This window comes from Rugosimonospora acidiphila, from assembly GCF_039543385.1.
GTDB lineage: Bacteria > Actinomycetota > Actinomycetes > Mycobacteriales > Micromonosporaceae > Rugosimonospora > Rugosimonospora acidiphila.
Genome location: NZ_BAABJQ010000025.1, coordinates 56302 through 111798, shown reverse-complemented (window position 1 = coordinate 111798; position 55497 = coordinate 56302). Strand labels below are relative to the sequence as shown.

54 protein-coding genes (2 of these 54 cut by a window edge) are annotated in these 55497 nt (G+C 71.4%); 27 read left to right on the top strand and 27 right to left on the bottom strand.

The genetic code is table 11. From position 1 onward, the window contains the following. The 5 genes from ABEA87_RS32090 to ABEA87_RS32070 all read left to right on the top strand — a co-directional run. On the top strand, positions 1 to 604 hold the 3' portion of the coding sequence (locus ABEA87_RS32090) for an isocitrate/isopropylmalate dehydrogenase family protein (protein ID WP_345636006.1). 548 nt of this gene lie to the left of the window's left edge; only the last 604 of its 1152 coding nucleotides appear in the window; its start codon lies off the left edge, out of view; it ends in the stop codon at positions 602 to 604. Between the two features lie 70 nt (positions 605 to 674). Continuing rightward, a complete protein-coding gene (locus ABEA87_RS32085) occupies positions 675 to 1541 on the top strand; it encodes a hypothetical protein (protein ID WP_345636005.1) in 867 nt (288 codons plus the stop codon). A gap of 115 nt (positions 1542 to 1656) precedes the next feature. After that, positions 1657 to 2490: a hydroxypyruvate isomerase family protein gene (locus tag ABEA87_RS32080; RefSeq protein ID WP_345636003.1), complete on the top strand. Its 834-nt coding sequence runs from the start codon at positions 1657 to 1659 to the stop codon at positions 2488 to 2490. Next, on the top strand, positions 2487 to 3365 hold the full coding sequence (locus tag ABEA87_RS32075; protein ID WP_345636001.1) for a 2-hydroxy-3-oxopropionate reductase: 879 nt from the start codon (positions 2487 to 2489) through the stop codon (positions 3363 to 3365). The genes ABEA87_RS32080 and ABEA87_RS32075 overlap by 4 nt, the downstream gene beginning before the upstream one ends. Then, positions 3362 to 4183 carry a carboxymuconolactone decarboxylase family protein gene (locus ABEA87_RS32070; protein WP_345636000.1) on the top strand — a complete coding sequence of 274 codons (822 nt, stop codon included), beginning with the start codon at positions 3362 to 3364 and terminating at the stop codon, positions 4181 to 4183. Before ABEA87_RS32075 ends, ABEA87_RS32070 begins: the two co-directional genes overlap by 4 nt. A 12-nt stretch (positions 4184 to 4195) precedes the next feature. Here ABEA87_RS32070 and ABEA87_RS32065 read toward each other — a convergent pair whose 3' ends face one another. Genes ABEA87_RS32065 through boxC form a run of 4 tightly spaced genes read right to left on the bottom strand, consistent with a single transcriptional unit; the run spans position 4196 to position 9818 of the window. Further along, complete coding sequence (locus ABEA87_RS32065) at positions 4196 to 5059, bottom strand: amidohydrolase family protein (RefSeq protein WP_345635998.1); 864 nt, start codon at positions 5057 to 5059, stop codon at positions 4196 to 4198. Further along, entirely contained in the window at positions 5059 to 6681 is a 1623-nt protein-coding gene (locus ABEA87_RS32060) for a benzoate-CoA ligase family protein (protein WP_345635997.1), read from the bottom strand. Before ABEA87_RS32060 ends, ABEA87_RS32065 begins: the two co-directional genes overlap by 1 nt. Beyond that, positions 6678 to 8102 carry a benzoyl-CoA 2,3-epoxidase subunit BoxB gene (gene boxB, locus ABEA87_RS32055; RefSeq protein WP_345635996.1) on the bottom strand — a complete coding sequence of 475 codons (1425 nt, stop codon included), beginning with the start codon at positions 8100 to 8102 and terminating at the stop codon, positions 6678 to 6680. The genes ABEA87_RS32060 and boxB overlap by 4 nt, the downstream gene beginning before the upstream one ends. Before the next feature lie 3 nt (positions 8103 to 8105). Next, positions 8106 to 9818 (bottom strand): 2,3-epoxybenzoyl-CoA dihydrolase, encoded by a 1713-nt coding sequence (gene boxC, locus ABEA87_RS32050; RefSeq protein ID WP_345635994.1) that lies wholly within the window; start codon positions 9816 to 9818, stop codon positions 8106 to 8108. A gap of 101 nt (positions 9819 to 9919) precedes the next feature. On the opposite strand from boxC, the gene ABEA87_RS32045 reads away from it, so the two are divergent. The 4 genes from ABEA87_RS32045 (at position 9920) to ABEA87_RS32030 (ending at position 13539) form a co-directional block, all read left to right on the top strand. Further along, the gene (locus ABEA87_RS32045; protein WP_345635993.1) at positions 9920 to 10831 is read left to right on the top strand and encodes a PaaX family transcriptional regulator; all 912 of its coding nucleotides are present in this window, start codon (positions 9920 to 9922) and stop codon (positions 10829 to 10831) included. A gap of 52 nt (positions 10832 to 10883) precedes the next feature. Next, on the top strand, positions 10884 to 11531 hold the full coding sequence (locus ABEA87_RS32040) for a pyridoxine/pyridoxamine 5'-phosphate oxidase (protein WP_345635991.1): 648 nt from the start codon (positions 10884 to 10886) through the stop codon (positions 11529 to 11531). Between the two features lie 177 nt (positions 11532 to 11708). Continuing rightward, complete coding sequence (locus ABEA87_RS32035) at positions 11709 to 12173, top strand: SigE family RNA polymerase sigma factor (protein WP_425570993.1); 465 nt, start codon at positions 11709 to 11711, stop codon at positions 12171 to 12173. Beyond that, the gene (locus ABEA87_RS32030; protein ID WP_345635988.1) at positions 12163 to 13539 is read left to right on the top strand and encodes a hypothetical protein; all 1377 of its coding nucleotides are present in this window, start codon (positions 12163 to 12165) and stop codon (positions 13537 to 13539) included. Before ABEA87_RS32035 ends, ABEA87_RS32030 begins: the two co-directional genes overlap by 11 nt. 42 nt (positions 13540 to 13581) lie before the next feature. Here ABEA87_RS32030 and ABEA87_RS32025 read toward each other — a convergent pair whose 3' ends face one another. Further along, positions 13582 to 14397 (bottom strand): DUF4232 domain-containing protein, encoded by an 816-nt coding sequence (locus tag ABEA87_RS32025; RefSeq protein ID WP_345635986.1) that lies wholly within the window; start codon positions 14395 to 14397, stop codon positions 13582 to 13584. Positions 14398 to 14700: 303 nt separating this feature from the next. Next, the gene (locus ABEA87_RS32020) at positions 14701 to 15984 is read right to left on the bottom strand and encodes an erythromycin esterase family protein (protein ID WP_345635985.1); all 1284 of its coding nucleotides are present in this window, start codon (positions 15982 to 15984) and stop codon (positions 14701 to 14703) included. A gap of 127 nt (positions 15985 to 16111) precedes the next feature. On the opposite strand from ABEA87_RS32020, the gene ABEA87_RS32015 reads away from it, so the two are divergent. The 3 genes from ABEA87_RS32015 to ABEA87_RS32005 all read left to right on the top strand — a co-directional run bounded on the left by ABEA87_RS32015 (position 16112) and on the right by ABEA87_RS32005 (position 18177). Continuing rightward, positions 16112 to 16564, top strand: coding sequence for a YbhB/YbcL family Raf kinase inhibitor-like protein (locus ABEA87_RS32015; protein WP_345635983.1), 453 nt, complete (start codon positions 16112 to 16114; stop codon positions 16562 to 16564). Positions 16565 to 16576: 12 nt separating this feature from the next. Beyond that, entirely contained in the window at positions 16577 to 17254 is a 678-nt protein-coding gene (locus ABEA87_RS32010) for a hypothetical protein (RefSeq protein ID WP_345635981.1), read from the top strand. Positions 17255 to 17352: 98 nt separating this feature from the next. Continuing rightward, the gene (locus ABEA87_RS32005) at positions 17353 to 18177 is read left to right on the top strand and encodes a M55 family metallopeptidase (protein WP_345635979.1); all 825 of its coding nucleotides are present in this window, start codon (positions 17353 to 17355) and stop codon (positions 18175 to 18177) included. A 12-nt stretch (positions 18178 to 18189) separates the two neighbouring features. On the opposite strand, the gene ABEA87_RS32000 is transcribed toward ABEA87_RS32005, so the two are convergent. Further along, on the bottom strand, positions 18190 to 19140 hold the full coding sequence (locus ABEA87_RS32000) for a metal ABC transporter solute-binding protein, Zn/Mn family (RefSeq protein ID WP_345635977.1): 951 nt from the start codon (positions 19138 to 19140) through the stop codon (positions 18190 to 18192). Positions 19141 to 19307: 167 nt separating this feature from the next. On the opposite strand from ABEA87_RS32000, the gene ABEA87_RS31995 reads away from it, so the two are divergent. Beyond that, positions 19308 to 19520, top strand: a complete 213-nt coding sequence (locus ABEA87_RS31995; RefSeq protein WP_345635974.1) for a hypothetical protein — start codon at positions 19308 to 19310, stop codon at positions 19518 to 19520. An 87-nt stretch (positions 19521 to 19607) separates the two neighbouring features. Here the strand turns inward: ABEA87_RS31995 and ABEA87_RS31990 are convergent, their stop codons facing one another. Further along, entirely contained in the window at positions 19608 to 19856 is a 249-nt protein-coding gene (locus ABEA87_RS31990) for a hypothetical protein (protein ID WP_345635971.1), read from the bottom strand. 66 nt (positions 19857 to 19922) lie between these two features. Further along, positions 19923 to 21986, bottom strand: coding sequence for a beta-galactosidase (locus ABEA87_RS31985; protein WP_345635969.1), 2064 nt, complete (start codon positions 21984 to 21986; stop codon positions 19923 to 19925). A 227-nt stretch (positions 21987 to 22213) separates the two neighbouring features. On the opposite strand from ABEA87_RS31985, the gene ABEA87_RS31980 reads away from it, so the two are divergent. Then, on the top strand, positions 22214 to 22900 hold the full coding sequence (locus ABEA87_RS31980; RefSeq protein ID WP_345635967.1) for a FadR/GntR family transcriptional regulator: 687 nt from the start codon (positions 22214 to 22216) through the stop codon (positions 22898 to 22900). Positions 22901 to 23156: 256 nt separating this feature from the next. Here ABEA87_RS31980 and ABEA87_RS31975 read toward each other — a convergent pair whose 3' ends face one another. Beyond that, the gene (locus tag ABEA87_RS31975) at positions 23157 to 23939 is read right to left on the bottom strand and encodes a FadR/GntR family transcriptional regulator (RefSeq protein WP_345635965.1); all 783 of its coding nucleotides are present in this window, start codon (positions 23937 to 23939) and stop codon (positions 23157 to 23159) included. 159 nt (positions 23940 to 24098) lie between these two features. Here ABEA87_RS31975 and ABEA87_RS31970 point away from each other — a divergent pair, with 159 nt between their 5' ends. The 5 genes from ABEA87_RS31970 (at position 24099) to ABEA87_RS31950 (ending at position 30917) form a co-directional block, all read left to right on the top strand. Further along, complete coding sequence (locus ABEA87_RS31970; RefSeq protein WP_345635964.1) at positions 24099 to 25715, top strand: ABC transporter substrate-binding protein; 1617 nt, start codon at positions 24099 to 24101, stop codon at positions 25713 to 25715. Between the two features lie 129 nt (positions 25716 to 25844). Then, on the top strand, positions 25845 to 26804 hold the full coding sequence (locus ABEA87_RS31965) for an ABC transporter permease (RefSeq protein ID WP_345635963.1): 960 nt from the start codon (positions 25845 to 25847) through the stop codon (positions 26802 to 26804). Then, complete coding sequence (locus tag ABEA87_RS31960) at positions 26804 to 28798, top strand: dipeptide/oligopeptide/nickel ABC transporter permease/ATP-binding protein (RefSeq protein WP_345635962.1); 1995 nt, start codon at positions 26804 to 26806, stop codon at positions 28796 to 28798. The genes ABEA87_RS31965 and ABEA87_RS31960 overlap by 1 nt, the downstream gene beginning before the upstream one ends. Further along, positions 28795 to 29991: an ABC transporter ATP-binding protein gene (locus ABEA87_RS31955; protein WP_345635960.1), complete on the top strand. Its 1197-nt coding sequence runs from the start codon at positions 28795 to 28797 to the stop codon at positions 29989 to 29991. Before ABEA87_RS31960 ends, ABEA87_RS31955 begins: the two co-directional genes overlap by 4 nt. Further along, positions 29988 to 30917, top strand: a complete 930-nt coding sequence (locus ABEA87_RS31950) for a dihydrodipicolinate synthase family protein (protein ID WP_345635959.1) — start codon at positions 29988 to 29990, stop codon at positions 30915 to 30917. Before ABEA87_RS31955 ends, ABEA87_RS31950 begins: the two co-directional genes overlap by 4 nt. 29 nt (positions 30918 to 30946) lie before the next feature. Here ABEA87_RS31950 and ABEA87_RS31945 read toward each other — a convergent pair whose 3' ends face one another. Together ABEA87_RS31945 and ligD are read right to left on the bottom strand one after the other, a co-directional pair. After that, entirely contained in the window at positions 30947 to 31870 is a 924-nt protein-coding gene (locus tag ABEA87_RS31945) for a TauD/TfdA family dioxygenase (RefSeq protein ID WP_345635957.1), read from the bottom strand. A 202-nt stretch (positions 31871 to 32072) separates the two neighbouring features. Then, the gene (gene ligD / locus ABEA87_RS31940; RefSeq protein ID WP_345635956.1) at positions 32073 to 33068 is read right to left on the bottom strand and encodes a non-homologous end-joining DNA ligase; all 996 of its coding nucleotides are present in this window, start codon (positions 33066 to 33068) and stop codon (positions 32073 to 32075) included. Positions 33069 to 33390: 322 nt separating this feature from the next. Between ligD and ABEA87_RS31935 the strand changes: the two genes are divergently transcribed. Beyond that, entirely contained in the window at positions 33391 to 34056 is a 666-nt protein-coding gene (locus ABEA87_RS31935; RefSeq protein ID WP_345635955.1) for a carbonic anhydrase, read from the top strand. Between the two features lie 34 nt (positions 34057 to 34090). Here ABEA87_RS31935 and ABEA87_RS31930 read toward each other — a convergent pair whose 3' ends face one another. The 3 genes from ABEA87_RS31930 to ABEA87_RS31920 all read right to left on the bottom strand — a co-directional run bounded on the left by ABEA87_RS31930 (position 34091) and on the right by ABEA87_RS31920 (position 36241). Then, entirely contained in the window at positions 34091 to 35389 is a 1299-nt protein-coding gene (locus ABEA87_RS31930) for a glycoside hydrolase family 3 N-terminal domain-containing protein (protein ID WP_345635954.1), read from the bottom strand. A 260-nt stretch (positions 35390 to 35649) separates the two neighbouring features. Further along, positions 35650 to 36045, bottom strand: a complete 396-nt coding sequence (locus ABEA87_RS31925) for a hypothetical protein (protein ID WP_345635952.1) — start codon at positions 36043 to 36045, stop codon at positions 35650 to 35652. Then, complete coding sequence (locus ABEA87_RS31920) at positions 36029 to 36241, bottom strand: helix-turn-helix transcriptional regulator (RefSeq protein ID WP_345635951.1); 213 nt, start codon at positions 36239 to 36241, stop codon at positions 36029 to 36031. The genes ABEA87_RS31925 and ABEA87_RS31920 overlap by 17 nt, the downstream gene beginning before the upstream one ends. 300 nt (positions 36242 to 36541) lie before the next feature. On the opposite strand from ABEA87_RS31920, the gene ABEA87_RS31915 reads away from it, so the two are divergent. Continuing rightward, complete coding sequence (locus ABEA87_RS31915) at positions 36542 to 37102, top strand: cysteine hydrolase family protein (RefSeq protein WP_345635950.1); 561 nt, start codon at positions 36542 to 36544, stop codon at positions 37100 to 37102. Positions 37103 to 37178: 76 nt separating this feature from the next. Here ABEA87_RS31915 and ABEA87_RS31910 read toward each other — a convergent pair whose 3' ends face one another. Both ABEA87_RS31910 and ABEA87_RS31905 read right to left on the bottom strand, forming a co-directional pair. After that, positions 37179 to 37412 carry a hypothetical protein gene (locus ABEA87_RS31910; protein ID WP_345635948.1) on the bottom strand — a complete coding sequence of 78 codons (234 nt, stop codon included), beginning with the start codon at positions 37410 to 37412 and terminating at the stop codon, positions 37179 to 37181. A gap of 185 nt (positions 37413 to 37597) precedes the next feature. Then, a complete protein-coding gene (locus ABEA87_RS31905; RefSeq protein WP_345635946.1) occupies positions 37598 to 38194 on the bottom strand; it encodes a TetR family transcriptional regulator in 597 nt (198 codons plus the stop codon). 98 nt (positions 38195 to 38292) lie between these two features. On the opposite strand from ABEA87_RS31905, the gene ABEA87_RS31900 reads away from it, so the two are divergent. Beyond that, positions 38293 to 40503, top strand: a complete 2211-nt coding sequence (locus ABEA87_RS31900; RefSeq protein ID WP_345635944.1) for an MMPL family transporter — start codon at positions 38293 to 38295, stop codon at positions 40501 to 40503. 84 nt (positions 40504 to 40587) lie between these two features. Here the strand turns inward: ABEA87_RS31900 and ABEA87_RS31895 are convergent, their stop codons facing one another. From ABEA87_RS31895 to ABEA87_RS31885, 3 genes are all read right to left on the bottom strand, one after another. Continuing rightward, the gene (locus ABEA87_RS31895; protein ID WP_345635942.1) at positions 40588 to 42132 is read right to left on the bottom strand and encodes a long-chain-fatty-acid--CoA ligase; all 1545 of its coding nucleotides are present in this window, start codon (positions 42130 to 42132) and stop codon (positions 40588 to 40590) included. Then, the gene (locus ABEA87_RS31890; protein ID WP_345635941.1) at positions 42129 to 43301 is read right to left on the bottom strand and encodes an acyl-CoA dehydrogenase family protein; all 1173 of its coding nucleotides are present in this window, start codon (positions 43299 to 43301) and stop codon (positions 42129 to 42131) included. Before ABEA87_RS31890 ends, ABEA87_RS31895 begins: the two co-directional genes overlap by 4 nt. 121 nt (positions 43302 to 43422) lie before the next feature. Further along, positions 43423 to 44160, bottom strand: a complete 738-nt coding sequence (locus ABEA87_RS31885; protein ID WP_345635939.1) for a TetR/AcrR family transcriptional regulator — start codon at positions 44158 to 44160, stop codon at positions 43423 to 43425. 107 nt (positions 44161 to 44267) lie between these two features. On the opposite strand from ABEA87_RS31885, the gene ABEA87_RS31880 reads away from it, so the two are divergent. Both ABEA87_RS31880 and ABEA87_RS31875 read left to right on the top strand, forming a co-directional pair. Further along, on the top strand, positions 44268 to 45869 hold the full coding sequence (locus ABEA87_RS31880) for an MFS transporter (protein WP_345635938.1): 1602 nt from the start codon (positions 44268 to 44270) through the stop codon (positions 45867 to 45869). Between the two features lie 25 nt (positions 45870 to 45894). Beyond that, positions 45895 to 46350, top strand: a complete 456-nt coding sequence (locus ABEA87_RS31875) for a GNAT family N-acetyltransferase (protein ID WP_345635936.1) — start codon at positions 45895 to 45897, stop codon at positions 46348 to 46350. 39 nt (positions 46351 to 46389) lie between these two features. Here the strand turns inward: ABEA87_RS31875 and ABEA87_RS31870 are convergent, their stop codons facing one another. Beyond that, complete coding sequence (locus ABEA87_RS31870; protein WP_345635934.1) at positions 46390 to 46848, bottom strand: winged helix-turn-helix transcriptional regulator; 459 nt, start codon at positions 46846 to 46848, stop codon at positions 46390 to 46392. 195 nt (positions 46849 to 47043) lie between these two features. Between ABEA87_RS31870 and ABEA87_RS31865 the strand changes: the two genes are divergently transcribed. Then, the gene (locus tag ABEA87_RS31865) at positions 47044 to 48126 is read left to right on the top strand and encodes an alkene reductase (protein WP_345635933.1); all 1083 of its coding nucleotides are present in this window, start codon (positions 47044 to 47046) and stop codon (positions 48124 to 48126) included. Positions 48127 to 48363: 237 nt separating this feature from the next. Next, positions 48364 to 49413, top strand: coding sequence for a sulfite exporter TauE/SafE family protein (locus tag ABEA87_RS31860; protein WP_345635931.1), 1050 nt, complete (start codon positions 48364 to 48366; stop codon positions 49411 to 49413). Positions 49414 to 49484: 71 nt separating this feature from the next. Here the strand turns inward: ABEA87_RS31860 and ABEA87_RS31855 are convergent, their stop codons facing one another. The 5 genes from ABEA87_RS31855 to ABEA87_RS31835 form a co-directional block, all read right to left on the bottom strand. Then, positions 49485 to 49721, bottom strand: a complete 237-nt coding sequence (locus ABEA87_RS31855; protein WP_345635929.1) for a hypothetical protein — start codon at positions 49719 to 49721, stop codon at positions 49485 to 49487. A 145-nt stretch (positions 49722 to 49866) separates the two neighbouring features. Beyond that, the gene (locus ABEA87_RS31850) at positions 49867 to 50658 is read right to left on the bottom strand and encodes a phosphotransferase enzyme family protein (RefSeq protein ID WP_345635927.1); all 792 of its coding nucleotides are present in this window, start codon (positions 50656 to 50658) and stop codon (positions 49867 to 49869) included. Between the two features lie 60 nt (positions 50659 to 50718). Continuing rightward, positions 50719 to 51819 (bottom strand): ATP-dependent DNA ligase, encoded by a 1101-nt coding sequence (locus ABEA87_RS31845; RefSeq protein WP_345635925.1) that lies wholly within the window; start codon positions 51817 to 51819, stop codon positions 50719 to 50721. A 111-nt stretch (positions 51820 to 51930) separates the two neighbouring features. Further along, a complete protein-coding gene (locus ABEA87_RS31840) occupies positions 51931 to 53055 on the bottom strand; it encodes an LCP family protein (RefSeq protein WP_345635923.1) in 1125 nt (374 codons plus the stop codon). A gap of 240 nt (positions 53056 to 53295) precedes the next feature. Beyond that, positions 53296 to 53802, bottom strand: coding sequence for a MarR family winged helix-turn-helix transcriptional regulator (locus ABEA87_RS31835; protein ID WP_345635921.1), 507 nt, complete (start codon positions 53800 to 53802; stop codon positions 53296 to 53298). A gap of 103 nt (positions 53803 to 53905) precedes the next feature. Here ABEA87_RS31835 and ABEA87_RS31830 point away from each other — a divergent pair, with 103 nt between their 5' ends. After that, positions 53906 to 54475, top strand: a complete 570-nt coding sequence (locus ABEA87_RS31830) for an NADPH-dependent FMN reductase (protein WP_345635919.1) — start codon at positions 53906 to 53908, stop codon at positions 54473 to 54475. A gap of 629 nt (positions 54476 to 55104) precedes the next feature. On the opposite strand, the gene ABEA87_RS31825 is transcribed toward ABEA87_RS31830, so the two are convergent. After that, a protein-coding gene (locus tag ABEA87_RS31825) for a VOC family protein (protein ID WP_345635917.1) crosses the window boundary here: on the bottom strand, positions 55105 to 55497 show its 3' portion. It continues 366 nt past the right edge of the window; 393 of the gene's 759 nt are visible here — the last part of the coding sequence; its start codon lies beyond the right edge, outside the window; the stop codon is at positions 55105 to 55107.

The following is a 55497-nucleotide window of genomic DNA, read 5'->3' as shown; positions in this document are numbered from 1 at the left end:
CGACGGCGGGCACCGGGTCACCCTGGTGGACAAGGCCAACGTGCTGCGCAGCATGTTCTTCTTCCGCGAGGTGTTCCTCGAGGTCGCGGCGCAGTACCCGGACATCGAGGCCGAGTGCCTCTACGTCGACGCGGCGGCGCAGGCGCTGGTCATGCGGCCGGAGCACTTCGACGTGATAGTGACCGAGAACCTGTTCGGCGACATCCTCAGCGACCTCGGTGGCGGGACGGTCGGCGGGATCGCCATGTGCCCGTCCGGCAACGTCGGCGGCGCCCTGCGCGGTGACCCGGCGCGGCGGTCGTCGCACCCGGCGGACCCCGCGTACTTCGAGCCGATCCACGGCAGCGCGCCGGCCATCGCCGGACGCGGGCTGGCCAACCCGCTCAGCCAGATTCTGGCCGCCGCGATGATGCTCGACCACCTCGGCGAGCGGGCCGGCGGCGACGACATCCGGGACGCCACGAGCGCCGCGCTGGCCGCCGGCGACATCCAGATCCGGCGGGACGGCTCCGCGATCGGCGGCCCGGACGCGGTGAGCCGGGCCGTGGTGGCGCACCTGAGGGGTGGCGCACCCGAGGTAGAGCGGGAGCCGTCGACGCCTTGAGCGTCTACGAGCTGCATGTATACTGCATACGTATTATCCAAACTTCATAGGTCGACGACAGGACGCCACCATGCAGATTGGCAACCCGAACGACAGCCAGGACTTCTTCGCCGTAGCGGGCGACCTGCGCAGCAGCGGAAAGCGTCACAGCCGGATGCTGGTCACCGGCACCGAGGGCGCGATCGACAACTACAAGCTGTCCTACGGCGCGGGCGGCAACAAGGACGACTGGAAGACCCCCCGGCACCGGCACAACTTCGAGCAGATCCGGCACCCGCTGCGCGGTGACCTGATCATCGGACACAACACGATCGTTCCCGAGGGCTGGGTCTCCTACTTCCCCGAGTCGTGCTGGTACGGGCCCCAGGTGCGCAAGCCCGACCTGTCGATGATCGTGCTGCAGTTCGCCGGCCCCAGCGGGTACGGGTACGACACCGCCCGTGAGCTCAAGGCCGGCATGGACGCCCTGGTCGCCAAGGGCGGCGAGTTCAAGAACGGCATGTACAGCTGGGTCGACGAAGAGGGCAAGCACCGCAACCAGGACGCCGCCGAGGCCATCTACGAGGAGAACCGCGGCGAGCAGATCGTCTACCCGGAGCCCCGGTACGACCGGCTGCTGATGTTCAACCCGGCCGCGTACCCGTGGGTCGAGGAGGCCGAAGCGCCGGGCGTCTCGCACAAGTGGATGGGCACCTTCACCGAGAAGGAGATCCGCTTCGGCTTCATCAAGATCGAGGCGGGCGCGACCTTCAAGCTGGGCACCCAGCCGGCGGTCGAGGTGATGTTCCTCAAGACGGGCACGGTGCTGATCGACGGCACCAAGCACGACACGCTCAGCGGGTTCAGCACCGAGGCCGCCGACGCGGTGGTCGAGCTGACCGCCGCCGAGCCGGCCGAGCTGTTCTACGCCAAGCTGCCGACCTTCTCCGCCGCCTGACGCAACCGCCGCCTGACGCAACCGCCGCACGGCGGCCGGACACCCGGTCGCCGTGCGGCGCGGAATCCCCGGCCCCCAGGGCCTTTCCGACCGATCCGCTGTGGAAAGCGAACACATGAGCCTGCGTTACGACGTCAACATCTCGCTGCTGTTCAACGAGTTGCCGCTCCTGCAACGGCCCGCCGCCGCGAAGGCACAGGGCTTCGACGTGATCGAGAGCTGGTGGCCGTTTGCCGAGCCGGTTCCGGACTCGCGGGAGGTGGACGCCTTCGTCACCGCGATCTCCGACGCCGGGGTCCGGCTGGAGGCGCTGAACTTCTACGGCGGCGACATGCCGGCCGGTGACCGGGGCGTGCTGTCGATCCCGAGCCGCACCAGCGAGTTCCGGGACTCCGTCGACATCCTGGCGAGCATCGCGGCGCAGACCGGGTGCTCGCTGTTCAACGCGCTCTACGGGGTGCGGGTCGACGGCGTGAGCCCCGAGCGGCAGGACGAGGTGGCGGTCGAGAACCTGTCCTTCGCCGCCGAGGCGGTCGCCCCGATCGGCGGCTCCGTCCTGCTGGAGCCGCTGGCCAGCGGCGAGAACGGTGCCTACCCGCTGACCGGTCCCGACCAGATCCTGGCCGTCATCGACCGGGTGCGGGACGCGAGCGGCGCGGGCAACGTGCGCCTGCTCGCCGACTTCTACCACCTGACCCGCAACGGGTTCGACTGGCGGAAGATCGTCGACGAGTACCTGCCGTACGTCGGACACGTCCAGATCGCCGACGCACCCGGGCGCCACCAGCCGGGTACCGGCGAGATCGACTACGCCGCGCTGTTCGCGGCCCTGGAGGAGAACGCGTACGAGGGGTGCGTCGGCCTCGAGTACCGGCCCGAGGGGTCCACCGAGGAGAGCCTGAGCTGGCTGCCGCGCGAGTCGCGGGGCGAGAACGGAGCCTTCGCGTGACGGTCGTCGGATTCATCGGGCTCGGCATCATGGGCCGACCCATGGCGGTCAACCTGGTCAAGGCCGGGTTCGACGTAATCGGCTACAGCCGCCGCCCCGAGTCGGCCGGCGACCTGGTCGCGGCGGGCGGCCGGGCGGCCGGCAGCATCGCCGAGGTCGCCGCGGCGGCCGAGGTAGTGGTGCTCATGGTGCCCGACTCCCCCGACGTCGAGCAGGTCGTGCTCGGCGCCGACGGCCTGCTCGCGCACGCGCGGGCGGGTCAGCTGCTGATCGACATGAGCACCGTGACCCCGCAGACCGAGACGGCGGTCGCGAAGGCCGCCGCGGCCAAGGGGGTACGCACCCTGGACGCGCCCGTGTCGGGCGGGGAAAAGGGTGCCATCGACGGCACGCTGTCGATCATGGTGGGCGGCGCGGCCGAGGACTTCGCCACCGCCCGCCCGGTGTTCGAGGCGGTCGGCAAGACCATCGAGCACGTCGGCCCGACCGGCGCCGGTCAGATCGTCAAGGCCGCCAACCAGCTGCTCGTCGGCGGCATCATCGAGCTGGTGAGCGAGGCGCTGCTGCTGGTCGAGGCGTCCGGCGTGGACCCTGACGCGGCGGTCCGGGTGCTCGCCGGCGGGCTCGCCGGCAACCGGGTGCTCGACCTCAAGGCGGCGAACATGCTCGCCCGCCAGTTCCAGCCCGGCTTCCGGATCGACCTGCACCACAAGGATCTCGGCATCGTGCTCGCCGCGGCCCGGGACGCCGGGCTTTCGCTGCCGGTCACCGCCGTGGTCGCCCAGCTGTTCGTGGCGGCCCGCGCGCAGGGACTCGGTTCGCTCGACCACAGCGGCCTGCTCAAGGTGGTCGAGGGATTGTCGAGCACCCGGTGAGAGCCAACCCTCGCCGGGTGCGCGCCACCGGCACGCTGTCCGCCCCGGAATTGGGCGGGCAGCGGCCGGTCGGTGCGCGGCGCCCGGATTCGACCCCGGCCGGCGGCCCGGCCGCCCGGTCCCACTCGGAGAGCGCGGCGATCCCGACCAGCGGTCACGGGGCTTCGCTACCCGACCCGCACCGCGACCCGGACTCCGACCCGAATTCTGGCGAGCTGACCGGACGGCCGGCCCCGGCACGGCCGCGCTGCGAGCTGCAACACCCGGCGGAGCTGGAGAGCGCCGCCCGGGCCCTGTACGACGCGATCACGAAGGGCCCGCGCGGCGCGCAGGCCGGCACCGTGCCGCTGACAGACGGGTCGGGACGGCTGCTCGGCCCGTTCGACGTGATGCTGCGCTCCCCGCAGGTCGGCGACGCCGTGCAGCGGCTCGGCGCCGCCATCCGGTTCGGTGGCCTGCCCGAACGCGGTCGTGAGCTGGCCATCCTGACCGTCGCCGCCACCCTGGGCAGCGAGTTCGAGTGGTGGTCGCACGAGCCGGCCGCCCGCTCCGCCGGGCTGGACACGCCGGCGCTGCGGCGGCTGCTCGACGGGCGAGTCCCCGACGGGCTGAACGAGCGGGAACGCGCGATGGTGCGGATCGCCGGCCTGCTGGCTCGGGACCGCCGGCTGGACGACGAGGACTACGCCGAGGCCGTCCGGGTGCTGGGCCACGAACAGCTGGCCGTGCTCACCTGGCTGGTCGGGTACTACGGCATGCTCGCGCTGGCCCTGGAAGTGTTCCGGCCGCCGAACCCGCTGCTGCCCGAGCCGCGGTAGCCGGCGGACGGCTCACCGCCGGTAGGTCTTCAGCCGGTACACCCGCTCCGCGTTGCCGCCCAACACCAGCCCGGCGGTCTCGTCGTCCGGGCACAGCGCCGCCACCGCGCGCGCGTTGTGCGCGATGCCGGGCACGCCGGGCCAGTCGGTACCGAAGATCATCCGGCGGGTCAGCCGCGCCCAGTTCTGCCGGGCGTAGTAATCCCGCAGCCGGGAGGGCGGCAGCCCGGACAGCTCGATCCAGACGTGCTCGTTGGACAGCGCCAGGAACGCGGCCGCGTCGTACCACCAGCCCCGGCCGCCGTGCGCCAGCACGACATCCAGGTCGCGGAAGTCACGCAGCACGTCGTCGAGCAGGATCGGGTCGGCGTACGCGTTGGCGGAGCCCGGGAACGTGCTGGTGCCGCAGTGCACGACCACCGGCACCCCGGCGCCCTGGCAGATCTCGTAAGCCGGGTACAGCGCGCGGTCGTTGGCCGCGAAGCCGCCGTGTACCGGATGGATCTTCAGGGCGACGGCGCCGAGCGCGAGCTGGCGGCGCAGTTCCTCGTCGATCGGGTAGTGCAGGTGCGGGTTGAGGTTGGCGATGACCCGGACGCGGTCGGCGTTGTGCGCCGCGAGCGGCAGCAGGTCCTCGATGGGCTGGATGCCGGTGACCTTCGGGCTGTACTCGGACAGCAGCAGCGCCACGTCGACGCCCTCGGCCGCCAGGTACGCGTCGAACCGGCCCGGGTCCACGGCACCCTCGGCGTCGTACAGCCGCTCGATGACCGAGTCCCCGCCGAAGTCGTGCGCCCAGCGCCGCCAGGCCGGCTTGAGGGTGGGCAGCCTGGCGGCGTGCTGGTGCGCGTCGACGAGCAGGTGTCCGTCCAGCATCAGGCGGTCACCTCCAGGGCCGCCGCGGCGGCCTCCCGCAGTTCGACCCGGCGCACCTTGCCGGTGGCGGTGGTCGGGTAGCCGGACACGAAGCTGATCCGCCGGGGCCGCTTGAACGACGGCAGCCGCCGCTGGCAGAACTCGATGAGCTCCCGCTCACCTACCTCGTGGCCGGGATTCAACATCACGAACGCGACCGGTTTCTCCAGCCCGTCCGGGTCGATCGCGGCCACCACGACCGCCTGGGCCACCGCCTCGTGGGCCAGCAGGCAGGTCTCCACCTCGGCCGGAGAGACCCAGATGCCACCGGCCTTGAGCATGTCGCCGGTGCGCCCGAGGCAGGTGTAATACCCCTCGGCGTCGCGGACGTACGTGTCGCCGGTGCGCAGCCACTCGCCCTGGAACACCAGCCGGGACGCGTCGTACCGCTCCCAGTACCCGGTGGCGGTCGAGGCGCCCCGCACCAGCAGGGTGCCGGGCTGCCCGTCGGGCAGGTCCAGCCCGGCCTCGTCCACCACGCGCAGGTCGTACCCGGGCACCGCCACCCCGGTGGTCCCCGGACGCACCTGACCCTCCCGGTTGGACAGGAAGATGTGCAGCATCTCGGTCATGCCTATGCCGTCGAGGATGTCCACCCCGAAGTGTTCGGTCCACCGCTGGTAGAGCGCGGCGGGCAGGGCCTCCCCGGCCGACGCGGCCAGTCGCACCCCGGCCAGCGCGTCGCGCTTGAGGTCGGCGCGCAGCATGGCGGCGAAGAACGTGGGGCCGGCGAAGAACAGCGTCGCGCCGTACTCGGCGGCGCGGGCCGCGATGGTGTCCGGCCGCGAGGGGGCCGGCTCCAGGATCGCGGTGGCGCCCACGGACAGCGGGAACAGCAGGGAGTTGCCCAGCCCGTAGGCGAAGAACGCCTTGGCCGCCGAGATGGTCCGGTCACCCGGCCGGATGCCGAGCACCTGGCTGCCGTACGTTTCGCAGACCACCCGCACCGAGCCGTGCCGGTGCATGGCGCCCTTCGGGGTGCCGGTGGTGCCCGAGGTGTAGAGCCAGAACGCGGGCGAGTCCTCGACCGTCGGGTACACGGTGTCGATCGGGGTGGCCGCCGCGCACAGCTCGTCGAGATCACGCACCGGCACCGGGCCGTCCGCCGCCGGCCCCGGCACGAGAATGCCGCGCAGCTCGGGTGCCTGGCTCGCCGCCTGGTAGCCGGTGGCGACGAAGCCGGGCGACAGCGCCAGCAGGCGGGCCCGGCTGTCGCGCAGCAGTTCGGCCAGGCCGTCGGCGTACAGCATGCTGGAGACCGGCACCGGTACCGCACCGATGCGCATCGCCGCCAGGTACACCGTGACGAACTCCGGCGAGTCGGCCATGAACAGCAGGATCCGTTGCTCCGGCTGCAGCCCGAGGTCGACCAGGGCGGCGGCGGCGCGGCGCACCCGATCCAGCAGTTGCCCGTACGTGACGTCGCCGCCCGGGCCGGTCAGCGCGAGACGGTCGGCGTCCCCCGCCCGTACCCGCCGGTCGAGCAGGTACTCGGCCGCGTTGAAGAGTCCCGTCGCCACGCGGGCGCCAGCGGCGCCGAGGGACGAGGCGTCGCGGTCAAGCGCCCGATCTCCATCAGTCATGGCAGGTTCACGTATTCGTAGTCGAACGGCTTGCCGTTGATGCCGTTGCGGGGTGGAGCTATCCAGGAGGCTATCTTGCCCCGTTCGTACACCGGGCGCATCAGCGAGCGCACGTAGGTCTTGTCGACGTCCGTGGGTAGCCAGGCATCCTTGCGCGCCTCCCAGTCCGATGTGGACAGTTGCTCGCCATCCGGTGCCGCCTCGATGCCGGAAAACGCGCCCACCTTGCGGTTGAACGCGATGTGCGGCAGGCGCAGCCGCTGCGGCAGGTCGGCCTCGGCCAGGACTCGGTTCCACCGGGCGACGCCGGTCTCGCAGTCGGAGATGTACTCCCGGCGCAGGTCGGTGTTGAGCCCGATCAGCGCGGATACCTCGGTCTGGCCGATCTCGCCGTCCTCGGTGACCGTGTCCACCATGATGGAGTCGTCGGTCAGCCGGTGGTCGTCCGCGCGGCGCTGTTCCGACCAGCGTCCCTTGAGCCCGGCGGTGAAGTAGTTGGCCACGTTGGTGGAGGTCTCCCCACCGAACAGGTCGAGCGAGACGCTGTAGTGGAAGTTGAGGTAGCGCTGGATGACGTCCAGCGGAATCGCGCCGTGCGCGACCACCTCATCGGTGTCGTGCTCCCGCATCACCTGCGCGGTGCGCTCCACCACGCGGTCCACGCCGGTGGTGCCCACGAACATGTGGTACGCCTCCTCCTTGAGCATGAACTCGCAGGTGCGCGACAGCGGATCGAAGGCGCTCTCCTTGAGCGTGCCGAGCTGGTACTTGCCGTCCCGGTCGGTGAAGTAGGTGAACATGAAGAAGGACAACCAGTCCGGCGTCTCCTCATTGAACGCGCCGAGGATGCGCGGCGCGTCCTCGCTGCCCGAGTTGCGGTGCAGCAGCGCCTCGGCCTCCTCCCGGCCATCCCGACCGAAGTACGCGTGCAGCAGGTAGACCATCGCCCACAGGTGCCGCCCCTCCTCCACGTTGACCTGGAAGAGGTTGCGCAGGTCGTACAGGCTCGGCGCGGTGGCGCCCAGGTTGCGCTGCTGCTCGACCGAGGCCGGCTCGGTGTCGCCCTGGATGACGATCAGGCGCTGGAGTTCGGCACGGTACTCCCCCGGCACCTTCTGCCAGACCGGCTCGCCCTTGTGCGCACCGAACCCGATGCGCCGCTCCCGGTCCCGTTCGGCGAGGAAGATGCCCCAGCGGTAGTCCCGCATGGCGACGTGGCCGAAGTGGGCCCAGCCCTCCCGACCGACGTTGACGGCGGTGCGCAGGTAGACGTCCCGGGTCGGCAGCGCCGGCCCCATCGAGGACCACCAGTTCAGGAAGTTGGGCTGCCAGGACTCCAGCGCCCGCTGCAGCCGGCGGTCGGAGTTCAGCTCGACGTTGTTGGGAATCTTCTCGGAATAGTCGGCGGTCGTAGTATCCATGGCTCAGACTCGCTTCCTGTCAAAGCCGGCGCGCACCCCGGTGCCGAACCTGCGCAGCGCGCCGTCCGGGCCGGATGCGTTGGGTCGTTGGAAAATCCAGTTCTGCCAGGCGGACAGCCGGCCGAATATCTTCGTCTCCATCGTCTCCGGGCCGACGAACCGGTAGTTCGCCTCCAGGCCGGTCAACGCGTCCGGGCTGAAGCTCGCCCGCTCCTCCACCGCGATGCGCACCTCCTCGTCCCAGTCGAGGTCGTCCGGGGCGAAGGTGATCAGACCGAGCGCCAGGGCGGCCTCGGCCTCCAGGGGCCGGCCCTCGGTAGCGGTAGCGGCGGCCAGGCCCTCGTCGTCACCGTAGAACCGGGACCGCACCCGGGTCAGCCCGTTGCCCATCGGCAGCGGGCCGAGGTTCATCCCGGCCAGCGTGACGGTGGCCGGCCCGGCGCCGGGGTCGACGTCCTCGAACACGCCGGACAGCTGGTACGAACGGTCGGCTGCCAGGGCCAGCTCCAGCAGGCTGCCGGCGAAGCAGCTCTCCGGCTCGATCAGCGCCAGCAGGCTGCGGCTGGTCACGTCCAGCCGCTTGAGGGTGCGCTTGAGATACAGCAGGATCTCGTTGGCCAGCCAGTGCTCGGCGTGCTCCAGCAGCAGCCGGTCGTGGGCCAGCACCCGCCCGGGGTCGCCGACGGTGCGCAGCACCCAGGTGCCCAACTCCGGCTCGTTGGTGCGCAGGTCGAGGATCAGGTCGTCCAGCTCGCGGGTCATCGCCAGGCTCCAGAAGCCGGCGCCCTGCCGGCACACGCCGTCGATCCCGTCCGGTGGGTCCTCGCGCGGACCGGCGACGGTGATCTCGGCGACGCCACCGGTACGGTCCAGCACCGCGGTCACATAGCCGTACTCGATGCGGTCGGCCTGGCGCCGCTTGTCCAGCGGGGTGAGCCGGATGCCGGCGGCCCCGGCCGGGCGCCCGGAGCGCTCGGCGAGCTCCGCTGCCCGCTGCGCCACGGTCCGCGTCCAGGCCGGCCGTGGCACCGCCTCGTCGACCAGCCGCCATCGCACCGCCCGCGCGCCGCCGACGCCCTCGGGCCGGGTGGCGAAGTAGTCGGCCAGGTCGCGCCGCACGTGGCGCTTGTCCACCAGCCGGGTCAGCCCGCCGGTGCCGGGCAGCACGCCCAGCAGGGGCAGTTCGGGCAGGGACACCGCCGAGGAGCGGTCGTCGACCAGCATGATGTGCTCGCACGCCAGCGCCAGCTCGTATCCGCCGCCGGAAGCCGTGCCGTTGACCGCCGCGAGGTACGTCTGTCCGGAGTGGACGGTCGCATCCTCGATGCCGTTGCGGGTCTCGTTGGTGAACTTGCAGAAGTTCACCTTCCACTCGTGCGGCGAGCCGGCCAGCATCCTGATGTTCGCACCGGCGCAGAAGATGCGCTCCTTGGCGCTGGTGAGCACCACGGTGCGCACCTCGGGGTGCTCGAAGCGCAGCCGCTGCACGGCGTCGTAGAGCTCGATGTCGACCCCGAGGTCGTACGAGTTGAGCTTGAGCTCGTAGCCGTCCCGCAGGGTGGCGTGCTCCCGCACGTCCATCGCGAGCGTCGCCACCGGAGCCTCGACGCTCAGCCGCCAGTGCCGGTATGACCCTGGCTCGGTCCGGAAGTCCACCACGCCGTCGGTGACGGGCTCGACGGGTGCGGCGGGCTCGGCGGGTGCGGTGGTCGTCATCGATCCTCCTGGCACACCTGGAGCGGTAACCAATGTTCTACATCGTTCGATCAGTGTGTCAAGTCGATGTAGCATGTTCGCGGCCGAAGGGACACCCAGCCATGCCGGACTCCGAACCACCGCCCCCGCGGGTGCCGCACGCCAGCGAGTCGAAGGGCGCGCCGCGACCCGCCCTGACCAGGCGCAACAACGTCGGGGCCACCTCGGCGCCCTCGTTGCTGCTCACCGTGCTCGGCGAGTATGTGCTGCCCGACGGCCAGCCGGTCTGGACCTCCACCCTGGTCGCCGTGCTGGCCGGGCTCGGGATCGAGGAGAAGGCGTCCCGGCAGGCGCTGGCCCGCGCCGCGGCCGGCGGGTTCATCGTCACGCAGCGCTCCGGCCGGCGGGTGCGATGGCAGCTGACCGACCCCGGCCGGCGCCTGCTCACCGATGGCGCCGAGCGCATCTACTCGTTCGCCGAGGCGTCGTCGCCCTGGGACGGCCGGTGGCTGCTGGTGTCGGTGGCCGTACCCGAGGGGCAGCGGCGGGTACGCCAGCAGCTGCGTACCCGGATGACGTGGGCCGGCTTCGGCAGCCCGGCACCCGGCCTGTGGGTCAGCCCCAACGCCGGGCGGGAGGTCGAGGCCAAGCAGATCGTCACCGACCTCGGGCTCGGCGAGGCGGCGCTGTCGTTCACCGGCCCGTTCGCCGGCATCGGTGGCCAGCACACCCTCGTCGAGCAGGCGTGGAACCTGCGTGCGCTGGCCGAGCGCTACCAGGCCTTCCTCGACGAGTTCGCCGGCGCGCGGCCGGCCCCCGGCGACGAGACGCTGGTGGCACAGGCCCGGTTGGTACACGAGTGGCGGCGCTTCCCGTTCCTCGACCCCAAGCTGCCCGCGGAGTTGCTGCCGCCCGACTGGATAGGCATCCGGGCCGGCGGACTGTTCCGGAAACTGCACGGGGCGTGGCAGGACGGGGCACAGCGGCACTGGCGCGCCCTGGTCGAGCGCCAGGACCCGACCGGCGCGGCCTGACCGGGCGATATCGACGCGCGCCGCGGCGGGCTGGTCTGGGACCATCCTGCGCATGAGCGTCGTCGAACTCCTGAGCGAGCTGCCGGTATTCGCCTCTCCGCTGCCGTCATTCGACGTCGAGTCCGTTCCCGCGCTGCCCAACGCGCTGTTCGTCGCCTGGCTGCGCGAGGCGGCCACCGCCGGGGTGGTCGAGCCGCACGCGATGACGCTGAGCACGGTGGACGAGGACGGCTTGCCCGACGCCCGGGTGGTGATCCTGCGGGACGTCGATGACCGCGGCTGGCTGTTCGCCACCTCGTCGGAGAGCGCGAAGGGCCGGCAGCTGGAGCGAGGCGGCGTCGCGCTGAGCTTCTACTGGCGGGAACAGGGCCGCCAGGTCCGGGTGCGCGGTCGATCCCGCGCGCTCGATCCTGATACCTGCGCCCGCGACTTCCTCGTGCGCCCCGAGATGTCCCGAGAGGCGTCCCTGGTGGGCCGGCAGAGCACCGTGCTCGCCGACCGGGCGGAGCTGGACGGTGCGCTGGTCGCCGCGCACCGCGCCCTGATCGAGAATCCCGGCGCGGTAGCGGCCGACCACACGCTGTACGTCGTCGAACCGGCCCGGGTGGAGTTCTGGCAGGGCGACGCGGAACGCCGGCACGTGCGGCTGCGCTACCGCCGGGGCGCCAGCGGCTGGATCCGCGAACTCCTCTGGCCCTGACCACGAAGGGATCACTCGGCCGCGCCGGCGCTACCGCGGGCGGCTGGGCTAGCGAAATCGCTCGCTCCCGGGACTCAACCTGGACGCGGCGGCCGAGGTCATGTTGGGTGACGTTTCGCCGTTGAGGGGAGCCAAGTGACCGATGAGGGATTTCGCGACTTCGTGCGGATGCGATATATGGATCTGTTACGGACGGCTTATCTGCTGACCGGGACGTGGCCCAACGCAGAGGATCTCGTGCAGATCGCGTTGATGAAGGCCATGCGGAACTGGTCCCGGATCGACGATCCCATGGCGTACCTGCGCCGGGCGTTGGCCAACCAGCGGGCCACGATCTGGAGCCGGATGCGCCGGCAGCCGCTGCCGGTCGGGAAGCTGCCCGACCACCCGGACAGCAGGGACCTCGCGGAGTCCGTGGCGCAGCGGGACGAGCTGCTCCGCGCGCTGGCCGGCCTGCCGCCGCGGATGCGGGCCGTGCTGGTCCTGCGCTACTGGGAAGACCTGTCAGAGGCCGACACGGCCGGAATCCTCGGCTGCTCGATCGGGTCGGTCAAGAGCCAGGCGTCGCGCGGCCTGGCCCAGCTCCGATCCGTTCTGGCCGGCTCACGCACACCCGTGGGGGGAAGCTTCGATGTTGGATGAGAACCTGCACTCGGCCTTCGCCGACGCCGTACGAGACACCCCGCCCCAGACCTCCGATCCGTACGACCGGCTGATCCGCCGGGCTCGGCGCGGGCGGCGCGTCCGTCTGGCGCTGGGCGGGTCCGGCCTGGTCGCGGCGGCGCTGGCCACCCTGGCCATCGTGCCCGTGGCGCACCCGGCCGGCACCGGCTCGATCGCCTACGCCGGCGGCCCCGTCATGTCCGACTGGGCCCGCCGGCTCATCGCCTCCCCGACCCGGGGTGATCTCAGCGACGACGCGGGCTACCTCGCGGAGTTCACCGGGATCGCGGCCCGGCACCGCGCCGACTGGCAGGTCGCGCCGAACCTCACCGCCGTCAAGGTGCTCTACGCCGGTGACGATTCCGGCACGCGCGTCGTGCTTCTGGTCTTCTCCAACACCGACCGGGCGGTGTTCGTGTGGTTCAGCGCGCCGAAGGGCGCCCCGGCCTCGCTGCTGGCGAAGCGACCGACGCTGTCCAACGATCTGGAGCCGTTCGCGACCGTCTCGTACAGCGCCCGACCGTACGCGGACAAGGACACGACGCGCTTCACCATCGGGCTCGCGCCGGCCGGGTGCCGGATTGACAGCAGCAGCGACGCGGCGCACCAGGCATGGGTGCCGGTGCCGACCGGGTCCTTCGCCGCGCTGGACACCGCGACTTCGGCGCAGTGGTGGCGGGTCACCTGCGACGGCGTCGTCCACTACCTGGGACCGGCCGAGGGGTCCGGGGTGTACCTGCTGCCCACGGTCACCGACAGTCAGTTGGCCGAAGCCCTGACCGGCGCTCGGGGAACCGTCGACCGGGACGTCGCGCGGTTCGCCGTGAGCGGGCTCGAACCGGGCACGGGACCGGTACTCACGACCGGCACTCCCCGCGTGCTGTGGGGCGGATCCGTGCCCGGTGAGCAGTCCGACCCCGCGGTCGTCGCCGCGGCACCGCTGGCCAACGGCCGGGGCTGGTACGTGTATTTCGAGACGTACAACCCGAAGGCGCCCGGTGGCGCCGCCGCCCGGACCAGTTTCAAGGTGGGCACCCGGGTGGCGCTGGACGACCCGAGGAGCCTGTTCGGCCTGAGGACGGCGGATGCCCGGTCCAACCCGACCGATCAGATCCTGGTGCTGGCCCCACGGGACGCGGTGTCGGCCATCGCGGTCACCGCCGGTGGAGACCGGGTCGCCGACGTGAGGCTCACCGACGGGATCGGCTGGCTGACCTCGACGCCTCGCACGCCGGTGACCCTTCAGGCGTTGGGCGCCAAGGGCACAGTGATCGCCTCGTACCCGCTCGATTCGCCATCGGACGCCTCCGTCGCGGACGTCGCACCCACCATCGACAACTGGTGAGCGGCTCGGATCGGGCTCTGGAGCCGCCGGAGTCGACCGGCGTCAGCCGATCGACAGCCGGGGCGGCGGTACGAACGGCGACACCAGCATCGGTTCGCCGCACACCTGCATGCGCACCGGGCCGGCCACGTTGCCCGCGGAGCCGGGCAGCGCCAGGTGCAGCGTGTCGGTGGCCACGCAGCTGCCGTCGCCGTACTGCACCTCGCTGTACCGCACCAGGAAACCGGACTGGCCGCCGGCCGCCAGGTTGACCGTGCCGGCCGGGTCGCCGAACGCGAGGCTGCCCAGCCGGCCGTGGCTCAGCGTCACCGGCTCGGTGACCGGCGTGCCGCTCGGGGTCGGGGCGCTCAGCGTGAACGTCGGGTACCCGGACAGGCTGCACGGCTTCGACGAACCGTTGGTCAGCTGGATCGCCACCACGATCTGCCCGGCCGCCCCGTTGTCGCCCGGCCGCTGTTTCAGCGACAGCGCGCCGGCGGCACACCCGGGTGCCGGGGCGACCGTGGCGCCGCCCGCGCCGCCGCCGGAGCCCGCCCCGGCGTCCGGGACGCCACCCGTCCCGGACCCGCCGGTCCCTGAGCCACCCGACCCCGACCCGGTGCCGCCGCCGATGCCAGTGCCGCCGCCGGAGATGGCGCCGCCGGTACCGGCGCCGGCCGACTTGCCGGCGGCCGGCGCGAGCGGCGGGGCCGACAGCGGCAGGCCCGGGTCGATGTCGGGTAGGGCGACCACCGGCGCACGGGTCGAGCGGCCCGGCCCCGCGTACGGGTGGCCGTGGGACGAGCCGCAGCCGGCCACCGTGATCGCCGCCAGCAGCGCGGCGCAGCCGGCCAGCGCGACCCGGAGCTTGGCCACCATCGGTGCCTCCTCGGCGCTCGCGCCGGCTCCTGTTCCCGGGGCCGGCCTCGGGATGAAACACCCCAGACCATCAGGCCACCGACGCTGGCCGCCCCGCAATCGACGACGCGACACCAATTCGGGGTGGTTCAGCGGACGGTTATGGCGGATCGGGCTGGGCCACCGGCCGACCAGTCGATGGCAACGCTCGATGGCAGCGCTCGAAGGGAACGCTCGAAATGGGAACGCTCGAATGGCAGCGCTGGAAATGGCAACGGCCGAGGGCGCCGGCCAGGCGCGCGCCCGGCGGCTTCGCCGATGGGATCAGACGCCCGTCGGGTACGTCTCGGGCTCCAGCGCGTCACGCGGCCGCGTGCCCACCGGCAGCAGGCCCCGGCTCTGCTCGAACCACAGGAACGCGTCGTACCGGTCGCCCAGCACGGTCGGTACGTAGTTACCCCGGTCCCGCTCCGGGTGGTAAACGACGCCGACGGCCCGGTGGCCCAGTTCGTCGCGCAGCAGGTCCGACCGCTGCCCCAGCGGAAACACCGACAGCGCCCGGGGCGGCGCGTCCTCGCTCAGCACCGCCTCCAGCGACCCCGGTCGGGCCGGCGGTACCGGCATCAGCCGCATGGGCGCGCCCCACTCGTCGCCGGCCACGACCGTCCCCCGGTGCGTACCGAAGCCCACCAGCACCACCTGGTCCGGCCCGTACCGCTCCCGGGCCAGCTGGCCGATGTTGACCTCGCCGGCCACCGCCATGTCGGTGGCCCGGGCGTCGCCCACGTGGGTGTTGTGTGCCCACACCACGCCCCGGGACCCGGGTCCGTAGTGGGTCAGCAGCCGGTCGAGGGTCGCGTCCATGTGCCGGTCCCGCACGTTCCACGACTGGCGGTCGCCGGCCATCATCGACCGGTAATACCGCTCGGCGCCCGCGACCACCTCGGCGTTCTGCCAGGCGCCGAACTCACCCGCACCGTCGGCGGCGGCCCGCTGGCGCAGCTCGACGAGCAGGTCGACCACCTCGTTCTCGCACCGGGACGGCACGAACCGGGTGGCGCGCGCGTAGTTGTACGGGTCCTCGTCGTACGGTTCGAAGCACCGGTACGCGGCCAGCGCCTCCGGCACCTCCTGCGGCTCGTTCTCGCGCAGGTACAGCAGGATCTCGCGCAGCGACTCCCACAGCGAGTACACGTCGAGGCCGTGGAACCCGGCCCGTTCGGACTCGCCCACACCGGCGTTGTGCCCACGCAGCCACCGGCAGAAGTCGGCGACCTCCTCGTTGGCCCACATCCAGGTCGGCCACCGCTCGAAGACGGTCAGCGCCTCGCGCGGATCGGCCGAGGCGCCGGGCCGCAGCCGCACCGCGCCGTCGATCCGGTCGCAGTCCGGCCAGTCGCCCTCGACGGCGACGAACGAGAAGCCCCGCTCGGCGATCAGCCGGCGGGTCAGCGCCGCCCGCCAGCGGTAGAACTCGTGCGTGCCATGGCTGGCCTCGCCCAGCATCACCACCCGGGCGTTCCCGATCCGATCGAGCAGGATGTCCAGGTCGCCCGGGTCGGTGATGGGCGTGGTCAGCGCGACGATCTCGTCCCGATACCGTGTCATGATCTTCCCCCCGCGGCCCTCGCACCCCATGCCTACCCGGGCGCGGCGCGGGGAAACCGACCGCGCCACTGCACGCGATTGGACCCGGATGGCTCGGGTAGCGGATCGGTCAGGAGGTGGTGCGGCAATGGCGAGCATCCAACTCGACAGCCCCGCGTTCGGCAATCACGACGAGATTCCGGCACGGTACGCGCACACCGGCGAAAACATCTCACCGCCGCTGCGCTGGTCGGGCCTGCCAGAGAGCGCGACCGAGCTGATCCTGCTGTGCGAGGACCCGGACGCCCCGAGCACGACCTTCCTGCACTGGCTGGTGACCGGCATCGACCCGGCGTCCAACGGGGTGAGTGAGGGCCAGATCCCGCGGGGCGGCCAGGAGTGGCCCAACGGCTTCGGCGAGCCGGGCTGGGGCGGGCCGCAACCACCTCCCGGCGATCCGGCGCACCGCTTCGTGTTCCACCTGTACGCGCTGGGCCAGCCGATCCAGCTGCCGGACCAGCCGAGCGCGTACGACGTGCACCGGCACGTGGACGAGGCCGCGGTGGCCAGCGGCACCACGGTCGGCCTGTTCCAGCGGTAGCCGGTGACCGTGATGGCAGCGGGCACGATGGATCTGGCGCAGCGGCGGCGGCTGGCCCGCCGCCTGATCGGCAGGGCCGGCCGGGGCTTCGCCGAGCGGGCCGGATTCCAGGTCTCCAACAACCCGGCGAACCTTTTCCAGCTGCTGTGCCTGTCGCTGTTGGCGGCCGGTCGACGGGACGAGGACCGGGCCGTGCGCGCCGCCCGGGCACTGCGCGAGCGGGGCTGGGACTCGGCGGCGCGGCTGGCCCGGTCGCCGTACGAGCGGCGGGTGACGGCGATCCGCGACGCCATCGGGCAACGCGACGCCAGCGAGCTGGCCGGCACGCTCGGCACGCTCGCCGAGGCGGTGGTCGACGGGTACCAGGGGGACCTGCGCCGGCTGCGTACGCGGGCCGGGCACGACCCGACCCGGGAGCGGCGCCTGCTGCGGGAGCTGCCGGGCGTGAGCGACGCCGCGGTCGACCTGTTCTTCCGCGAGGTACAGGCGGGCTGGCGCGAGGTCGGGCCGTTCGCCGACCGGCGCGCCCTGGCCGCCGCCCGCAGGCTCGGGCTGGGGCGTTCGACGGCCGAACTGTCCGAGGTCGCCGGGGGTGGGGAGTCGGAGAAGCTCGCCTGGCTGGTCAGCGCGCTGGTCCGGGTGGACCTCGACCGCGATTACGGCGCGGCGCGCCAGCTGGCCCGCGCCTGAAGCTCAGGACGTCCTGTGATTCGCAACGCGTAGCGGTACGTCCACGCTCCGCTGCGGCACAATGGCTTCACCGCGCACAACCGGGACAGGAGCGTGTGGTGAAGGTCTTCCTCTCGACCGATATGGAGGGCACGGCCGGGGTCGTCGACTGGTCCCAGTGCCGCCCGCCCGGCCCTGACTACGAGTACTGCCGAGGATTGCTGCAGGCCGAGGTGAACGCCGCCATCGACGGTGCGATCGAGGCGGGGGCCCGGGAATTCCTGGTCAATGACTCGCACTCGGACATGCAGAACCTGCGCCCCGATCAGCTGCACGGCGGCGCGGGCTATCTGTCCGGCCGGCACAAGCCGCTGTACATGATGCAGGGGCTGGACGCCTCGTTCGACGCCGTGTTCTTCATTTCGTACCACGGCTCGATGAGCTCCTCGGTCTCGGTGCTCTCGCACACGTACAACCCGAAGGCCATCGCCGATGTGCGGCTCAACGACGTGGTGGCCGGCGAGTCGGGCGTCAACGCCCTGGTGGCGCAGGCCTACGGGGTACCGGTGGTGCTGATCACCGGCGACCGGACCACGGCCCAGGAGGCGGCGCCGTTCTTCCCCACCATCGAGACCGCGGTGGTCAAGGAGTCCGTTACCCGCTTCGCCGCCACCGCCCTGCACCCCGAGCGCGCCCGCGCGCTGATCCGGGAGGGCGCCCGGCGCGCGATCGCGCGGCTGCCCACGTTCTCCCCGCCCGCGATCACGCTGCCGGCGACGCTGAGCGTCCGGTTCCACAACGGGGACCTCGCCGACCTGGCCACCTGGCTGCGAGGCGTCGAGCGGATCGACGAGAAGACGGTGATGATGACCGACGACGACCCGCTGCGGCTGTTCCGTACGTTCATCACCACCATCCTGCTCACCCGGGCCATCGCCGAGTAGCGGCCCGCGTCGCTACTTGCCGGTGGCCTGGCCGAGGGCCTGCTTGAGCGCGTCGAACTGGGCGACCTGCCAGTCCTGGAAGGACGCGCCGGCCGGGGTGAGCGTCTCGGTGATGGTGCTGACCGGAATCCCCGCCGCCTTGGCCTCGTTCACCTGCTGCTGCACGTCCGGCGTGGCGTTCTGGCTGTTGTACACGTAGACCTTGATCTGCTTGTTCTTGATCTGGTTGTCGATCGACGCCTTGTCCTTGGCGCTCGGGTCGCTGCCCTCGCTGATGTCGGTCAGGAAGGCCGCCGGGGTCAACAGGTTCAGGCCCAGCGCCGGGGACAGCATCGCGAAAATCGACTCCGAGGCGCCGACCGGAGTACCCGAGTAGTTGGTCTTGATCTCACTGATCGTGTCGAAGTAGGTCTTCAGGTTGGTATTGATGACCGTGTCGTGCTGGGTGTCGAAGAACGACGCGTCGGCCGGGTCGATTTTCTTGTAGTCCGCGGTGATCTGATCGATGACCTGCCGCACATTGCCCGGGTTGTACCACCGGTGCGGATTGTCGCCGTCCTTCGCGCCGACCAGGTCACCCACCGTCAGCGTGGTCCGCGACGACGACGGGTTGGCGTCGGCGAGCTTGGTGGCCCACGCGTCGTACCCGACCCCGTTGATGAGGGCCAACTTCGCCGAGGCGATCTCCCGACCGTCCGCGGCGGTGGGCTCGTAGTCGTGCGGGTCGGCGTCCGGGTTGTTGATGATGCTGGTGACCTTCACGTGCGAGCCACCCAGCTGCGCGGCCAGGCTGCCCCAGAAGTTCTCGGCCGCGACCACCTCGATCGTGGCGGAGCCGCCCGACGACTTCGTGGGCGCGGTGGTGGCGCAGGCCGAAAGCGCCACGGCCAGCAGGGCGGCGGTGCCCGCCGTGAGGCCGAGGCGGCGACGCCGGGCGGTACCCGGCGGGTAGGTCAAGGACATGAGGGACCTTCGTGAGTGCGTCAACGTTCCAGGATCCGAAGCTAACGAAAACAGGTTCCGTTATCAAATGCGCTCCACGGCATGAATTCCGCAGCTCACAGCCTTGCGCGGGCAGGAATGACGGGTACCAGCGCGGGTAACAACGCGGGTGGAGGGGGGCGATCTCGATGGCCCAGCACGGCAGCCACCAGTACGAGATCAAGCGCAATCGACTGCGCAAGGACCTGGACAACAACGGAATCCCGGACAAGCACGCGGACGACATGGCAAACAACATCCTGGCGAACGAGCACGGCACCAAGACCCGGACGCTGCCCACCCCGAAGCTGCTGCGTTACCTGCGCCGCCTGACCAGGAAGGCCGGCGCCGGGCCGCGTTGACGGCCCCGGAACGCGACGCTCACCCGGGACGGACGCTCACCCAGGGCGGACGCTCAGCCAGGGCGGACGCTCAGCCAGGGCGGACGCTCACCCGGGGCGCAGGCGCTCGTGCGGCTCGGGCGGCAACTCGACACGGATCGGGTCGCCCGGCCGCACGGTGCCACCGGCGAGCACCACGCTCATGACGCCGGCCTTGCGGATCACCTCGCCGTGCTCGTCGCGGCCCAGCACCGCGGCCATCAGGCCGCGGTGCCGCACCTTCTTCTCACTCGGGTGCGCGTCGGGGCCGGCGCCGCCGCCCGCGCGGGACTCCACGCGGGTGGCGACACCCGGCACGCGGCCAGGATGCGGGCGGCCCGTCAACCGCCTTTCGCCTCGCTCAACCCCAACTGGCCAGGCGGCTCAATTGACCGGGCCACGCAGCACGGCCACGCCCCGGGGCTCCAGCGTCACCGAGTCCACCGCGCCGGAGTCCACCGCCCCGGAGCCCGCCGCGCCGGGGCCAACCTCGTCCGACCGCTCGGCCAGCAGGTTGACCGCCGGTGCCGGCAGGGCCACCCGGACCGGCCGGGCACCGTGGTTGAGCAGGAACAGGTACGAGTGGTCGGCGCCGTGCCGGGTGACCGCCTGTACGCCCTCGGGCAGGTCGGGCAGCGCCGGCGCGACACCGGCGTCGCCGCACACCCGGTCGAGCAGTTCCCGCATCGCGGCCGGGTCCGGCCGGGTGCCCAGGTACCAGGCCACGCCCCGCCCGTACGCGTGCCGCGTCACCGCCGGCCGGCCGGCCAGGTCCCCGGTGAAGCCCGCGACCACCTCGGCACCCTCGAGCTCGATCCACTCTGACCAGACGGTACCGGTGTGCCGCCGCCCGGCCAGGTCCAGCTCGACCGTACCGTCCACCGGCAGCGGCCAGAACTCGTCGACGCGCAGTCCGAGCACCTCGCGCAGGGGCGCCGGGTAGCCGCCCAGGTACGCGCGTTCGCACTCGTCCACGATGCCGGTGAAGAACGACACCACCAGGTGGCCGCCGCCGGCCACGTACTCGGTCAGCCGCCGCGCGTCGGCCGCCCGCAGCAGGTACAGGTTGGGCACGACCACCAGCCGGTACCCGGACAGGTCGGCGTCCGGCGGCACGATGTCACAGGTGACGTGCGCGTCGAACAGCGGCGCGTAGTGCGCCCGGTGCGCCTCCATCAGGTCGAGGACGGCCGGGTGGGCCGGTGCGTCGAGGGCCCGCCAGCTGTCCCAGTCGTGCAGCAGCGCGACGTCGGCGCGCACCCGCGTGCCGGCCACCTCGGCCACGCCGGCCAGTTCCCGACCGAGCGCCTGGACCTCGCGGTGGGTACGCGTGTCGACGCCGCCGTGCGGCACCATCGCCGAGTGGAACTTCTCCGCCCCGCCGGCCGCCTGGCGCCACTGAAAGAACAGCACCGCGTCGGCGCCCTGCGCCACCGCCTGCCAGCTCCACAGCCGCATGGTGCCCGGCGGCTTCGGCGCGTTGCGCTCGCGCCAGTTGACCGCGCTGGGCGCCTGCTCCATGAGCAGCCATGGCTGGCCGGCGCGGGCCGAGCGGACCAGGTCGTAGCCGAACGCGGCCTCGACGTGGGCGCGCGGGTCGTACGGGTCGGGGTAGCTGTCCAGGCTCACCACGTCCTGCTCGGCCGCCCACCGGTATGAGTCGATCGGCTGGTGCACCAGCCCGATGAAGTTGGTGGTGACCGGGATGTCCGGGGTGTGCCGCCGGATGATGTCGCGTTCGGTGAGGTAGCACCGCAGGATCGCGTCGTCGCTGAAGCGGGCGAAGTCCAGCCGCTGCGCCGGGTTCCCCAGGGTCGGCGCGGTACGGGGTGGGTAGATCTCGTCCCAGTCGCCGTAGCGCTGCGACCAGAACGTGGTGGACCAGGCCGCGTTGAGCGCGTCGAGGTCGCCGTAGCGCTCGCGCAGCCACCGGCGGAAGTCGACGCCGGACACGTCGCAGAAGCACTGCCGGGTGTGGCAGCCGTACTCGTTGCCGATGTGCCAGATGGAAAGGGCCGGGTGGTTGCCGTACCGGGTGGCCAACTGCTCGACCAGCCGGCCGGCGTGCTCGCGGTAGACCGGGCTCGACGGGCAGTAGTGCTGCCGGGCACCGGGCCACAGCCGGGTCCCGTCGGCCCGCTGGGGCAGGATCTCCGGGTACCGGTGGGACAGCCAGGGCGGCGGCGATGCGGTCATGGTGGCCAGGCTGACTCCGATGCCGGTCGCCGCCAGATTGTCCATCACCTCGTCGAACCAGCCGAAGTCGTACTCGCCCTGGCGGGGCTCGACGGCGGCCCAGGAGAAGATGCCGGCGGTGACGAGCGAGACGCCCGCCCCGACCATCAGCTTCAGGTCCTCGGCCCACACCTCGCGGGGCCACTGTTCGGGGTTGTAGTCGCCGCCGAACATGATTTTGGGCAGCGCGATCGCGCCGCGGGGCTCGGTCATGGTGGGTGGTCTCCTCGACGGGTACTCGTGCGTGCGAGGCAGCGATTGCGACAGGCGCAGCGTTGCGCTCCGGGCAGCGGCCACGGAGGACGTAGGATGTCCTGGTCAGAAAAACTATGGGCGCGTACGGTCCCCGTCAAGTCGGACACGGAGAGTACATTGCGAACGGCGGGCGACGAACCCCGACATGGGATGTTGCACTCGGATCGGGCCACCGGGGAGGCGGCATGAGCAGGCGTGGCGGCGACTCGGTTCAGGACCGCATCGTCGCTCTGATCCACGAGCGCCAGCTCGCGCCGGGCGCACCGATGCCCACCGAACCCCAGCTGATGGAGATCCTCGGGGCGAGCCGCAACTCCGTCCGCGAGGCGATCCGGGCGCTCCAGGCGCTGGGCATCGTCGAGATCCGCCACGGGTACGGCACGTTCATCGGGCACGCCTCGCTCGACGTGCTCGGCCCGTCGCTGGAGTTCCGGATCCGCTCCGGGGCGGCCGGCGGCATCCGGGCGCTGCACGACCTGGTCGAGGTCAGGGAGATGCTGGAGACCGGCCTCATCGGCCGGGTGGCCACCACCACCAGCACCAGCCGGTTGTCCGCGCTCGACGCGCTGGTCACCGCGCTGGGCACCGACGCGGAGGCGGACCGGGCCTTCCACGCGCTGCTCTACGAGTCCTGCGGCAATGAGCTGGTGCTACAGCTGATCGACCTGTTCTGGCGGGTGTATCACCAGGTCGAGACGGTGCTGGGCTCGCCGGCCGAGCGCACCCACGACATCGTGGCCAACCACCGGCGCATCGTCGACGCGCTGCGCGCGCAGGACGCCGCGGGCGCGCAGGAGGCGATGCGGCGGCATTTCCGTGACGTCCGGGAGCGCATCTCCCGCGCGGAGGCGGCGCAGGAGCGGGTGGCCTGATCCGGTCCTGGGACGTCGGACGTCCCATATCCGAGGAGTGGAGCGGTGGTTCGGGGCGGCCCGTCGCGGCCCGTCGCGGCCCGACGCACATGCCCCCGCCGCCGCACTCCGGCCCGGCCGATCCACACCCCCGCCTCGGCGATGACGCCGGGCTCCGCCACGTCGCCCCCGCAGCTGTTCCCGACTGGTCTGGCTCGGCGCGTCCCACGTCACGCGACGACCCAGACCAGTCGCTGACCGGCGGTTCCCGGCGCGGCTATCCCCGGCCCAGGCGGGCCAGCCGCGCGCGTACCCCGGCGAAGTGGTCCCGCATCGCCGCCGTGGCCGCCACCCGATCCCCGGCAAGCACCGCCCAGTAGATGTCGCGGTGGGTGCGGGCGACGTCCACCGGCGTCTCGTCCGGCGTACCGAGGTCATCGCGCAGCTGGTGGTACACCTCCCAGAACGCGCCGAGCAGCTGACCCACCAGCGGGTTGCCCAGCGGCCGGTAGAGCAGGTCGTGGAAGAGCCGGTCGGTCTCCGGCGAGACGACGTCGACCGCCGCCTCAGCCTGCATCCGCTCGATTACCTCGCGTATCGGCGTGAGCAATGTTGGCAAATCGAGACCTTCATCCCCATCAACGCCCTCCCGGCCGTCGATCAGCCGCAGCACCAGCCCGCTCTCCAGCACCTCGCGGATCTCGATAAGGTGGCCCAGGTGGTTGCGCTCGTCCTGCATGGTGATCCGACTGTGGAAGGCGAGTTCATCGACGAAGCCGTTGAGCGACATGCGCCCCACGAACATGCCGAAGCCGTGGCGGATCTCCACGATGCCGACCGCCTGCAGCACCTTGAGCGCCTCGCGCACGGAGTTGCGCCCGATGCCCAGCTCCTCCATGAGCTCGGACTCCGTGGGCAGCGCATCCCCGGTGACCAGGCCACGCTGCAGGATGATGTCCTTGACCGCCTCCTGAACCTCGGTGGCACGGCTGCGGCGTCGGGCGGCCACGGGTACCCGGCCGGCGGGCTTCGCCGCGCGCCGCACCTGGTCGTCTGTCATATGCGGGCGATCGGGGTGAAATGCCACAGACATCTCCTGGTGATCCGCTCTTGACCGGGGCCACGATCGCCCCCTAGCCTCCAACCTTACCGGACATGGGATGTGGGACGTCCAATGTCCACTCATGAGATCACACCCCAGATCCCCATAGGAGGCACCGTGAGCGCGCCGGTATCCAGGCTCGCCGTCAGCCGTCGCGACTTTTTGCGCTTCAGCGGCATGCTCGGTGGCGCCGCTGCCGTTACTGCCGCCATCTCCGCATGCAGTGGCCCCGCCTCAACGAGCTCGACCGGGGACGCCGCGAACAACGAACTTCTGACCGGCGTCATCGGGTACGGCAACGACCAGAGCTGGGACCCGCTGCTGACCGCGTCGGCCTTCTCCATGGCCGCCAACCAACACATCTACGAGGGTCTGGTCGACACCGACCCGGTGACCCGCGCCCCGTACGCGGCGCTGGCCACCGCGCTGCCCGACACCGCCGGTACGACCTGGAAGTTCACCCTGCGCTCCGGGGCGAAGTGGCACGACGGGCAGCCGGTCACCGTCGACGACGTGGTGTGGACCTACCAGCGCGCGCTCGACCCGGCCAACCAGACCCTGGCGTACTCCTTCCTGGCCAACTGGCTCACCTCGGTCAAGCAGTCCGGGGACAACGAGGTGACGTTCACCCTCAAGTACGCGTTCCCGGACGGCCTGCCCCGGCTCACCATCCCGAAGATCATGCCCAAGCACGTGTTCAACACCCAGGCCGGGCTGGACGCGGCCAAGGGCGGCAAGGCGGTCGGCTCCGGCCCCTACAAGCTGACCGCCAACAACGCCAAGTCCAACAGCGAACTCGAGCTGTTCTCCGACTACAACGGGCCGCTCAAGCCGACCATCAAGAAGATGAACTGGCTGTCCATTGTGGACGAGTCGGCCCGGGTAGCGAAGATCTCCGGCAGCAGCGCCGGCGCGCAGATCTCCGACAACGTGCCCTACGCGAACATCCAGCAGCTGCAGAAGGGCGGCCTCACGGTCGACGGCGGCAAGGGCATGAACCACATGTTCCTGATGTTCAACACCGCGCAGGCGCCGTTCAACGACGTGCGGGTCCGCCAGGCCATGTTCTACGCGATCGACACGCAGAAAATGATCGACGTGGCGCTCAAGGGCTACGGCACCGCGGCGTCCAGCTTCCTCAACCAGCAGAACCCGTCGTACGCGAAGGCCTCCACGGTCTACAACTACGACCCGAACAAGGCCAAGCAACTGCTCGCCGCGGCGGGCGTGTCGAACCTGTCCATCACCCTGATGGCGGTCAACGTCAGCTGGATCGTGGACTGCCTGCCCACGCTGGCCAACTCCTGGGAGGCGGTCGGCATCAAGGTGCAGCTGCAGCCCCAGGACACCAGCGCCCTGTTCACGAAGATGGACCAGTCCCAGTCCTACCAGGTGGTGGCGGCCACCTCGAACCCGAACCAGTTCGGGCAGGACTGTGACCTGATCCTGCGGTACAACTACACGGCCAACGGCACGTGGATGAAGTACACCAAGTGGGACAGCAGCGCGGAGGCCAAGCAGATCTTCAATCTGATGGACCAGGCGGCCGCGCAGCCCGACAAGACCCAGAAACTCAACCTGGAGCACCAGTACCTCGACATGATCGCCGAGCAGGCGGTCCTGTACCCGGTGGTGCACACCGAGCTGATGACCGCGTGGGACCCGAAGAAGCTCAGCGGCATTCAGGCCCTGCCCTACCCGGGCTTCAACCTGCTCAAGGCCAAGCTCGTCTGATTGACGCCGGCGCGGCGCCGGTGGTCCCCCACCCCTTGTCCGGCGCCGCGCCGGTCTTTCGCACGCGATCCGAACACCCCCGGCCTCGCGCCGGTGCACCCCGTCCCGACTCAACCCAGGAGGCACCCCGTGGCAGTGGTCCTCAGAATGCTGGTACGCCGCATACTCCTGCTGATCCCGCTGCTGCTGGGCGTCATCCTGTTCGTCTTCATCGTCATGCGGTTCTCAGACAACAAGCCGGAGTACGCGTACTTCGAGGGCCAGAACCCCACGCCGCAGCAGATCCACCAGTTCCAGGTGCAGAACGGCCTGTTGGATCCGCTGCCCGTGCGGTACATACACTTCGTCGGCCAGCTGCTGCACGGCGACATGGGTACCAGCGTGCTGACCAGCGCGCCGGTGCTCAAGTCGGTCAGCACCGCTATGCCGCTGACCCTGCAGCTGACCCTCCTCGGCCTCATCGTGGCCGTGGTGCTGTCGGTCATCTTCGGGACCATCTCCGCGCTGTTCCGGGACCGCTGGCCCGATCAGCTCATCCGGCTGGTATCCCTGATCGGCGTCGCCGCGCCAGCGTTCTGGCTGGCGCTGCTGATGATCCAGTACCTGGCCGTGGGCAGGGGTTGGTTCCCCACCAGCGGGTACGTCAACCCGGCCGACTCGTTCAGCGGCTGGCTGCGCTCGATGACGCTGCCCGCGCTGTCCCTGTCGCTGCCGGTGGCCGCCCAGCTCACCCGGATCATTCGAACATCCATGGTCGAGGAGCTGGACAAGGACTACGTGCGCACCGCGATCGGCAGCGGCCTGCACCCGGTCGTGGTGGTCGGGCGCAACGTGCTGCGCAACGCGCTCATCAACCCGTTGACCGTACTGGGACTGCGGGTCGGGTACCTGCTCGGCGGCGCGGTGGTCATCGAGACCATCTACTCGCTGCCCGGCATGGGCCAGCTCATGATCACCGCCGTCCAGGACGGTGACCCGGCCGTCGTGCAGGGCGTCGTGCTCACCATCGCGACCGGCTTCGTCGTGGTGAACCTCATCGTCGATGTGCTGTACCTGCTGGTCAACCCCCGACTCAGGAGCGCAGGCTGATGCGCAGAGGACTCGCGAACCGACTGTCCCGGCCCGGCATCAAGTTCCGCCGGCTCAACCTGGCCTCGTGGATCTCCCTCGCCGTACTGGTGGTGATCGCACTCGCCGCGATCTTCGCCCCGGTACTGGCGACCCACTCCCCGTACGCCCAGGCGGCCAACGGCGGCGGCCCCAGCGCCGCGCACTGGATGGGCCTGGACAGCACCAACCGGGACATCTTCAGCCGGCTGCTCTACGGCGCCCGATGGTCGCTGATCATCGGCCTGGGCGCCACCGCGATCGCACTGGTCACCGGCGCGATCATCGGCGCGGTCGCGGCCACCTCGCACCGGGCGGTCGACGAGTTCATCATGCGGGTGCTGGACGTCATCATGGCGTTCCCGGGCATCGCGCTGGCCGCCGTGCTGGTCGCGGTGTTCGGCGGCAGCATCCCGGTGCTGGTGTTCGCGATCGCCTTCCTGAACCTGCCGCCGGTGGCCCGGGTGGTGCGCGCGAATGTGCTGGCCCAGTACGGCGAGGACTACGTGGCGGCCGAGCGCACCATCGGCGCGCGTACCCGGCACATCCTGGTGCGCCACGTGGCCGTCAACTGCGCCGCGCCGATCCTGGTGTACGCCACCACCACGGTGGCCGACGCGATCGTCTTCGAGGCGTCGCTGTCGTTCATCGGCGCCGGCGTGCGCCCGCCCGAGGCGTCCTGGGGCAGCGTCATCGCCGACGGCAAGAACATGGTGCTGCTCGGCGGCTGGTGGGCCACGGTCTTCCCCGGCCTGCTGATCCTGCTCACCGTGTTGTCGCTGAACATCCTCGCCGAAGGCATCTCGGACGCCTGGGCCGCACCGGCCGCCCGGCGCTCCGGTACCAGCGGGAACGAGCAGCAGGTCGACGCGCTGGAGCAGGCCCGGCCCGGCTCCGGCGAGATCACCGAGCTGCCCGGCCTGGCCGAGGCCGCGCAGCGGATCGCGCAGCGGGCCCGGCCGCTGCCGCAGGGCCAACCGATCCTCGCGGTCAAGAACCTGACCATCGGCTTCGCCGACCGGCACAACGGTGTGGACATCGTCGACGGCATCTCTTTCGAGGTGCGCCCCGGCGAGGTGCTCGGCCTGGTCGGCGAGTCCGGCTCCGGCAAGTCGCTGACCTCGCTGACCGTCATGGGCCTGCAGCCCCGGGGCGCCCGGGTGGGCGGGGAGATCCTGTTCTCCGGCCGCGACCTGCTGACTCAGTCCCGGTCCGCCCGGCGGAAGCTGCTCGGGCACGAGATGGCCATGATCTACCAGGACGCGCTGTCCTCGCTGAACCCGTCGATGACCATCAAGGCGCAGCTCAAGCAGGTAATCCGGGCCGGCGGGACGCGCAGCGCGAGGCAGTTGCTGGAGCTGGTGGGGCTCGACCCCGACCGGACGCTCTCGTCGTACCCGCACGAGCTGTCCGGCGGCCAGCGCCAGCGCGTCCTGATCGCCATGGCGCTGTCCCGCGACCCGAAGCTGATCATCGCCGACGAGCCGACGACCGCGCTGGACGTGACCGTTCAGGCGCAGGTGATCCAGCTGCTCCTGCGGCTGCGCGAGGAGCTGGGCTTCGCCCTCATCCTGGTCTCGCACGACCTGGCCCTGGTCTCCGCGGTGACCGACCGGGTGATGGTGATGTACGGCGGGCAGATCGTCGAGTCCGGCGCGACCGCCGCCCTGGTCGGCGCGCCCGCCCACCACTACGCGCGGGGCCTGCTCGGCTCGGTGCTGTCCCTGGAGTCCGGCGCGGCGCGGCTGACCCAGATCCGGGGCGTCGTACCGTCGCCGGCCGACTTCCCCAACGGCTGCCGGTTCGCCGACCGCTGCCCGATGGCCACCGAACTCTGCCGGCGGGAGCAGCCGCTGCTGACCGGCGAGGGCTCGTACCACTCGGTGGCCTGCCACCATCCGGCGCTGGAGATCCCGGCGCCGCCCGTCGCCGCCGACCCGGGTACCGCGTCGGCCGCTCCAGCGGAGGCACGATGACCGCGACCGGCTCCCCGGCCCAGCCCACGTCGGGCCCGTCCTCGGCGGGCCCGACGGAAAGCGCCCCCACCGACAACGCCACTACCGACAACGCCACCACGGGAGGCGCCACTACCGACAGCGCCACCACGGGAGGCAACCACAAGGAAAGCGCCCCCACCGGAGGCGCACCGACCGGCGCACGCGCTCCCCTGGCCGAGGTCGACGACGTCCACGTGGTGTTCCGGGCGCGCAGCGGCGGCCTGTTCCGCCGCGACCACGTGTACGCGCTGACCGGCGTGGACCTGACCGTCCGCCCCGGCGAGACGGTGGGAATCGTGGGCGAGTCGGGCTGCGGCAAGTCCACCCTCGCCAAGGTGCTGGTCGGCCTGCAGGGGCCGACCTCCGGCACGGTGAGCTACGAGGGTCAGGACCTGACGAAGATGTCGCGCTCGCAGCGACGGCTCACCATCGGCACCACGGTGGGCATGGTCTTCCAGGACCCGTCCACCGCGCTCAACCGCCGGCTGCCCATCCGGCAGGTGCTGCGCGACCCGCTGGACGTGCACGGGGTGGGCACCGGCCGCGAGCGCGACGCCCGGGTGCGCGAGCTGCTCGACCTGGTCGGCCTGCCGTCCAGCGTGGCCAACGTGCTGCCCAGTCAGGTCTCCGGCGGCCAGCGCCAGCGCGTGGCCATCGCCCGGGCCCTGGCCCTGCAGCCGCGGCTGCTGATCGCCGACGAACCCACCAGCGCGCTGGACGTGTCGGTGCGTGCCCAGATCCTCAATCTGCTGCTGGACCTCAAGCGGCAGCTGGGCCTCGCCATGGTCTTCGTGTCCCACGACATCCAGACGGTGCGCCGGATGAGCGACCGCGTGGTGACCATGTACCTCGGCCGGATCGTGGAGCAGGCTCCAGCGCAGGCGGTACCGGCGGGCGCCCGGCACCCGTACACCCGGGCACTGTTCTCCGCCACGCCCGGCCTGCTCTCGCCCATCGACCCGATCCCGCTGGTGGGGCCGGTACCGCCGGCCACCCATCCACCGTCGGGCTGCCCGTTCCGCACCAGGTGCTGGGCGGCGGACGACCTCTGTGCGCAACAGATGCCCGCCGTCAGCGACGACGGCGCGGACCACCAGTACCGATGCCATCACCCGGTCGAGGCCGGGGCGACCGACCTCGACCTGATCAGCCAAGCGCAGGAGCGTGTATGAGCACCCCCGATCCCATGTCCGGCGTCATCCCTCCGGTGTGCACGCCGCTGTCCCCCGACTACGAGGTGGACACCTCTTCCCTGATCCGGCTGGTGGAGCACCTGCTCGACGGGGGGGTTGACGGGCTGTTCGTGCTGGGCTCCTCGTCGGAGGCGGCATTCCTGTCGGACCGGCACCGCCGTACCGTGCTGGACACCGTGATCGGCCACGTGGCCGGGCAGGTGCCGGTGCTGGCGGGCGTCATCGACATGACCGCGCCGCGGGTGGTCGACCACGTGGCGACGGCGCTGGACGCCGGCGCCGACGCGATAGTCGCGACCGCTCCGTTCTACACGCGTACCCACCCGGCCGAGATCGCGGTGCACTTCCGCACGATCGCCACCCGCGCGGGCATCCCGGTGTACGCGTACGACCTGCCGGTGTCGGTGCACACCAAGCTCGGCGCGGACCTGCTGCTGGAGCTGGCCGCCGAGGGGGTGCTGGCCGGGCTGAAGGACTCCAGCGGCGACGACGGCGGGCTGCGCAAGGTGATCCTCGGTCGGCGTGACCGTGACCTGTCGAGGTTCGCGGTGCTGACCGGCTCGGAGCTGACCGTGGACTCCGCGTTGTGGATGGGCGCCGACGGCGTGGTTCCCGGGTTGGGCAACGTGGACCCGCACGGGTACGTGCGGCTGTACAAGGCGGCGCGCGCCGGCGACTGGGAGGCGGCCCGGCGGGAGCAGGAGCGGCTGTTCCGGCTGTTCGATCTGGTCAACGCGGGCGGACCGCGGATGGGCCGGGGCTCCTCGGCACTGGGCGCGTTCAAGGCGGCGCTGCACCTGCGCGGCATCATCGCGTACCCGACGATGGCGCTGCCGCAGATCGCGCTGGACGCGGACGAGATCGCCGTGGTCGGCAAGCACCTGGCCGACGCCGCGCTCATCTGATCGGATAGGGACGGCGCGGGCCGGCGGCGCTATGGCAGGTTCAGCCACAGCCGGATGAGGTCGCGGCGGCGCTGCGGCTCCGGGTGGTCCTGGTAGGCGGTGTTCCGGTGCAGGATCACCCGGTTGTTGAGGAACTGCATGTCACCGGCCCGCAGGTCCATGGTGAGCATGAACCGGGGATCGTCGTGGAGCCGGTCCAGGGTCCACATCGCCTCCAACTGCTCGGCCGACAGCGCGTGGGCCCCGTGCCGGGCCGGGCCCAGGTGGTCCGGTCCGTACCGGACGACCAGGCCGCCCCCGCCGTCGATGGAGTAGACCGGCTGCTGGCAGAAGCTCTCCGGCCCGCCGCCGGGGCGGCCGTCGAACCACCACGGCCGGTACAGCACCTGGGCCAGGTCCGGGCGAGTGCGCACGAGTTCGTTGTGCACCGCCAGCGAGCTGACGATCGAGCTGAGCCCGCCCGACTTGGCCGGCCTGACGCACAGTAGGGCGACGGCGTCGGTCGGGTCCGCGTGGAACCCCAGCTTCTGGCGGTGCCGGTCGCCGGGGCCGCTCGGCTGGGCCGGATCGACGCCCTGGTCACGTACGTGCGTCAGCGGCAACCGCCGCGCGGTCTGCCCGACCAGGACACCGACGTGGCCGGCGATGCCCAGCGCGACGAGCTCGCACTGCGGCTCGGTGAGTCCGGCCAGGGGTACGCCGCGCAGGAGGGCGAAGCCACGGCCGTACGCGAGGTCGTGAGCCAGCCGGTCAAGCTCCACGCCCAGCGTCGGCAGCGGGAACCCCCCGCGCGCCACCCCACCCGCTGGAACGCCGGCCGCCCGCACGGCGGCGAGCGCGGCGAGCACCTCCGACCGGTGCGCGCCGTCCAGCGGGTACCGCCACGAATCGTCGCCGGCGATCTTGTCAGCACGCCACTCCGCCGGACCCGGTACCTGCCTGATCACCACCACCTCAGCACCTCCCCGGCAGCCCGGCGCGGAAACCGGGCCGCTGTGCTCATGGTGCGGCCTCGGCGGTGGCCGGCGCTGGTCGGCTCGCTGTCAGCGTGTCAGCCCGGACGCCCATTCGCGGTCAATCGGCCCGCTGTGGGCGTGTTTTCATGACCGATCATTCCATCGTGGACGGCCGATCAGCGGGTACGCCCGACCCGGGTCAACGGGGTGCGAGCGGCTCCATGGTCACCTGATGCGGGTCCTTGTCGGGCCGCAGTCCGCGCCACGACGGGTGCCGCAGCCGACCCTCCGGGGTCAGGGTGCGGTACGCGACCTCCCCGACGATCCGCGGCTCCACCCACTGCGCGTCGCGGGCGTACTCGCGCGGTACCGGGCCATCGAACGGCGCGCTGGGCCGGCGCAGGGGGCTCAGCTGCCCGGCGAGGTCGCGCAGCATCTGACCGGTGAACCCGGTGCCCACGTGCCCGACGAAGGCCAGCGCCCCGGAATCGTCGTACACGCCCAGCAGCAGGGAGCCGATCATCCCCTCGCGGCGGCCACCGCCGGCCTTCCAGCCGGCGATGACGACCTCGGCCGTCCGGTTGAGCGGAGTCTTGACCCAGGAACGGGAGCGGACGCCGGGGTGGTACGGGGAGTCGAGCCGCTTCGCCACGACCCCCTCCAGCCCCAGATCCCCGGCCGCGCGCAGCAGGTCCCGGCCGGCGTCATCCGTCCAGTACGGCGGCGCCGTGGCCACGTCGCCACCCAGATCGAGCGCCTCCAGCTCACCACGACGGTCCACGTAGGACCGATCGAGCACCGGCCGGCCGTCCAGGTACAGCAGGTCGAAGGCGTACAGGCGCACCGGCACCCGGGACAGCAGGGCGGCGCCCGGCGACTGGACGTGCATGCGCTGCTGCAGCAGGCTGAAGCTGGGTACGCCGTGCTCGTCCAGGGCGAGGATCTCGCCGTCGAGCACCAGCCGCCGGCGCCGGAACCGGCCGGGCAGCGCGCGCAGTTCCGGGTAGCTGGCGGTCACGTCGCGATCGTTGCGCGACGCGATGCGCAGCCCGCCCGCGTCGAGGTAGACCACGGCGCGCACGCCGTCCCACTTGAACTCGTACCCCCAGCCGGGCGGGGTGGGCACCTCGCCCAGGGTGGCCAGCATGGGGCGGATCAGCGACAACGCCCCGTCCCCCATAACCGACGATGGCACGGCCGGGACCGCCTCGAAGATCGAACGCCGGACTCCGGCCGGCCCGTTGCCCGGGCGCCGGTGCCGCACCGGGACACCGAGGCGCTGACCACCACAAACCGGTCAATCACGCCCGACCCCGAACCGCCCGACCCGCTCGGCCCGCTCGACCCGCTCGGGGCAGCCGACCGTCGGGCCGAGGGACAGCCCGGCCCGGCCCGCTCCGCCCGGGCGCCTGGGACAGCCGCGGGCGGAGCGGGCCGGGCCGGAGCGGGCTGGGTACGGTTGAGCGGGACCGATCCGGCGCGGGCCGGGCGGCAGGACCCCGGAAGGACACGAGCAGATGCCGGCTCTGGACCACCGACCCGCTACGCCCACGCAGGCGCTGGACGAGCTGCTGGCCGGGAACCAGCGGTTCAGGTCTGGCGCCCGGGTCCACCCGAATCAGGACGCCGAGCGCCGGGCCTCGCTGGCCCTCGCGCAGCAGCCGTTCGCCGTGGTGTTCGGCTGCTCCGACTCCCGCCTCGCCGCGGAGATCCTTTTCGATCGCGGGCTGGGTGACCTGTTCGTGGTGCGCACCGCCGGCAATGTGATCGGCGATGAGGTGCGGGCCAGCATCGAGTACGGGGTCGCCGCGCTCGACGTGCCGCTGGTGGTCGTGCTGGGCCACGAGTCTTGCGGCGGCATCCGGGCCGGCTGCGACGCCCTGGCCGGCAACGGGACGCCGGATCCGCGGCTCGCCGCCATCGTCGATGGGGTCGCTCCCAGCATCGAGGACGCGCACGCGCGCGGCATCACCGACCAGGGCGAGATCACCCGGGTACACATCGAGCGCACGGTCGACGCGCTGCGCCGGCCCGGTACGGCGACCGGCGACGCGGTGGCGGCCGGCCGGTGTGCCGTGGTGGGGATGTACTACCAGCTGGCCGACGGCCGCGCGGAGCTGCTACGCGGACCGGAACAGCCCCGCGCGACGGTACCCAGCCCCCGGCGCGAGCCCTCGGCGTAGCGGATCACCGGGCCGGCCGGCGCGGCCGTGCGGCCTAGCAGCTCACCAGGCCGGCCCGCACCTTGCTGGCGATGACCTGCTGGGCGGCCGCGACGAGCTGAGCCGCGAAGGTGCCGGAGCCCTGCGCCTGCGCCACCAGCGCGTCGGCCATCGGCTCGGCGTCCTGGGACCGGACGCTGAGCACCAGGTCGCCACCGGCCTCGATGAACCGCACGGCCCGCTGCCCGACCGGGACCGCGCTGGCCGCCACCGCCGCGCCGAGGTCATCGGACATGATCAGGCCCTTGAAGCCGAGCTTCTGGCGCAGCAGCCCGGTCACGATCGCCGAGGAGAACGCCGCGATGTTCTGCGAGTCCAGCTTCGGGTAGGTCGCCGAAGACATCATCACGGCGGCGGTGCCGGCCTGGATGCCGCTGGCGAACGGATCGAGCGACGGATCGTCCGCGGTCGTCTGGTCGTCCACCGCGTGGGTGGAGGTGTCGGTGTTGGCCCGCACCCGGCCGAGCCCCGGGAAGTGCTTGAGCGTGGTCAGCAGTCCGGCGGACTGCGCGGCGGTCACCACCGTGCTGACGTCCCGCGCGACGGCGTCCGGCGTCGACCCGTACTGCCGGTCGAGCTCGCCGATCGGCGGGTTGTCCTGCGCGGTCCCGGCGGGGACGGTGTCCGCGACCGGCGCGAGGTCCAGCGACACCCCGGCGTGCACCAGGCGGGTGGCCCAGTCCGTGGTCTGCGACGTGAGCGCCGAGGTGCTCAGCTGCCCCTGACTCACCGCCGAGGGGATGGTCGGGAAGTCGGTGCCCTTGAGCGTCTGCACCTCCCCACCCTCCTGGTCGAGCGCGATCTGCAGCGGGACGGCTCCCGACGAGCGCGCCGCGCTCTGCAGCGAGTCGATCGACTGGTGCAGCGTCGCGGCCGACTGCGTGCTCCGGCCCTGGAAGAACACGCCGCCGAGGTGGTACTTGGCCACGGTGTCGGTCAGCTGCGCCGGCGTGGCGATCGGCGTACCGATCATCAGTACCTGCCCGGCCTGATCCGGCAGCGACAGCTTCGACGCGATCGACGCGGCACACGCGTCGCCGGACAGGCTGGCCGACGGCGACGGCGACGCCGGTGGGGACGATGACGAGGATGGGGACGAAGATGGCGAGCCCGGGCTCACCCACTGCGCCGTCCCCACGCCCGAACCGGCACTGGCGCCCGAGGCCGGCGACACCAGCGCGTGCGTCGTCACAATGGCGACGGCGCACACGACCACCAGGGCGAGTATCCACCAGCCCGGCCGAACCCGGGACTGTGCTGGGCGGTACGCCCTCGGCCGGCCGGCTGCTGGCATATGCGTGAATCCTCTACATCGACGGATGGGTGGCCGCGCCCGGACTGTCGCTCAGCTGGCGTGCCAGCTCAGCCCGGCGATCGACCTTAACCCGCCGGTCGATGCCGACCACACACGGTCGCCCGGAGAATACACACGGCGGCGGCGCGATCACGCTACGTAGCTATCCAACTCGCCGGCATCCCCTGGAACGGATCGGGCGCACCGCCGACCAGCGGCAGGACGCGGTCGAGCGAACAACGTCGCTCCTCCGCCGTCGCCTAGCGCCGCGCGCGCCCCAGCACGACGGCGCCGACGTACGTCAGCGTGCCGATGACGGCCAGCCAGCTGTACGGCGCGCCGGAGTGCCCCCTGGCGAACTCGACGACGGCGGCGACGACGAGGACCGTGAGCAGAACCTGACCCGTCACCGCGGCGGCCTGCGCGTCGATGCTGACGATCCGCTCGTCGCGCCGATCCAGCAGCCCGCGCACGGTCTCGGAGTACCGCCCGCCGGCGAGTACGGCGCCGGCGAACAGCACCATGACGCCCAGCATCACCGCGCCCAGCCACGGGTGGCCGCCGATGCCGGCGGCGACCAGATACCCGAGCCCGGCCACGATGCTCAACGCCGGCAGCGACCAGTACGCCACCGCGTGCCTAGCGCTCCTGGACATCGAAGACCTCCTCGACGGTGGATCCGAAGTACCGCGCCAGCGCGACCGCGAGCGCGAGGGACGGGATGTACCGGCCGGTCTCCACGGAGTTGATGGTCTGCCGGGACACGCCCATGGCCACCGCCAACTGAGCCTGGGACAGCCCCTTGGCCGCGCGCAGGTCGCGCACGGCGTTTCCGGTGACGATGAACTCCACGGTCGGCCCCCTCCGTCACCGGCTTCCGCCACCACCGGCCTCCGCCGCCGCCAGGGCCGCGTCGGGGCGCCCGCCCGGCGGGTTGGCCCGCAGGCAAGGTGTCAAGTCTGCTTGCCATACCCAGTCAAGCAGGCACCGCGCCCTATGTCAAGCTGGCTTGACATAGGGCGCGGCGGGTGTCGGCCGGAATGACGCGCACACCGTTCGGGTCAGCTCGCCGGAGTTGGATCCGCTCCGATGCCGGGAAGCGGGTCTACCGTGAGTGGGCACAGCGGGGACCAGCGCGAACAGGGGGAGATCATGGCCACGCTCGAAGACCGGCCGAACAGTGCACTGCTCGTCATCGATGTGCAGAACGGCGTCGTCGCCGGGAGCCACCGGCGCGAGGATGTCATCGCGAACATCGCCAGCCTCGTGGAGAAGGCGCGGCAGGAGCGGGTCCCGGTCGTCTGGGTCCAGCACTCCAGCGACGGCCTCCCGAAGGGAAGCGACGCCTGGCGGATCGTTCCCGAGTTGACGCCGCGCGGCACCGAGGCGCGCGTCGAGAAGGAGTACGGCGACTCCTTCGAGGACACCGATCTCGAGGCCGTGCTGTCGAACCTCGGAGTCGGGCGGCTCATCGTCGTGGGCGCGCAGACCGACGCGTGCGTCCGCTCGACCATCCACGGCGCGTTCACCAGGGGATACGACACCACGCTGGTCAGTGACGCGCACACCACCGAGGACCAGACGGCCTGGGGTGCGCCGCCGCCCGAGCAGGTCATCGCGCACACCAACCTGTACTGGGCCTACCAGATGGCGCCGGGCCGCACCGCCGGGACCGCCGACACCAAGGAGGTCGACTTCGGCGCCGCGTCCTGAGCGATCGGGGCGCGCACCGTTCGCGGCGTGAACCCTTCGCGGCGCGGACCCTTCGCGGCGCGCGGCGCCGGGGCGGTCACTGGTGGGGCATTGGCGCGATCAGGAACGCCAGCACGAAGAACACGACGATGGCGAGGGCGATGAGTGCCGCCGATTTGACGATCGTGAGGAATCCCGCGACCAGGCCGGCGGCGAAGCCCTCGGCCGCGGGGACGCCGTCGTCGGACGCGGTGAACGAGGTCCATCTCCCGGACCCCCACCAGCCCAGCAGGGAGCCGACGAGGATCCCGAGAAAGAAAACCAGTAACACGGCCGGCCCCTTCCCCCGTCTGCGCCGCGGAGCCGTCGCGGCACCCCAAAGCCGTAGCGGCATAACAGTATAAATTCACCCACTTCAACCGTCTCCGCCGTCGCAAGGTTATGCGGAGGCGGGAAGCTCGTCGGCCTCAGCAGTCGCAAATCGGCAGATAATGGGATGAATCAGCGTTGCGGCGATCAGCCTTCCCGCAGGGCGGCGAACGCCTCCCGGATCAGGTTCAGGGCCCGCTCCAGCGTCCGGTCCGGCTCCGGCAGGCTCGAGTAGGCGATCAGGACGCTGCGCATCGCCGCCACGCACGCCCGGGCCAGCACCGAGGTGCACAGCGTCGGCCGGGGCGGGTCGGATTCGCCGGCCCGCTCGGCCAGCGCCGCCGCGAGACTGTCCTCGAGTTTCCGCACCACGGGCTGGGCCGGCCGGGTCGGCTGGGACAGCAGGCGGACGGGCGGCCCGCTGAACAGGATGGCGATCCCGCCGCGCTGGGCCGCGATGGACAGCAGCGCCTGCAGGACCGCCGTGTACGGGGGCTCCCCGGCCGGCCGGGCGCGCACCTGCTCCTGGAGGACCGGGATGAGGTCCACGATCTCGCCGAGGACCAGGTCCTCCTTGGACGGGAAGTACCGGAAGAACGTGCGCTCGGTCACCCCGGCCGCCGACGCGATGTCGCGAACCGTGGTCGCCGCGTACCCGTGCTGCTCGAACATGCGCAGCGCGGCCTGCTGCAACGCCTGGCGCGTCGCCAGCTTGTGCGCCTCGCGCCGCCCCGGTTCACCCATCCGGCCATCATTCCAGGCCCGACCCTCAAGTGTCATGACTGACACTTCCGAGCTACCGTGTCAGTCATGACAGTTCGGCGGGCGGGCTCGGAGGTTCCATGCGTCGGCTAGTTCTGTTCTGCCACCGCCACGCCGGATTGATCATCGGGGTGTGGCTGGTGGTGCTGGTCGGGCTGACGCTGGTCAACCGCACCGCCGGGGCCGACTACCGCGACACGGTCAACCTGCCGGCCTCCGACAGTTCCCGGGCCCAGGACCTGCTGGCCCAGGTCAAGGGCGGCGGCCAGTCCGGCGACTCGGAACGCATCGTGTTCGCGACCTCGTCCGGCACGGTGACCGACGCGCAGATCCGTGCCCGGATCGATCCGATGCTGGCGAAGGTCGCCGCGCTGCCGCACGTGTCCCAGGTGGTGTCGCCGTACACGCCGCAGGGCCAGGCGCAGATCGCCGGCGACCAGCGGGTGGCGTTCGCCACGGTCTCGTACGACGCCCCGGCCAACAAGGTCGCCCCGAGCCAGGCTCAGCAACTGGTCGACGTGGCCCGCTCCGCCGGGCAGGGCGACCTTCAGGTCGAGGTGTCCGGGCAGATCGCCATGCGCGCGTCCCCTCCCAGCCTGGGCGGCGCCTACATCGGGTTGATCGCGGCGGCCGCGGTACTGCTGATCACGTTCGGGTCGCTGTTCTCCATGGTGCTGCCCATCATCACCGCCGCCGTGTCCGTGGGCTCCGGGGTCGCGATCGTCGGGCTGCTGACCCACGCGATAAACGTGGCGCAGGTCAGCCCGCAGATCACCGCTCTGATGGGCCTGGGCGTCGGGGTCGACTACGCGTTGTTCCTGGTCACCCGGTATCGCCAGGGCCTGCTGGCCGGGCGCAGCCCGCAGGAGGCGCTGGGGGTGGCCGCGGTGACCTCGGGCCGCAGCGTGCTGTTCGCCGGGCTGACCGTCTGCGTGGCGCTGCTGGGCATGTTCACCGTGCGGCTGAACTTCCTGTACGGCATCGCGCTGGGCTCGAGCATCGCCGTGCTGCTGACGATGCTCGCGGCGCTGACCCTGCTACCGGCGCTGCTGCGGCTGCTGGGCATGCGCGTTCTGTCCCGTCGCGAGCGGCGCCGGCTGGCCGAACGCGGGCCGCAGGCCGAGCGGGAGGGGCGGGCGTGGGGCCGTTGGGCGAGGGGCATCATCCGCCTCCCGGTGCCCGCGACGCTGGCCTCGCTGGCCGTGATCGTGCTGCTCGCCCTGCCGTTCCTGTCCATGCGGCTCGGCATCTCCGACGCCGGCCTGGACCCCAAGGGCACCACCACCCGCGCCTCGTACGACCTGCTCGCCGAAGGCTTCGGGCCCGGGTACAACGGCCCGTTGGTGATCGCGGGGCACGCCGACGGCGCCGCCGCGCGGCAGGCGGTGCAGCGGGTCGCGGGGTCGCTGTCCGGCCACGAGGACGTGGCCGGCACACCGCAGGCCATGTTCGCACCGGCCAGCGGGGGCGGCACCATCGCGGTACTGACCGTCTACCCGGACAGCGCGCCGCAGGACAAGGCCACCGCCGACCTGGTACACGACCTGCGGGACCGGGTGATCCCGGCGGCGACGCAGGGCACCGGCACCCGGCTGTACGTGGGCGGCACCACCGCCGTGGACGTCGACTTCTCCCAGGCGCTGACCCAGCGGTTGCCGCTGTTCATCGCGGTCGTGGTCGGCATCTCGTTCATCCTGCTCGCGATCGTGTTCCGCAGCCTGCTGGTGCCGCTCACCGCGGCCCTGATGAACCTGCTGGCGGCCGGCGCCGCGTTCGGCATCATCACCGCCGTGTTCGAGTGGGGCTGGGCCGGCGCCCTGATCGGACAGGACCGCACCGGGCCGATCGAGCCGTACCTGCCGGTGCTGCTGTTCGCGGGGCTGTTCGGCCTGTCCATGGACTACGAGGTGTTCCTGGTCGCGCGCATCCAGGAGGAGTGGCACCGGCTGCGGGACAACCGTCAGGCGGTGGTGCGCGGCCTGGCCGCCACCGGCCGCACCATCACCGCCGCGGCCATCATCATGGTGTTGGTCTTCGCCTCGTTCGTGCTCGGCGGCAACCGGGTGGTCAAGATAGCCGGCCTGGGCCTGGCCAGCGCGGTCCTGCTGGACGCGGTGGTGATCCGCAGCCTGCTGGTACCGGCCGTGATGGCCCTGTTCGGCCGCGCCAACTGGTGGCTGCCCCGGTGGCTCGACCGGATCCTGCCGAGGCTGACCATCGAGGAGCCCGGCGCGGACGGCACGGCCACCGACGAGGCGGTCGCGCCCGAGCCGGCCTCCGCTGGCCGGTGAACTCAGCTCGCTGAGTCCACCGGTCGGCGGAGGTTCACCGGTCGGCGGAGGTTCGCCGGCCGCTGGCACGGCCGACCGGTGAACTCAGCCGGCGAACATCCGGCGTAGTTCGCGCTTGAGCACCTTGTGGCTGGGGCCCAGCGGCAGTTCGTCGATGAACCGGACCTGGCGCGGGTACTTGTGCCGGCCCAGCCGCTCCCGGGACCACTCGACGAGTTCTTCCTCGGTGGCCGACGAGTCCTTGTCGAGCACGACCACCGCCCAGACCTCCTCGCCGTGCGCCTCGTCCGGTACGCCGATGACCGCCACCTGGACGATCGCCGGGTGCCGGGCCAGCACCTCCTCGATCTCGCGGGGGTACACGTTGAACCCGCCCCGGATGATCATGTCCTTCTTCCGGTCGACGATCGTGATGAAACCCTGCTCGTCCTTGGTGCCCAGGTCGCCGGAGCGGAACCAGCCGTCGACGATGGCCCGGGCGGTCTCCTCGGGCCGGCCGAGGTACCCGGCGAACACGTTGTGCCCGCGGATCACGATCTCGCCCAGCTCACCGGCCGGCAGCAGTTCGATGCGCTCCTCGATCTCGGCACGGGCGATCTCCACCTCCACGCCCCAGATCGCGTGCCCGACCGTGCCGGCCCGGGTGCCGAAGTGCGGTTGATTGGTGGTGGCCGTCGGCGAGGTCTCGGACAGCCCGTACCCCTCGAAGATGGTGGTCTCGAACGCGGCGTTGAACTTCTCCAGCACGGCCAGCGGAAGCGACGCGCCGCCGGAGATGCACAGCCGCAGCCTCGGCAGCCGCTCGTACCCGGCCGCCGCCTCGGCCAGCGCGACATACATCGTCGGTACCCCGTGGAACACGTTCACGCCCTCGCGCAGCATCAGCTCGATCGCGGCCGGGCCGGAGAACCGGGACAGCATCACCAGGGTGGCACCGAGGCGGAACGTGCCGTTCATGCCGACGGTCTGGCCGAAGGAGTGGAACAACGGCAGGCAGCCCAGCACGACGTCGTCGGGCCGCGCGTCGTTGGCGTCGAAGATGTTGACCACCGTGTTCATCACCAGGTTGAGGTGCGTGAGCACGGCACCCTTGGACTGCCCCGTGGTGCCGCTGGTGTAGAGGATGACGGCCGGGTCCTCGGCCTGCCGGGACTCGAACGTCGGCAGCGGCGCGAGCGGGGCGCCGACGTCCTCCAGCCGAGTGGTATCCACTGTGGACTCGTTGGTGGGGCCGGCCGGACCGACGGTGACGACCGGCACCCCGGCCGAGGCCGCCGCGGCCGCGCCCATGGCCAGCTGGCTGGTGTGGCAGATCAGCAACCGGGCACCGCTGTCGCGCAGCACGTACGCCGCCTCGCCCGCGGTCAGCAGCAGGTGTACGGGGACGACGACCGCGCCGAGCGCGAGCGCCCCGTAGTACGCGCGGGGAAAGTCCACCGTGTTCGGGGCCAGCAGGGCGACCGCGTCGCCCGGGCGCACCCCCAGCTCGCGCAGGGCGGCCGCGAACCCGCGGGCCTCCTGCCACAGCCGCGCGTAGGGCACCCGCAGGTCGCCATCGACGACGGCCGTCTTGTTCGGATACCGCCGCGCCGACTCGGCGAGGACGCTCGCCAGCGACAGCATGGTCATCCCAGGTGCCCTCCGATCGTGGTGTACCCGCGCAGCAGGTCACGGGAAATGATGAGCCGCTGCATCTCGTCCGTGCCTTCGTAGATGCGCATCAGCCGCACCTGCCGGTACCAGCGTTCGATCGGCAGTTCGCGGGTGTATCCCATCCCGCCGTGGATCTGCAGGACCCGGTCGACCACCCGGTTGATCATCCCGGCACCGTAGAGCTTGGCCATGGAGGAGGAGTGGCGCGGGTCGACGCCCTGGTCGACCGTCCACGCCGCCCGCAGCACCAGCCAGCGGGCCGCCTCCAGCTCGGTCTCCGAGTCCGCGATCATCCACTGGATGGCCTGGTTCGTGGCGATCGGCCGGCCGAACGTCTCCCGCGTGTTCGCGTGGTCGATCGCCATCTGCAGTGCGCGTTCGGCGATGCCCAGCCCGTGCGACGGGATGATGTACCGGCCACGGCCGATCCACTGCATGCCCAGCTCGAAGCCCTGGCCGACCTCGCCGAGCACGTTGCGCCCCGGCACCCGGACGTCCTCGAAGACCAGCGACGCCGGGCCGCCCTCCCCCATCGTCTGGATGAACTCCGAGCGCCAGCCCATCGCGCGGTCGACCAGAAAGGCCGTGGTGCCACCGCCGCGCACGCCGCGTTCGGGATCGTTGACCCCCACCACGATGGCGAAGTCCGCGTCGTTGCCGTTGGTGATGAACGTCTTCTCGCCGTTGAGGATCCAGTCGTCGCCGTCGCGGCGCGCGGACAGCTTGATGTTCGCCGCGTCCGATCCGGCGCCCGGCTCGGTGATGGCGAAGCAGGAGATCCGGTCGCCCTCGATGGTCGGCAGCAGGTACTCCCGCCGCTGCTGTTCGTTGGCGTGGTAGAGGATGTTGTCGGCCTCGCCGCCGAAGCGGAACGGCAGGATGGTCCGACCAATCTCGGTCCAGATCAGCGACTGGGTCACGGCCGGCAGGTCCATGCCGCCATACTCCTGCGGCGTGGACAGCCCCCAGAAGCCGAACTTCCTCGCCCGCGACTGAAGCTCCCGTAGCTCGTCGCGGGTCAGGCCGGGCTGGTGGGCCCGCTCGCGGCGCAGCAACTCCTGCTCCAGGGGCATGACTTCCTTGCGAATGAACGAGCGCGCGGTGTCGCGGATCGCCTTCTGCTCGTCGCTGAGTGCGAAATCCATGATGTCCTTCTTGGGGTGCGCCGTCGGGGAGCGGTACCGCACCTCTAAACTAACGCTGGAAGTTTTCCGGCGCGAGAGCGTCGAGGCGATCGTTTGCGATGTGGCCGTCCGGTCGGCGGGGTCAGGCTTCGGGCAGGATCCGGTCGATGAGGTGATCGACCTGGTAGGTCAGGTCGGGCCAGGGGAACGCGCGGCGCGTACTGCGCAGCATCACCACACCGTGCAGCGCGGTCCAGAAGTGGATGGCCACCAGGTTGGAGTCCTCGTCGGGCCCGAGCACGGCGGCGATCTCCTCACGCACCGCCTCGAACACATGCACGCCGATGTACTGGACGTCGGGGATGAGCCGCTGCGGCAGCGTCTCGGAGGAGAACATGACCAGGTACCGACCCCGGTTGTCCAGGCCGTAGCGGACGTACCGGTGGGCGCTGGCCCGCAGCCGCGCCCCGTGCGACTCGCCCGCGTCCCGCGCCGCGGCGGCGAGCACCTCGCCGAACTCGTCGAAGTACCGCCTCTTCACGGCGAGGACGAGGTCGTCGAGGCTGGGGAAATGCAGGTAGATCGAGGTCGTCGCGACGCCCACCTCGCGCGCCACGGCACGCAGCGACAACTCGCCGACCTCCCCGGTCTCCGCGAGTATCCGGCTGGCGGCGGCCACGATCTCCTCGCGCAACCGCTCACCCTCGCCGCGCCGCGCCCGGCGCCGCCGTCCGGGCGCGGCCATCCCACCGGCCACCGCCTCGCCGCCGGCAACCGCCTCACAACCGGCCACCGCCTCGCCGCCGGCTGCCGTCTTGTCACCGGCTGCCGCCTCGTCGCCCGCGGCCCCGGCCGCCGCCGTGACCTCGTCGTCCGGCATCCAACGCCCCCTCTGTGTTGACGCTCGTAGCCTTACAGGTGTACACATAACTCGTCGAGTTAAGGCTACACCCGTTGCCTTACACAGCCTGTCTTGAGAGGCTACCCATGCCACGGCTCTCCCCCGCCCGGCGCCACCCCCGGTGGACGCTCGCCATCGTCTGTATCGGCACGTTCATGCTGCTGCTGGACGTGACCGTGGTGGCGGTCGCGCTCAGCGACATCCAGACCGACTTCGGCTCGGACCTCGGGTCGCTGCAGTGGGTCGTGGACGCGTACACGCTGCCGCTGGCCGGCCTGCTGCTGACCGCCGCCACCCTGGGCGACCGGATCGGCCGCCGCCGCATCTTCCTGACCGGCATGGCGCTGTTCACGCTCGGCTCGCTGGCCTGCGCGCTGGCCTGGTCCCCGCTGGTTCTCGACCTCACCAGGGCCGCGCAGGGCATCGGCGGCGCACTGCTGTTCGGCGTCGGCCTGCCGCTGGTCGGAGCCGCGTTCCCCGAGCCCCGGGCCCGGGCCAGCGCGGTGGGCATCTTCGGCGCCACCCTCGCCGGAGCCACCGCGGTCGGCCCGCTGATCGGCGGCGCCCTGGTGGACGGGCCCGGCTGGCGCTGGATCTTCCTGGTCAACGTGCCGATCGGCGCCGCCGCCCTGGTCGCCGGCTGGCTGCGGCTGGCCGAATCGCGCGCCGCCACGGCTCGCGCCGCCGACTGGCCGGGCACCGGGCTGCTCACCGCGGGGCTGCTCGCCCTGTTGCTGGCCCTGATCCGGGGCAACGCCGACGGCTGGCTCTCCGCCCTCGTCCTCGGCCTGTTCGGCGCCGCCGCCGCGCTGCTGGCCGGCTTCGTGGTGCGGGAGGCGTACGCCGCCGAGCCGATGCTCGACCTGCGGCTGTTCCGCAGCGCGTCGTTCACCGGCGTGTCCGTCGGCGCCTGGGCGATCTCGGCCACCCTGATCGGCGCCACCAACTACCTCGGCCTGTACCTGGTCAACTCCCTGGACTACAGCCCGTTCCAGGCCGGCCTGCGGTTCCTGCCGCTGACCGTCGCCTCGTTCATCGCCGCGCCGATCGTGGCCCGGCTCGTCGATCGGGTACCGCCCCGGGTCACCGTCGGCGGCGGGCTGGCCCTGGCCGCGGTGGGCATGGGGCTGGCCGGTCGGCTGACCGGCGGCTCGGGCTGGACCGCGCTGCTGGCCGGGTTCATCGTGGCCGGCCTCGGGATCGGCATGGCCAACGCGTCGATGTCCCAGGCCGCGCTGGCCGCCGTGGACTCCTCGCGGGCCGGGATGGCGACCGGAACGGTCAACACCATGCGTCAGATAGGGGTGGCGGCCGGGGTCGCCGTACTCGGCGCCGTCTTCCAGCACCGGGCCACCGCCGACATGGCCCGGCAACTGGCCGCCGCCAAGGTGCCGCACGGCCAGGCCACCGCGATCGCGAACGCCGTCGGCTCCGGGGCCGGCACCCGAGTCGCCGACGCCGCCCCCGCGGCGCTGCGCCCGGCGCTGGCGGCGGCGGCCCGCGCGGCCACCGCGAGCGCGCTGGACGAGATCCTGATCGGCGGCGCGATCGCGGCCGGGGTAGCGGCGATCATCGCCCTGCTCGTGGTCTCCCGGGCGCCGTCGCACGCGCCGTCGGGATCCGCACCGGCCGACCGGCCCGCGGACGACCTCGACCCCGAGTCGGCACCGGCGGGTGCCGCGCACTGAGGCGACCGCTGCCACCATGGGTACCGTGACGACGGCCGATCCCATGCTGCGCCCGGCACGATCCGATGACTACGACAGGATCGCGGCGGTGGTCGACGACTGGTGGGGGCGACCGGTTCTCCGGTCGCTCCCCCGGCTGTTCCTCGACCACTTCCACCCCACCAGCCTGATCGCCGAGACCGGCGACGGCCTGGCCGGGTTCCTGGTCGGCATCGTCTCCGCGTCAGAGCCGGACCGGGCGTACATCCACTTCGTCGGCGTGCGCCCCGAGTCGCGTGGCCGTGGCCTGGCCCGGACCATGTACGAGCACTTCTTCGGGATCGCCCGGGACCACGGCCGCCGGTCGGTCGGCGCCATCACCTCCCCGGTCAACGAGGCGTCCATCGCCTTCCACCGGCGGATGGGCTTTACCGTCGCCGGCCCGCGGGCCGATTACAACGGCCCCGGTGAGGACATGATGATCTTCAGCCGACCGCTCTGACGCCACCGGACGGCTCGGCCGGAGGCTCCCCCGGGGCGGTCACGATCCGGCGTCGAACGTCTGCTGATTCCTGCGGATCTCGGCGTGATGGTCGGCCGACCAGGCGGCCAACTCCAGGACGGTGGACAGCAGCGAGTTGCCCAGCCCGGTCAGCGAGTACTCCACCCGGGGCGGCACCTCGGGGTAGGCGGTCCGGATGAGGAGCCCATCGCGCTGCAACTGCTTGAGCGTCAGGGTCAGCATGCGCTGGGAGATGCCCGGGATCGCCTCGGCGAGGTCGGAGTAGCGGGTGGGACCCCCGGCCAGGGTACCGATGATCAAGACGCTCCACTTGTCGCCAACAAGATCAAGAATCTCCCGGATGAAGTCCGCGTCCTGATCGCTCCAGTGGGCGCAGGGGCCGGGCGTGACCCGTACGTTCGCCCGTACCCCGGTGCGCGCCACCCTCATGCCCTTCGGGGCCATGGCCGCCACCTCACCTTCATTGCCGCTGCGCACATACATGTTCCTTTTGCATGCCAACAAAACTAATGCATCATGGTGCTGCGCACAAATTGTAAGTCGGCGGAGCCCCATGGGGGTCGATTCCTGGTCGGACATCGTCTGCCCGTGGTGCCCCGCCCCGCTCGCGCCCACCCCGGTGGCGACCGAAGCCGATCCCACCCGTCGCATCCCAGCAGAAAGGTGACACAGATGTCGCTCGCGTACCAACCAGTCACCATCGGTCGATACCAGGCCCGCAACCGGCTGGTCATGGCCCCGATGACGCGAAACCGCGCGTACGGCCCCGGGGCCAGCCCGACCGACCTGATGGCGACCTACTACGCCCAGCGTGCGAGCGCCGGGCTGATCATCACCGAGGGCGTCCAGCCGTCGCCGATCGGCCAGGCGTTCCCGAACACCCCCGGCCTGCACAGCGCCGAGCAGGTCGAAGCGTGGCGGGCGGTGACGGCCCCGGTACACGAGCGGGGCGGCCTGATCTTCGCGCAGCTGCAGCACGGGGGCAGGATCGGCCATCCCAGCCTGTACGAAGACCGACTGACGCCGGTCGGCCCGTCTCCGGTCAGGGCGGCGGGCATGACATTCACCGCGGACGGTCCGCAGGAGTTCGTGACCCCGAGCCCCCTCGACCAGGCCGGCATCCGGGCGACCATCTCGGACTTCGCGTCGGCGGCCCGCAACGCGATCGAGGCCGGTTTCGACGGTGTCGAGATACACGCCGCCAACGGCTATCTGCTGCACCAGTTCCTGTCGACCAACGCCAACCTCCGCACCGATGAGTGGGGCGGGACCGCCCACGGGCGGATCCGGTTCACCGTCGAGGTGGCCCGGGCGGTGGCGGAGGCCATCGGCGCCGACCGGGTGGGACTGCGGATCTCACCGGTCATCGGGTACAGCGACATCAGGGAGGACGACCACCGCGCCACCTACCTCGCGCTGCTCGACGCACTCAACCCGCTGGGCCTGGCGTACCTGCATCTCGCCGAGGGCGCGGACACCGAGTTCACCGAGTCGCTGCGGCAGCGGTGGCACGGCACGCTGATCCTCAACCCGTCCACGCCCGGCGGGCACACCGGTCCGGAGGCGCTCAAGCTGATCGAGGCCGGCCTGGCGGACCTGGTGTCATTCGGCGGGCTGTTCCTGGCCAACCCCGACCTCCCGGAGCGGCTACGGACGGGTGGGCTGTTGAACACCCCCGACCAGGACCGGTTCTACGGCGGGGACCACCGGGGTTACACCGACTACCCGACGCTCGCCGCCCTCGGGGAGGAATAGCCCCATCGACGGTCGCCGCCCCGCCGGCTACCGACCGTCGGGCCACGCGTCGCCCGGCACCGCCCGCCACCGGCGGCAGTGCCGGTGCCGGCGAATAACTGCACAAATAACATCGATACGGGCGTTGAGGCGGGATGCCCCGACGCGATCGACCTCCGGCGGCGACCCGAGGGGAGATCTCGACTAACTCAGCAGGGAAAGTAGACATGACGACGGTCGGTGCCGGACACTGGGCGGATGGATCCGGTCCTGGCGCTCGCCGGCTTCGGCGTGGGCATCGTCGTGGGGCTCACCGGCATGGGTGGGGGCGCCCTGATGACCCCCATCCTGGTGCTGCTGTTCGGGGTGCCGCCGCTGGCCGCCGTCTCCAGCGATCTGGCCGCCACCGCCGTGATGAAACCGTTCGGCGGCTGGGTGCACGCCCGCCGGGGCACCGTCCGCTGGCGGATGGTGCTGTGGCTGTGCATCGGCAGCGTGCCGAGCGCGTTCGCCGGGGTGCTGCTCACCCGGCTGATCGGTCAGCGTCAGGCGGTGCAGGACGCCATCCAGTACGCGCTGGGCGCCGCCCTGGTGCTGGCCGCGCTCGGCATGATCGTCAAGGCGTACATGTCCCGGCGCAACCCTCCGGCGGACGCACCGGGACCCGTGGTGGTGCGCCCACTGCCGACCCTCCTGCTGGGCGCGGCCGGCGGGCTGCTGGTCGGGCTCACCTCGGTCGGCTCCGGCTCGCTGATCATCGTTGTGCTGCTGGTGCTGTACCCGTCGCTGCGCGCCAACGACCTGGTCGGCACCGACCTGGTCCAGGCCATCCCAATGGTGGCGGCGGCCGCGCTGGGTCACGCGCTCTTCGGCGACCTGGACCTCAACCTGGCCGGCGCCCTGCTCATCGGGTCGGTGCCCGGCGTCCTGCTCGGGGCGCGGCTGTCGGCGCGGGCGCCCGGCGGCTTGGTGCGGGTCGCTCTCGTCGCCGTGCTGTTCGCCAGCGCGCTGAAGCTGTTCACCCTGCCCAACGCGGTGGTCATCGGGGTACCGGCGCTGGTGGTCGTGGTCGCCTCGGCCCGTGCGCTGCACCGCCGCCTCACCACGGCCCGCCTCACCGCGCCCGCCGGACCCGAGCCGCTCACCGCAGCCGCGCCGCTCACCGCAGCCGAGCCACCCACCGCGGCCTCGACGACCACGGCGCCCGAGCCGTGCCATACGCCCGAGCCGCGCGAGGCACTCGACCGGTCCGGACCGCCACCACTCGTCGCAACGGGTCGGGCGCCGGGGAACGACGCCCGCGCCTGATCTCGGCGCCGCGCCCCGGCTTCGCACCCGGGCGGCGGCCGGGGCCGACCAGCCCGGGCCACCGGTCCGGGTCAGGCGCCAGGCACGCCGAGCTGCTCGACGAGACCGTGGATCACACCATCGACCTGAGCGCGGTCGTAGCCGCGCAGGCTCACCGAGAGCCCGGCGGACCGCAGTTCGTCGCGGACCGCCGCCCGCAGCGCGGGGTCGGGCGAGCCCTGGGCCTCCAGCGCCCGCCTCATCAGCGCGTCAACCTCTCGGCACGAGTAGCCGCGCAGGACGATGTTGAACTCGCGAGGAATCTCCATGCCGAGGCACGGTAGCAATACGCCGCGACTCAGGGAGTGTGGGCGGTCGGCCTGCTGGCGGAGCATTTCGCGGGAGCCTCGGGCGGGTGAGACCCCGGGCGAGATGCGCCGCCGACCATCCCAGCCGCGATCTGGCCGGGGGCGGTCAGCCGTCGACGGGCAGCGCTGGCACCCCGGACCTCTCCGCCAGCAGGGAGGAATGTTTGCGCAGGTGGCTTACCTGCCACTCCTCGTCGTAGCCGCGCAGGACGTCGTCGTGGTATCCGCGCCAGGAAAGCGCGAAGTCGGCCACCTGGAAGGTGTGGTGGGTTGCCTCGAAGTCGAGCACGCCGGTCAGCCGGCCGGCGTCGAACAGCAGGTTCTGGGGCGCGAAGTCGCCGTGGATGACGCTGCGCGGTGCTTCGGGGGTGGCGTTGCCGGCGAACCATTCCGCCGCCGCATCGCGGCAGGCCCGCATCGCCCGGCCCTCGTCGGGTCGGATCGTTTCGTGTACCCGAAGCCAGCGCTCCAACTCGGGGTCGCTCACCACCTCCGCGGGGCCAGTGAACCCGTCGCGCTGGTCGGTGATACCGGTGGCGGCCGTGGCCGTGTGAAACTCGGCGAGCAGGCGTCCGCGGGCCCGTTGCTCGGCGGGCTTGTCCTCATCAGTCGGCGTCATGGACCGGCCAGGCAGCCGATGGAACAGCACCCAAGCGCCGTCGGGAGTGACCAGTGGCTCCTCGGCCGGCTCCGGGGTCGGCCAACCCTGTTCCCGAAGCGCCGCCGCGACCCGCAGCGTGTACCGCCAGCCCGGAGGGAACCCGGAGCCGAAGTGCTTGACCACGAACGCCGCGCCGTCGCGGGTGGCCTCCCAGGTCCCGGCGGCCCGGTTGCCCAGGACTGGGCCGGCCGTCAATCGCCAGCGCGCGCACACCTCGGGATCGAGCACCGTCCTCACCGCGCCATGGTCTCAGAATCCGTTCCACCTCACGTCACGAGCTGATTGCCCAACCCTGTGTCACGCCGAGTCGCCGAGACCGGCCGCCGACCCGGTGGGGTGCAGGCCGGGCACGATGTCGTTGAGCGCGAAGGTGATCGGCTGCTCCAGCTGCGCGAACGTGCACGACTCCGGAGTGCGGTCCGGCCGCCACCGCACGAACTGGGCGGTGTGCCGGAACCGGGTGCCCTCCATGTGGTCGTACCGGACCTCGACCACGCGCTCGGGGCGCAGCGGCGTGAAGGACAGATCCTTGCCGGCGTTCCACCGGGACGTCTCGTTGTCCCGGGGGTTGCGTACCCCGTCCACCGGGCCCGCCCAGTCCCACGGGTGTTGGTCGAATGTGGTGACCAGCGGCTGCAGCTCGGCGAAGAGGTTCTTGCGCTCGCTCATCGGGAACGCGCCGATCACCCCGACCGAGGCCAGCGCGCCGTCCTCGGTGTACAGGCCGAGCAGCAGGGAGCCGATGACGTCGGGGCCGCTCTTGTGCGGCCGGTACCCGGCGACGACACAGTCGGCCGTCCGCTCATGCTTGATCTTGAACATGACCCGCTTGTCCGGCTGGTACGGGCCGTCCAGCGGCTTGGCCACCACGCCGTCCAGCCCGGCGCCCTCGAACTGCTCGAACCAGCGCTCCGCGAGCTCGCGGTCGGTGGTCACCGGCGTCACGTGCACCGGCGCGTTCGCGTCCCGCAGCGCCTGCTCCAGCATCGCCCGCCGCTCGGCGAACGGCCGGCCGGTCAGGTCCTCGTCGGCGAGGGCGAGCAGGTCGAAGGCGATGAAGGAGGCCGGCGTCTGCTCGGCGAGCAGGTTGACCCGGGACGCGGCCGGGTGGATGCGCTGCTGGAGCGCCTCGAAGTCCAACCCTTCCGGGGTGCCGAGGACGATCTCGCCGTCCACCACGCAGCGCTCGGGCAGCTCGCGCCGGAACGCCGCGACCAACTCGGGGAAGTATCGGGTCATCGGCCGCTCGTTGCGGCTGCCGATCTCGACCTCGTCGCCGTCCCGGAAGATGATCGACCGGAAGCCGTCCCACTTCGGCTCGTACGACGCGTCCGGCGGAATGGTCGGGACCGACTTGGCGAGCATCGGCGCGACGGGAGGCATGACCGGCAGCTTCATGCCCCCCATTCTGCACACTCCGGCGCCGGTACGCGGGTACGCCGGCCAGGCCGAACGGCGCGCCGGGGTGGTCAGCCCCGTCGGGGACGGCCACCGCGCCGGGCGGAGGGCTCAGGTGCTGGAGGCCACCCAGTCCGGATGGAGGTTGACGAACTCAGCCATGGTGTCGTCCTTGACCGACTGCAGCATCTGCAGGCTGGTGGCGTTGAGTGCCTCATAGGAGAGGTCGCCGGGCACCGGGTTGAAGTGGCCGTCGTTGGTCTTCAGGGTGATCAGGTCGTCGGCGCCGATGCCCTTCATCGCGAACAGCCAGTCCTGGATGGAGAACTTGCCCTGGTCGATGGTCATCGCCTGGCCGATCGTGTTGAGCACCCCGGACAGCTTGCCCGGGTTGGTCAACACGTCCTTGCTCGCGATCTCCTTGAAGATCGCCTTGAGAAACTGCTGCTGGTGGCGCTGGCGGCCGTAGTCGGTGTCCTGGTTCTTGAGCAGGTCCCGCTGGCGCACGAAGTCCAGCGCCTCCCAATCCTTCATGTGGTAGCAGCCCACGGGGTAGTCCTTCGGCGTGACGCCGGGCAGCGGACCGGCCACCGTACCGTCGGAGTGCAGCCGGACCGACGGCGAGACCTGCTTGCCGTTCTTGTAGCCGATGTGGATCGACTTGGTGTCCTCGTCCACGCACATGTCGACCCCGCCGAGCACCCCGACCACTTTTTGGAAGCCGGTGAAGTCGACGATCGCGGCCGCGTCGAAGGTGAGGCCGTACAGATCCTTGAGGGTGAGCGCGAGCAGCTCCACGCTGTGCTGGCGGGCCGTGTCGCCGGTGAGCTGTTCGCCGCCGTGGGCGAACGCAGCGTTGATCTTCTCGTTGCCGCCCGGGTACTTGTGCTTCCCGTTGTCGTACGCGGGGATGTGCACCTTGGTGTCGCGGGGGATGGAGACCAGATACCCCTCGGTGTGATCCGCCGGGATGTGCATGATGATGATGGTGTCGGAGCGGATCAGCAGGTCCGCGTTCTGGCCCGGCCTCGAGTCGACCCCGATGAGCAGGATATTCTTCGCGCCGGTGATGGACGCGTGCTTGCCGCCGGTGGTGGCGCCGGCGGCCTTGCCGAGCAGGTCCTGCTTACCGAAGCTCTTCGTCGCCTCGGCCAGCACGATGTGGAAGCCGGCGATGGTCCCGCCGCTGCCGATGGCCAGGACCGCGCCGAAGACGATCAGGAGTCGGGCCCACAACGGACCCTTGGGCCGCCTCCGGGGCGACCGGCGCTTGGTACGGGCGCCCCGGTTACCCTTAGTAGCCTTAGCCCCTCGCGGATCGGGCGCCCCGTCCTCTTGATCCAACTCCCGGATAGCGCCAGCCGAGTGGGAAGAATACTGCACTGACCGTCTCCTGTCGCCGGGGCCACGAGGCCTCCATAGGCAGAACGATCACTGTAGGCAACGGACACTCTGGCGCGCGACCCCGCCGGGGCACTACTCGCTTTCCGGACAGGGCTCGCCCTGTGCGCCGGTCGGGTCGATCCCGCAGGTCCCGAAGCGCTGCAGCGCCTGGGCGAGCCGGGCGAGATCGATCCCGTCGAGGTGGTCGACGACGCGGCGACGCACGCTGGCCAGGTGCGCCGGGTACGCCTGCTCGAGGCGAGTCAGTCCGGCGTCGGTGAGCACGGCGTTCCACCCGCGGGCGTCCTCGGGACACCTGACCCGCTCGATCAGCCCCTCCGCGACCAGGCGGTCGACGATGCGGGTCATCCCACTCAGTGAGAGGAAGCACGCCGCCGCGAGCTCGTTCATCCGCATCTGGCGGTCGGGGGCCTCCGACAGGTTCACCAGGGTCATGTACTCGTTGAGCGGCAGGCGCTGCTCGCGGACCAGGTCGGCGTCCATCACGCGGGGCAGTACCTGGATCACCCGGCCCAGCGCGCGCACCACCGCCTCCTCGGCACCGCTCAAGGGCTGAAGCGGCGGTGTGACGGCTGTCATGAAACTAGAATAATTGCTTGATGGAGCAACCACCACTATATTTGCTTCGTCAAGCAAATCAGGCTTCCTGAGCGACGCTGTTCTTGAAGGAGAACCACCGCACATGCCCAAGATCGGAATCATCCTCGGCAGCACCCGGCCGGGACGTAACGGCGAGGCCGTGGCCCGCTGGGTGTACGAACTCGCCTCTCAGCGCAGCGACGCCGAGTTTGAGCTCGTCGACCTGCTCGACTACAAGCTTCCCCACCTGGACGAGGCGGTCCCGCCGTCGATGGGCCAGTACAGCCAGCCGCACACCCTGGAGTGGGCGGCGAAGATCGGTTCGTTCGACGGCTTCGTCATGGTGACGCCGGAGTACAACCACTCGACGTCGGGCGCGCTCAAGAACGCCATCGACTTCCTGTTCGCGGAGTGGAACAACAAGGCCGTGGGCTTCGTCAGCTACGGCTCGGTCGGCGGCGCCCGCGCGGTCGAGAACCTCCGGCTGATCGCTGGCGAGCTCATGATGGCGGACGTGCGCGCTCAGGTGGCCCTGTCGCTCGCGACCGACTTCGAGAACTACAGCGTGTTCAAGCCGAACCAGTTCGCGGCCGGGCAGCTGACGACCGTGCTGGACCAGGTCGTGGCGTGGAGCAACGCGCTCGCGCCGCTGCGCGCCGCCGCGACCAACTGACCGCCGGGGGGCGGGGAGCCCCGGCGTCCGCCGCGATGAGCGGGCGGGCGCCGGGGAGGAGCTAACGGCCGGCGGCCCGGGGACACGACGTCCTCCGGCCGCCGGTCGTTTCCGCACTCCCCCACGGCTTTCGGTCGCCGGCGGGCGAAGCTGTTCGTTCCGATCGCGCTGTCGACCGCCGTGGTCGGCACCCGCCTGGTCGCCACCAGGGGCGCGGACGCGGGTACGGTCCCCGCGGCGCTTCTGGCCACGCCCGGCCAGACCACCGCCCCACGCGCGTCGAGCGCCGCGCCTACGACCCCGAGCACGTCGCCCTTTCCGCCGACGGGGCACCGACCGACCTGGTCATCACCAGCAGGCTGCGCCGCGGCGCCTGCCCGGCTTCTCCGAGGGGGCCGGGCAGGCGCCTCGCCGCGGTCATCCCAGGAGTTGGTGCGAACCCCTCGGCGGAACGCGGGCGTCGGTGAATTGATCGATCCGTCGGCGGCCCGTCGTGCGCAGGCCCGAACGTTAACCACAGCGCGTACCCCGTCAACGATGGCCGCGTGAAGCGGGCATTACGAGCCCGTGAATGAAGCGGTCAGACCACCGCGACGGCTCCGCCTGGCCGGGCGCCGGCGGCAGCGCGCTCAGGCCGTGGACCGGTCGCCGGTCTCCGGGTCCCGCCGAGTCAGGCAGTACGTCCCACCGGCCGGATCCCGCATGACCAGCCAGTCGGAGTACCTGGCGACCAGGCGGGCGCCGAGCCGCTCGTGCCAGTCCCGGACGGCCTCAACGTCGGAGCAGGCCAGATCGAGGTGGGCGGAGATGAGGCGGGTGGAGGCGGGGCGGGCCGCCTCGAGGCGCTGCAGCAGGATGCGTACCGGCAACTCGGGCGGCGGGTCGAGCGCGATGAACTCCGCGTGGCTGCCGTTCTGCGGACGCCACCCGGTCGGCGCCAGCCAGAACGCCACCTCGGCGTCGTACGCCGCCGGGGCGATGTCGAGGCACACCTGGTCCAGGCGGCTACCCGCCCCGTCCTG

Bases quoted from the DNA above. Each gene is read 5' to 3' on its own strand.
- ABEA87_RS32085 (WP_345636005.1), top strand. From the start codon at position 675: ATGCAGATTGGCAACCCGAACGACAGCCAGGACTTCTTCGCCGTAGCG.
- ABEA87_RS32080 (WP_345636003.1), top strand. From the start codon at position 1,657: ATGAGCCTGCGTTACGACGTCAACATCTCGCTGCTGTTCAACGAGTTG.
- ABEA87_RS32065 (WP_345635998.1), bottom strand. From the start codon at position 5,059: ATGCTGGACGGACACCTGCTCGTCGACGCGCACCAGCACGCCGCCAGG.
- ABEA87_RS32060 (WP_345635997.1), bottom strand. From the start codon at position 6,681: ATGACTGATGGAGATCGGGCGCTTGACCGCGACGCCTCGTCCCTCGGC.
- boxB (WP_345635996.1), bottom strand. From the start codon at position 8,102: ATGGATACTACGACCGCCGACTATTCCGAGAAGATTCCCAACAACGTC.
- boxC (WP_345635994.1), bottom strand. From the start codon at position 9,818: ATGACGACCACCGCACCCGCCGAGCCCGCCGCACCCGTCGAGCCCGTC.
- ABEA87_RS32045 (WP_345635993.1), top strand. From the start codon at position 9,920: ATGCCGGACTCCGAACCACCGCCCCCGCGGGTGCCGCACGCCAGCGAG.
- ABEA87_RS32040 (WP_345635991.1), top strand. From the start codon at position 10,884: ATGAGCGTCGTCGAACTCCTGAGCGAGCTGCCGGTATTCGCCTCTCCG.
- ABEA87_RS32035 (WP_425570993.1), top strand. From the start codon at position 11,709: ATGGATCTGTTACGGACGGCTTATCTGCTGACCGGGACGTGGCCCAAC.
- ABEA87_RS32030 (WP_345635988.1), top strand. From the start codon at position 12,163: ATGTTGGATGAGAACCTGCACTCGGCCTTCGCCGACGCCGTACGAGAC.
- ABEA87_RS32025 (WP_345635986.1), bottom strand. From the start codon at position 14,397: ATGGTGGCCAAGCTCCGGGTCGCGCTGGCCGGCTGCGCCGCGCTGCTG.
- ABEA87_RS32020 (WP_345635985.1), bottom strand. From the start codon at position 15,984: ATGACACGGTATCGGGACGAGATCGTCGCGCTGACCACGCCCATCACC.
- ABEA87_RS32015 (WP_345635983.1), top strand. From the start codon at position 16,112: ATGGCGAGCATCCAACTCGACAGCCCCGCGTTCGGCAATCACGACGAG.
- ABEA87_RS32010 (WP_345635981.1), top strand. From the start codon at position 16,577: ATGGCAGCGGGCACGATGGATCTGGCGCAGCGGCGGCGGCTGGCCCGC.
- ABEA87_RS32000 (WP_345635977.1), bottom strand. From the start codon at position 19,140: ATGTCCTTGACCTACCCGCCGGGTACCGCCCGGCGTCGCCGCCTCGGC.
- ABEA87_RS31995 (WP_345635974.1), top strand. From the start codon at position 19,308: ATGGCCCAGCACGGCAGCCACCAGTACGAGATCAAGCGCAATCGACTG.
- ABEA87_RS31985 (WP_345635969.1), bottom strand. From the start codon at position 21,986: ATGACCGAGCCCCGCGGCGCGATCGCGCTGCCCAAAATCATGTTCGGC.
- ABEA87_RS31980 (WP_345635967.1), top strand. From the start codon at position 22,214: ATGAGCAGGCGTGGCGGCGACTCGGTTCAGGACCGCATCGTCGCTCTG.
- ABEA87_RS31975 (WP_345635965.1), bottom strand. From the start codon at position 23,939: ATGACAGACGACCAGGTGCGGCGCGCGGCGAAGCCCGCCGGCCGGGTA.
- ABEA87_RS31960 (WP_345635962.1), top strand. From the start codon at position 26,804: ATGCGCAGAGGACTCGCGAACCGACTGTCCCGGCCCGGCATCAAGTTC.
- ABEA87_RS31955 (WP_345635960.1), top strand. From the start codon at position 28,795: ATGACCGCGACCGGCTCCCCGGCCCAGCCCACGTCGGGCCCGTCCTCG.
- ABEA87_RS31950 (WP_345635959.1), top strand. From the start codon at position 29,988: ATGAGCACCCCCGATCCCATGTCCGGCGTCATCCCTCCGGTGTGCACG.
- ABEA87_RS31935 (WP_345635955.1), top strand. From the start codon at position 33,391: ATGCCGGCTCTGGACCACCGACCCGCTACGCCCACGCAGGCGCTGGAC.
- ABEA87_RS31930 (WP_345635954.1), bottom strand. From the start codon at position 35,389: ATGCCAGCAGCCGGCCGGCCGAGGGCGTACCGCCCAGCACAGTCCCGG.
- ABEA87_RS31925 (WP_345635952.1), bottom strand. From the start codon at position 36,045: ATGTCCAGGAGCGCTAGGCACGCGGTGGCGTACTGGTCGCTGCCGGCG.
- ABEA87_RS31915 (WP_345635950.1), top strand. From the start codon at position 36,542: ATGGCCACGCTCGAAGACCGGCCGAACAGTGCACTGCTCGTCATCGAT.
- ABEA87_RS31905 (WP_345635946.1), bottom strand. From the start codon at position 38,194: ATGGGTGAACCGGGGCGGCGCGAGGCGCACAAGCTGGCGACGCGCCAG.
- ABEA87_RS31900 (WP_345635944.1), top strand. From the start codon at position 38,293: ATGCGTCGGCTAGTTCTGTTCTGCCACCGCCACGCCGGATTGATCATC.
- ABEA87_RS31895 (WP_345635942.1), bottom strand. From the start codon at position 42,132: ATGACCATGCTGTCGCTGGCGAGCGTCCTCGCCGAGTCGGCGCGGCGG.
- ABEA87_RS31890 (WP_345635941.1), bottom strand. From the start codon at position 43,301: ATGGATTTCGCACTCAGCGACGAGCAGAAGGCGATCCGCGACACCGCG.
- ABEA87_RS31885 (WP_345635939.1), bottom strand. From the start codon at position 44,160: ATGCCGGACGACGAGGTCACGGCGGCGGCCGGGGCCGCGGGCGACGAG.
- ABEA87_RS31880 (WP_345635938.1), top strand. From the start codon at position 44,268: ATGCCACGGCTCTCCCCCGCCCGGCGCCACCCCCGGTGGACGCTCGCC.
- ABEA87_RS31865 (WP_345635933.1), top strand. From the start codon at position 47,044: ATGTCGCTCGCGTACCAACCAGTCACCATCGGTCGATACCAGGCCCGC.
- ABEA87_RS31860 (WP_345635931.1), top strand. From the start codon at position 48,364: ATGGATCCGGTCCTGGCGCTCGCCGGCTTCGGCGTGGGCATCGTCGTG.
- ABEA87_RS31855 (WP_345635929.1), bottom strand. From the start codon at position 49,721: ATGGAGATTCCTCGCGAGTTCAACATCGTCCTGCGCGGCTACTCGTGC.
- ABEA87_RS31845 (WP_345635925.1), bottom strand. From the start codon at position 51,819: ATGAAGCTGCCGGTCATGCCTCCCGTCGCGCCGATGCTCGCCAAGTCG.
- ABEA87_RS31835 (WP_345635921.1), bottom strand. From the start codon at position 53,802: ATGACAGCCGTCACACCGCCGCTTCAGCCCTTGAGCGGTGCCGAGGAG.
- ABEA87_RS31830 (WP_345635919.1), top strand. From the start codon at position 53,906: ATGCCCAAGATCGGAATCATCCTCGGCAGCACCCGGCCGGGACGTAAC.